63 protein-coding genes and 1 riboswitch (2 of these 64 cut by a window edge) are annotated in these 57,427 nt (G+C 50.2%); of the genes, 57 read left to right on the top strand and 6 right to left on the bottom strand.

Features of this window, described 5'->3' with window-relative positions:
• The 32 genes from KI362_RS13665 to KI362_RS13510 all read left to right on the top strand — a co-directional run.
• On the top strand, positions 1–228 hold the 3' end of the coding sequence (locus tag KI362_RS13665; RefSeq protein WP_301627734.1) for a M24 family metallopeptidase. It extends 843 nt beyond the left edge of the window; 228 of the gene's 1,071 nt are visible here — the last part of the coding sequence; its start codon lies off the left edge, out of view; the stop codon is at positions 226–228.
• A 129-nt stretch (positions 229–357) separates the two neighbouring features.
• On the top strand, positions 358–915 hold the full coding sequence (efp, locus tag KI362_RS13660) for an elongation factor P (protein ID WP_044479130.1): 558 nt from the start codon (positions 358–360) through the stop codon (positions 913–915).
• 1,547 nt (positions 916–2,462) lie between these two features.
• Complete coding sequence (locus KI362_RS13655) at positions 2,463–3,716, top strand: aspartate kinase (protein ID WP_044479129.1); 1,254 nt, start codon at positions 2,463–2,465, stop codon at positions 3,714–3,716.
• A 144-nt stretch (positions 3,717–3,860) separates the two neighbouring features.
• Positions 3,861–4,127 carry a YqhV family protein gene (locus KI362_RS13650; RefSeq protein WP_044479128.1) on the top strand — a complete coding sequence of 89 codons (267 nt, stop codon included), beginning with the start codon at positions 3,861–3,863 and terminating at the stop codon, positions 4,125–4,127.
• Between the two features lie 108 nt (positions 4,128–4,235).
• Complete coding sequence (gene spoIIIAA / locus KI362_RS13645; RefSeq protein WP_044479127.1) at positions 4,236–5,228, top strand: stage III sporulation protein AA; 993 nt, start codon at positions 4,236–4,238, stop codon at positions 5,226–5,228.
• Positions 5,221–5,739, top strand: coding sequence for a stage III sporulation protein SpoIIIAB (gene spoIIIAB, locus KI362_RS13640; RefSeq protein ID WP_044479126.1), 519 nt, complete (start codon positions 5,221–5,223; stop codon positions 5,737–5,739). Before spoIIIAA ends, spoIIIAB begins: the two co-directional genes overlap by 8 nt.
• Before the next feature lie 57 nt (positions 5,740–5,796).
• Complete coding sequence (gene spoIIIAC / locus KI362_RS13635; protein ID WP_044479125.1) at positions 5,797–6,000, top strand: stage III sporulation protein AC; 204 nt, start codon at positions 5,797–5,799, stop codon at positions 5,998–6,000.
• Between the two features lie 10 nt (positions 6,001–6,010).
• A complete protein-coding gene (gene spoIIIAD, locus KI362_RS13630; RefSeq protein WP_301627727.1) occupies positions 6,011–6,400 on the top strand; it encodes a stage III sporulation protein AD in 390 nt (129 codons plus the stop codon).
• Between the two features lie 14 nt (positions 6,401–6,414).
• Positions 6,415–7,608 carry a stage III sporulation protein AE gene (gene spoIIIAE, locus KI362_RS13625; protein ID WP_301627725.1) on the top strand — a complete coding sequence of 398 codons (1,194 nt, stop codon included), beginning with the start codon at positions 6,415–6,417 and terminating at the stop codon, positions 7,606–7,608.
• A 34-nt stretch (positions 7,609–7,642) separates the two neighbouring features.
• A complete protein-coding gene (gene spoIIIAF, locus KI362_RS13620) occupies positions 7,643–8,395 on the top strand; it encodes a stage III sporulation protein AF (protein ID WP_301627723.1) in 753 nt (250 codons plus the stop codon).
• A gap of 13 nt (positions 8,396–8,408) precedes the next feature.
• Entirely contained in the window at positions 8,409–9,056 is a 648-nt protein-coding gene (spoIIIAG, locus tag KI362_RS13615) for a stage III sporulation protein AG (protein ID WP_044479121.1), read from the top strand.
• Between the two features lie 45 nt (positions 9,057–9,101).
• Complete coding sequence (locus KI362_RS13610) at positions 9,102–9,878, top strand: SpoIIIAH-like family protein (protein WP_301627719.1); 777 nt, start codon at positions 9,102–9,104, stop codon at positions 9,876–9,878.
• A gap of 202 nt (positions 9,879–10,080) precedes the next feature.
• Positions 10,081–10,569, top strand: coding sequence for an acetyl-CoA carboxylase biotin carboxyl carrier protein (gene accB / locus KI362_RS13605; protein WP_044479119.1), 489 nt, complete (start codon positions 10,081–10,083; stop codon positions 10,567–10,569).
• Between the two features lie 56 nt (positions 10,570–10,625).
• On the top strand, positions 10,626–11,969 hold the full coding sequence (accC, locus tag KI362_RS13600; RefSeq protein WP_044479118.1) for an acetyl-CoA carboxylase biotin carboxylase subunit: 1,344 nt from the start codon (positions 10,626–10,628) through the stop codon (positions 11,967–11,969).
• A 110-nt stretch (positions 11,970–12,079) separates the two neighbouring features.
• The gene (locus tag KI362_RS13595; RefSeq protein WP_044479117.1) at positions 12,080–12,487 is read left to right on the top strand and encodes an Asp23/Gls24 family envelope stress response protein; all 408 of its coding nucleotides are present in this window, start codon (positions 12,080–12,082) and stop codon (positions 12,485–12,487) included.
• An 82-nt stretch (positions 12,488–12,569) separates the two neighbouring features.
• Positions 12,570–13,109 carry an alkaline shock response membrane anchor protein AmaP gene (amaP, locus tag KI362_RS13590; RefSeq protein WP_044479116.1) on the top strand — a complete coding sequence of 180 codons (540 nt, stop codon included), beginning with the start codon at positions 12,570–12,572 and terminating at the stop codon, positions 13,107–13,109.
• Between the two features lie 12 nt (positions 13,110–13,121).
• Positions 13,122–13,355 (top strand): DUF2273 domain-containing protein, encoded by a 234-nt coding sequence (locus KI362_RS13585; RefSeq protein WP_044479115.1) that lies wholly within the window; start codon positions 13,122–13,124, stop codon positions 13,353–13,355.
• 387 nt (positions 13,356–13,742) lie between these two features.
• Positions 13,743–14,213 carry a transcription antitermination factor NusB gene (gene nusB / locus KI362_RS13580; RefSeq protein ID WP_301627715.1) on the top strand — a complete coding sequence of 157 codons (471 nt, stop codon included), beginning with the start codon at positions 13,743–13,745 and terminating at the stop codon, positions 14,211–14,213.
• A 99-nt stretch (positions 14,214–14,312) separates the two neighbouring features.
• A complete protein-coding gene (gene folD / locus KI362_RS13575) occupies positions 14,313–15,170 on the top strand; it encodes a bifunctional methylenetetrahydrofolate dehydrogenase/methenyltetrahydrofolate cyclohydrolase FolD (protein WP_301627714.1) in 858 nt (285 codons plus the stop codon).
• Positions 15,171–15,256: 86 nt separating this feature from the next.
• Positions 15,257–16,651, top strand: a complete 1,395-nt coding sequence (gene xseA / locus KI362_RS13570) for an exodeoxyribonuclease VII large subunit (protein ID WP_301627713.1) — start codon at positions 15,257–15,259, stop codon at positions 16,649–16,651.
• Positions 16,614–16,892, top strand: a complete 279-nt coding sequence (xseB, locus tag KI362_RS13565; RefSeq protein WP_301627712.1) for an exodeoxyribonuclease VII small subunit — start codon at positions 16,614–16,616, stop codon at positions 16,890–16,892. Before xseA ends, xseB begins: the two co-directional genes overlap by 38 nt.
• Positions 16,885–17,784, top strand: a complete 900-nt coding sequence (locus KI362_RS13560; RefSeq protein ID WP_301627711.1) for a polyprenyl synthetase family protein — start codon at positions 16,885–16,887, stop codon at positions 17,782–17,784. The genes xseB and KI362_RS13560 overlap by 8 nt, the downstream gene beginning before the upstream one ends.
• A 129-nt stretch (positions 17,785–17,913) precedes the next feature.
• Complete coding sequence (gene dxs, locus KI362_RS13555; RefSeq protein WP_301627710.1) at positions 17,914–19,815, top strand: 1-deoxy-D-xylulose-5-phosphate synthase; 1,902 nt, start codon at positions 17,914–17,916, stop codon at positions 19,813–19,815.
• A gap of 32 nt (positions 19,816–19,847) precedes the next feature.
• On the top strand, positions 19,848–20,702 hold the full coding sequence (locus KI362_RS13550) for a TlyA family RNA methyltransferase (protein ID WP_301627709.1): 855 nt from the start codon (positions 19,848–19,850) through the stop codon (positions 20,700–20,702).
• 29 nt (positions 20,703–20,731) lie between these two features.
• A complete protein-coding gene (locus KI362_RS13545) occupies positions 20,732–21,337 on the top strand; it encodes a hypothetical protein (protein WP_301627708.1) in 606 nt (201 codons plus the stop codon).
• Positions 21,334–21,783 (top strand): transcriptional regulator AhrC/ArgR, encoded by a 450-nt coding sequence (gene ahrC, locus KI362_RS13540; protein WP_044479106.1) that lies wholly within the window; start codon positions 21,334–21,336, stop codon positions 21,781–21,783. The genes KI362_RS13545 and ahrC overlap by 4 nt, the downstream gene beginning before the upstream one ends.
• A gap of 62 nt (positions 21,784–21,845) precedes the next feature.
• Positions 21,846–23,570, top strand: a complete 1,725-nt coding sequence (recN, locus tag KI362_RS13535) for a DNA repair protein RecN (protein WP_301627707.1) — start codon at positions 21,846–21,848, stop codon at positions 23,568–23,570.
• A gap of 148 nt (positions 23,571–23,718) precedes the next feature.
• Positions 23,719–25,053, top strand: a complete 1,335-nt coding sequence (gene spoIVB / locus KI362_RS13530) for a SpoIVB peptidase (protein ID WP_301627705.1) — start codon at positions 23,719–23,721, stop codon at positions 25,051–25,053.
• Positions 25,054–25,293: 240 nt separating this feature from the next.
• Positions 25,294–26,094: a sporulation transcription factor Spo0A gene (spo0A, locus tag KI362_RS13525; protein WP_044479103.1), complete on the top strand. Its 801-nt coding sequence runs from the start codon at positions 25,294–25,296 to the stop codon at positions 26,092–26,094.
• A 416-nt stretch (positions 26,095–26,510) separates the two neighbouring features.
• Positions 26,511–26,596: riboswitch (cyclic di-GMP riboswitch) on the top strand.
• 81 nt (positions 26,597–26,677) lie between these two features.
• Complete coding sequence (locus tag KI362_RS13520; protein WP_301627703.1) at positions 26,678–28,354, top strand: pyridoxal phosphate-dependent decarboxylase family protein; 1,677 nt, start codon at positions 26,678–26,680, stop codon at positions 28,352–28,354.
• Between the two features lie 5 nt (positions 28,355–28,359).
• Positions 28,360–30,105 carry a methyl-accepting chemotaxis protein gene (locus tag KI362_RS13515; protein ID WP_301627701.1) on the top strand — a complete coding sequence of 582 codons (1,746 nt, stop codon included), beginning with the start codon at positions 28,360–28,362 and terminating at the stop codon, positions 30,103–30,105.
• A gap of 203 nt (positions 30,106–30,308) precedes the next feature.
• A complete protein-coding gene (locus KI362_RS13510; protein WP_301627699.1) occupies positions 30,309–30,539 on the top strand; it encodes a hypothetical protein in 231 nt (76 codons plus the stop codon).
• 67 nt (positions 30,540–30,606) lie between these two features.
• Here KI362_RS13510 and KI362_RS13505 read toward each other — a convergent pair whose 3' ends face one another.
• Positions 30,607–30,888: a DUF2627 domain-containing protein gene (locus tag KI362_RS13505; protein WP_044479982.1), complete on the bottom strand. Its 282-nt coding sequence runs from the start codon at positions 30,886–30,888 to the stop codon at positions 30,607–30,609.
• Positions 30,889–31,041: 153 nt separating this feature from the next.
• Between KI362_RS13505 and lpdA the strand changes: the two genes are divergently transcribed.
• The 4 genes from lpdA (at position 31,042) to KI362_RS13485 (ending at position 36,112) form a co-directional block, all read left to right on the top strand.
• Positions 31,042–32,466, top strand: a complete 1,425-nt coding sequence (gene lpdA / locus KI362_RS13500) for a dihydrolipoyl dehydrogenase (protein WP_301627697.1) — start codon at positions 31,042–31,044, stop codon at positions 32,464–32,466.
• Positions 32,467–32,592: 126 nt separating this feature from the next.
• Positions 32,593–33,633 (top strand): thiamine pyrophosphate-dependent dehydrogenase E1 component subunit alpha, encoded by a 1,041-nt coding sequence (locus KI362_RS13495; RefSeq protein WP_301627695.1) that lies wholly within the window; start codon positions 32,593–32,595, stop codon positions 33,631–33,633.
• Positions 33,624–34,610 carry an alpha-ketoacid dehydrogenase subunit beta gene (locus KI362_RS13490; RefSeq protein WP_301627693.1) on the top strand — a complete coding sequence of 329 codons (987 nt, stop codon included), beginning with the start codon at positions 33,624–33,626 and terminating at the stop codon, positions 34,608–34,610. Before KI362_RS13495 ends, KI362_RS13490 begins: the two co-directional genes overlap by 10 nt.
• A 128-nt stretch (positions 34,611–34,738) precedes the next feature.
• Positions 34,739–36,112 carry a dihydrolipoamide acetyltransferase family protein gene (locus tag KI362_RS13485; RefSeq protein WP_301627691.1) on the top strand — a complete coding sequence of 458 codons (1,374 nt, stop codon included), beginning with the start codon at positions 34,739–34,741 and terminating at the stop codon, positions 36,110–36,112.
• Between the two features lie 102 nt (positions 36,113–36,214).
• On the opposite strand, the gene prli42 is transcribed toward KI362_RS13485, so the two are convergent.
• Positions 36,215–36,316 carry a stressosome-associated protein Prli42 gene (gene prli42, locus KI362_RS13480; RefSeq protein ID WP_212941922.1) on the bottom strand — a complete coding sequence of 34 codons (102 nt, stop codon included), beginning with the start codon at positions 36,314–36,316 and terminating at the stop codon, positions 36,215–36,217.
• Positions 36,317–36,387: 71 nt separating this feature from the next.
• Between prli42 and KI362_RS13475 the strand changes: the two genes are divergently transcribed.
• Positions 36,388–37,515, top strand: a complete 1,128-nt coding sequence (locus KI362_RS13475; RefSeq protein ID WP_301627689.1) for a M20/M25/M40 family metallo-hydrolase — start codon at positions 36,388–36,390, stop codon at positions 37,513–37,515.
• Positions 37,516–37,520: 5 nt separating this feature from the next.
• Here KI362_RS13475 and KI362_RS13470 read toward each other — a convergent pair whose 3' ends face one another.
• Together KI362_RS13470 and KI362_RS13465 are read right to left on the bottom strand one after the other, a co-directional pair.
• The gene (locus KI362_RS13470; RefSeq protein ID WP_301627687.1) at positions 37,521–38,480 is read right to left on the bottom strand and encodes a tetratricopeptide repeat protein; all 960 of its coding nucleotides are present in this window, start codon (positions 38,478–38,480) and stop codon (positions 37,521–37,523) included.
• A gap of 54 nt (positions 38,481–38,534) precedes the next feature.
• Positions 38,535–38,675 carry a Z-ring formation inhibitor MciZ gene (locus KI362_RS13465; RefSeq protein ID WP_301627686.1) on the bottom strand — a complete coding sequence of 47 codons (141 nt, stop codon included), beginning with the start codon at positions 38,673–38,675 and terminating at the stop codon, positions 38,535–38,537.
• An 85-nt stretch (positions 38,676–38,760) separates the two neighbouring features.
• Here KI362_RS13465 and KI362_RS13460 point away from each other — a divergent pair, with 85 nt between their 5' ends.
• The 19 genes from KI362_RS13460 (at position 38,761) to KI362_RS13370 (ending at position 55,559) form a co-directional block, all read left to right on the top strand.
• Positions 38,761–39,333, top strand: coding sequence for an NUDIX hydrolase (locus tag KI362_RS13460; RefSeq protein WP_301627684.1), 573 nt, complete (start codon positions 38,761–38,763; stop codon positions 39,331–39,333).
• 2 nt (positions 39,334–39,335) lie between these two features.
• Positions 39,336–40,520 (top strand): endonuclease Q family protein, encoded by a 1,185-nt coding sequence (locus tag KI362_RS13455; protein ID WP_301627793.1) that lies wholly within the window; start codon positions 39,336–39,338, stop codon positions 40,518–40,520.
• A 101-nt stretch (positions 40,521–40,621) separates the two neighbouring features.
• Positions 40,622–41,266 carry a stage II sporulation protein M gene (gene spoIIM, locus KI362_RS13450; RefSeq protein WP_301627683.1) on the top strand — a complete coding sequence of 215 codons (645 nt, stop codon included), beginning with the start codon at positions 40,622–40,624 and terminating at the stop codon, positions 41,264–41,266.
• Positions 41,267–41,358: 92 nt separating this feature from the next.
• A complete protein-coding gene (gene fur / locus KI362_RS13445) occupies positions 41,359–41,814 on the top strand; it encodes a ferric iron uptake transcriptional regulator (RefSeq protein WP_044479091.1) in 456 nt (151 codons plus the stop codon).
• A 152-nt stretch (positions 41,815–41,966) separates the two neighbouring features.
• Positions 41,967–42,203 carry a DUF4227 family protein gene (locus KI362_RS13440; protein ID WP_301627681.1) on the top strand — a complete coding sequence of 79 codons (237 nt, stop codon included), beginning with the start codon at positions 41,967–41,969 and terminating at the stop codon, positions 42,201–42,203.
• A 105-nt stretch (positions 42,204–42,308) separates the two neighbouring features.
• Entirely contained in the window at positions 42,309–43,223 is a 915-nt protein-coding gene (locus KI362_RS13435) for a site-specific tyrosine recombinase (RefSeq protein ID WP_301627679.1), read from the top strand.
• 66 nt (positions 43,224–43,289) lie between these two features.
• Positions 43,290–44,477 carry a phosphopentomutase gene (locus KI362_RS13430; protein WP_301627677.1) on the top strand — a complete coding sequence of 396 codons (1,188 nt, stop codon included), beginning with the start codon at positions 43,290–43,292 and terminating at the stop codon, positions 44,475–44,477.
• 18 nt (positions 44,478–44,495) lie between these two features.
• The gene (locus KI362_RS13425; RefSeq protein WP_301627675.1) at positions 44,496–45,332 is read left to right on the top strand and encodes a purine-nucleoside phosphorylase; all 837 of its coding nucleotides are present in this window, start codon (positions 44,496–44,498) and stop codon (positions 45,330–45,332) included.
• A gap of 11 nt (positions 45,333–45,343) precedes the next feature.
• The gene (locus KI362_RS13420; protein ID WP_301627673.1) at positions 45,344–46,675 is read left to right on the top strand and encodes a pyrimidine-nucleoside phosphorylase; all 1,332 of its coding nucleotides are present in this window, start codon (positions 45,344–45,346) and stop codon (positions 46,673–46,675) included.
• Between the two features lie 457 nt (positions 46,676–47,132).
• Positions 47,133–48,323: a D-alanyl-D-alanine carboxypeptidase family protein gene (locus KI362_RS13415; RefSeq protein ID WP_044479979.1), complete on the top strand. Its 1,191-nt coding sequence runs from the start codon at positions 47,133–47,135 to the stop codon at positions 48,321–48,323.
• Positions 48,324–48,412: 89 nt separating this feature from the next.
• On the top strand, positions 48,413–48,766 hold the full coding sequence (spoIIAA, locus tag KI362_RS13410) for an anti-sigma F factor antagonist (protein ID WP_044479085.1): 354 nt from the start codon (positions 48,413–48,415) through the stop codon (positions 48,764–48,766).
• Positions 48,763–49,215 (top strand): anti-sigma F factor, encoded by a 453-nt coding sequence (gene spoIIAB, locus KI362_RS13405; RefSeq protein ID WP_044479084.1) that lies wholly within the window; start codon positions 48,763–48,765, stop codon positions 49,213–49,215. The genes spoIIAA and spoIIAB overlap by 4 nt, the downstream gene beginning before the upstream one ends.
• A gap of 11 nt (positions 49,216–49,226) precedes the next feature.
• Complete coding sequence (sigF, locus tag KI362_RS13400; protein WP_044479083.1) at positions 49,227–49,982, top strand: RNA polymerase sporulation sigma factor SigF; 756 nt, start codon at positions 49,227–49,229, stop codon at positions 49,980–49,982.
• Positions 49,983–50,042: 60 nt separating this feature from the next.
• Complete coding sequence (gene deoD, locus KI362_RS13395; RefSeq protein WP_301627670.1) at positions 50,043–50,750, top strand: purine-nucleoside phosphorylase; 708 nt, start codon at positions 50,043–50,045, stop codon at positions 50,748–50,750.
• A gap of 88 nt (positions 50,751–50,838) precedes the next feature.
• Positions 50,839–51,486 (top strand): stage V sporulation protein AA, encoded by a 648-nt coding sequence (locus tag KI362_RS13390; RefSeq protein ID WP_374705663.1) that lies wholly within the window; start codon positions 50,839–50,841, stop codon positions 51,484–51,486.
• The gene (locus KI362_RS13385; RefSeq protein ID WP_044479080.1) at positions 51,486–51,908 is read left to right on the top strand and encodes a stage V sporulation protein AB; all 423 of its coding nucleotides are present in this window, start codon (positions 51,486–51,488) and stop codon (positions 51,906–51,908) included. The genes KI362_RS13390 and KI362_RS13385 overlap by 1 nt, the downstream gene beginning before the upstream one ends.
• A gap of 74 nt (positions 51,909–51,982) precedes the next feature.
• A complete protein-coding gene (locus KI362_RS13380; RefSeq protein WP_301627787.1) occupies positions 51,983–53,587 on the top strand; it encodes a spore germination protein in 1,605 nt (534 codons plus the stop codon).
• Between the two features lie 112 nt (positions 53,588–53,699).
• Entirely contained in the window at positions 53,700–55,031 is a 1,332-nt protein-coding gene (lysA, locus tag KI362_RS13375) for a diaminopimelate decarboxylase (RefSeq protein WP_301627667.1), read from the top strand.
• A gap of 90 nt (positions 55,032–55,121) precedes the next feature.
• On the top strand, positions 55,122–55,559 hold the full coding sequence (locus tag KI362_RS13370; RefSeq protein ID WP_212941971.1) for a peptidylprolyl isomerase: 438 nt from the start codon (positions 55,122–55,124) through the stop codon (positions 55,557–55,559).
• A 110-nt stretch (positions 55,560–55,669) separates the two neighbouring features.
• On the opposite strand, the gene tlp is transcribed toward KI362_RS13370, so the two are convergent.
• Both tlp and KI362_RS13360 read right to left on the bottom strand, forming a co-directional pair.
• Positions 55,670–55,897 carry a small acid-soluble spore protein Tlp gene (gene tlp / locus KI362_RS13365; RefSeq protein WP_301627664.1) on the bottom strand — a complete coding sequence of 76 codons (228 nt, stop codon included), beginning with the start codon at positions 55,895–55,897 and terminating at the stop codon, positions 55,670–55,672.
• Between the two features lie 74 nt (positions 55,898–55,971).
• The gene (locus KI362_RS13360) at positions 55,972–56,871 is read right to left on the bottom strand and encodes an AraC family transcriptional regulator (RefSeq protein ID WP_301627662.1); all 900 of its coding nucleotides are present in this window, start codon (positions 56,869–56,871) and stop codon (positions 55,972–55,974) included.
• Positions 56,872–57,162: 291 nt separating this feature from the next.
• Here KI362_RS13360 and KI362_RS13355 point away from each other — a divergent pair, with 291 nt between their 5' ends.
• A protein-coding gene (locus KI362_RS13355) for a dicarboxylate/amino acid:cation symporter (protein ID WP_301627660.1) crosses the window boundary here: on the top strand, positions 57,163–57,427 show its beginning. The gene runs 968 nt beyond the window's last position; the window shows 265 of its 1,233 coding nt (coding positions 1–265); it begins with the start codon at positions 57,163–57,165; its stop codon lies off the right edge, out of view.

Here is a 57,427-nt window from a genome sequence, read left to right as displayed (position 1 = left end):
GAGCTGTTCGGACATTCCACTGGGCATGGCCTGGGGATGTATGTGCATGAAGAGCCAAGATTGTCCAAGCTGAGCGATACGGTCCTTCAGCCTGGAATGGTAGTAACCGTAGAGCCTGGCATCTATATTCCTGGGTTCGGCGGTGTCCGGATTGAGGATGATGTTGTAATTACCGATACAGGTGTACGCCGCCTGACTGGATCGACCAAGGACTTTATCACCCTGTAATACGGTCTCTCGCGCATGTACGGCTTAAAATTTGGGTAATTCTAAAATTAATATAACAATTTTTTATGTAAGGTGAACTCATGCAATCTGCATCATAGTTCACTTTATAACCCCTGAGGAGGTTCTTTTGTGATTTCAGTAAACGATTTTAAAACAGGATTAACCGTTGAAGTGGAAGGCGATATTTATACCGTTCTTGATTTTCAACACGTAAAACCGGGTAAAGGTGCTGCATTTGTTCGTTCCAAATTGAAAAACCTCCGCAATGGCAACACGGTGGAAAAAACGTTCCGTGCGGGCGAGACTATCGGCCGCGCATTGATCGAAAACCGCGATGTGCAATATTTGTACGCCAGCGGTCAAGAGCACGCATTCATGGACAACGAAACCTATGACCAGTTCACTTTGACGGAAGAACAGCTGAAATGGGAGCTTAACTTCTTGAAAGAAAATATGAACGTTAAGATTGTCAGCTACCAAGGCGAAATCCTTGGTATCAACCTGCCTAACAGCGTTGAACTGCGCGTAGTTGAGACTGAGCCGGGGATTAAAGGGAATACGGCTACTGGCGCTACGAAGAATGCAAAGGTAGAGACCGGTTTGAATGTTCAGGTTCCGCTCTTCATTAATGAAGATGATGTTCTGCTGATTGATACCCGCGAAGGTAAATACATTTCCCGCGCGTAGGCTTATGATTGGCAGCAATATACCAGCAGGTGGGGCGTCCCAACAGACTTGTTCTGGCGGGAGGCCCTGTTTGTGTTAGGGGCTTACTCAGTCGGCCGTATGTGTACTTGCAGGGAAGTGAGTAACAGCGGAATAAAGTTAAAACATTGGAGGGCGATTTAGATGGTCAACGTGTGAAGAGTTGCTACGATCGCTGTTGTTCGCGGATTTCTTCAATTGGACTAAGTTCTGACAAGGGAGAAATCCGCTCACAAAGGCGAACGCTCCGCTCAATGCTTCCGAAGTAGCTTTCTTGCAGAAAGCTTTTACCTTCACACTTTTGCCCTGGCTACTTCGCCTTTGCAGTTCAACTTCGAGGCGCAGTTTGCACGTGCCTGCGCTCACATGTCGCATTACAGTAAGCTGGTCACCTGTGGCATGCAGCAGGGTACTCCGCGAGCCAATAACTTCCTCCCAACTCACCTTGCTGGCAGGCACGCCTTAGGCTGCACACATGAATGGGAGCCTGCGCGATTCACTTTACGCATAGCCAATGGAACATTGAATGCCTGGAGTTGCGCCCAGTCGCACGTTGCTACGGCCTTGTGCGAAACGCGGAATTTCGTTATCCTACTAGGTGTTCCAGTCCCAGTCTTGATCCAAGCTTTACTCATCCCGCTTATTAAGCTTCATTCTGGCACGCTCCAGTGAAATTTCTTACCTTAAATTCTTCATTCGGCGCTCAAACCCAATTTTAGTGAAAAAACTTGCCTTAGATTGCCAGTAACTAGCCAAATCCACGTTTTAGTCAACTTTAAGTACAAAAATTTCACTATATCCGCATTTCCACCATTTCGCCTAAATTTAGAGTAACTTTTTTCACTACATGCCTGTATTTGCATGTGATCGATCAACGGCCCTAACTACTTCGCCTCTGCAGTTTAACTACAATGCAGTTTGCACATGGATGTGCCGTAGCTGCAGAGCAATTTGCACTTGCTGTGCAGCAAGCAGGTACTGCCCGCAAGCCTACGACCGCCTATAGCAGCTTGTATGGATCTTAGCGCAAGCCTTGGGCAAAGCGCTTGCACAGCAACTAGCGCGATCCGCTTTTTGCGCGAACGCAGTGTATAACGCCCGCGCGCTTGGGTTGCACTTCGCCACGCGTGCGGGCGGGATGGCGATGAAACAAGTGCCGGATAGCAATTAAGTTGCACTCGCGATACTTCGGCCTTGTACCGAACCCCGCCTAGTCCCGCCATTGTTCACTAGCATTCCAGTCTTGCTTCGAACTTCACTCATCCTACCTAATCAGCCTCATTCCATACTTCACACGTTGCCCCAGCAACGCAGAATCATTGGTTGGTTTTATATATTGGCTGTTACTGCGCTCTTGCAGTCAACTGCAACGAATGAGCGCTGACATTAATATCCAAACGGCTTCTTTTTTTGCAGATGGACTGAAAAGCATTGACGAATCGCAGGGCATTCGTATTATACTGGTTTAAAGCGTTACCGATAGAAAATTAGGATATGGATTAGGATTGAGTACATGAGGAGGGTCCAACTTGGCTTTATATGTCATGAAATTCGGGGGGAGCTCCGTTGGAGATACGGAGCGGATGCAGCGCGTAGCCCGTCGTGTAGCGGAGAAGCAGGATGAAGGCCACCAGGTCATTGTGGTTGTATCGGCTATGGGCGATACGACGGATGATCTGATCGATCAGGCCAAGCTGCTGAGTCCGGAACCGCCGACTCGGGAAATGGATATGCTGATGACCACCGGGGAGCAGATTTCAATTGCGTTGTTATCGATCGCGATTCATCAGCTTGGCAAGAAGGCGACTTCCTTCACCGGCTGGCAGGCAGGCTTTAGAACAGAGGCGGTACACGGGAAGGCGAGAATTATCGACATTCAGCCGTCAAGAGTGCTCGAGGCACTTAAGGAGGGGAATATCGTAGTCGTTGCAGGCTTCCAGGGGATGACGGATGACGGGGAGATTACGACATTTGGCCGCGGCGGTTCTGACACGACAGCTGTAGCGCTTGCAGCTGCTACTTCAGCAGATGTATGCGAGATTTATACGGATGTGGATGGTATCTATTCAACGGATCCGAGAATCGTCAAGAATGCGCGCAAGCTGAATGAAATTTCCTATGACGAGATGCTGGAGCTGGCGAATCTGGGTGCTGCGGTACTGCATCCTCGCGCCGTTGAATATGCAAAGCATAATCAAGTGCGGCTTGTTGTCCGGTCCAGCTTTAATCATAATGAGGGAACAGTCGTGAAGGAGGATGCTCATATGGAGCAAGGAGTAGTAGTCAGCGGGATCGCTTATGATAAAAATGTGGCGCGGATCAGCATTGTAGGCGTCGAGCACGTTCCGGGCGTTCTGGCCAAGGTGTTCGGCTCACTGGCCGAGGCCAAGATCGATGTGGACATTATCGTGCAAAGCGGCGACCAGGAAGACAAGGCGGATTTCAGCTTCACGGTAGCATTGTCCGATCGGGAGAACGCGCTGAAAGTGATTGAAGGTCTTTCAGAAGAGGTTCCGTTCCGCGAGGTGACTTCGGAGGACGGCCTGGTTAAGGTGTCCATCGTCGGTGCCGGTATGGTCAGTCACCCTGGGGTCGCGGCTCAAATGTTCGATGTCATCTCGAAGCAAGGCGTAAATATTGAAATGGTCAGCACTTCCGAGATTAAAGTCTCCTGCGTGATTGCGGGCGGCAAGCTGAATGAAGTCGTGCAGGCGCTGCATACAGCTTATGGGCTGGATACTGATAACCAAGCATTTGTTGGAGGACCGAAGGATCGCCGTTAATCCTTTCCTTGAATAGAATTGCAATTTTAATAGGGGCAGTCTCAATAGATCAGAGATCTAAGGAGACTGCCCCTATTTCTTTTTTCTAAATTAAGATGTTTCCGCATATGAATCAGAGAGAATGAATGGACAAGGGAGGGCAATATGCTTGATAAATTCGTAACCGGAATGGCTTCGCTGCGGATCGTATCAGGTAGCATCGAGATCGTTGCGGCGATTCTGATGCTGAAGCTGGGGCGGGTAGATAAGGCGCTCGCCGTTAATTCAGCATTGGCTTTTGTCGGGCCAAGCGTTCTCCTCATTACCACCGCGATCGGGCTTGCCGGAATGGCAGATAAACTATCTTGGGGCAAAATGCTCTGGATTGGTCTGGGAGTGAGTTGTCTCTTAATCGGCATTTTAAAGAAATGATAGATTTGGCGTCATAAAGACGAAGTACAGGCATAGATATGATGTATAAGACACCGAAATGATGAAGCTGAATAGGATTTGCAAGTAAGAAGTTTTGGGGGGACGCCTATGGATCAAAGCTGGCTGTCCGTATTTCCCGACACCCTCCGTCGATTATTGGCCAAGCTACCGGAATCGCTGTTTGCTGAACTAGAGGAAATACGTATCAGAGAAGGCAGGCCGTTCGAAGTGAATGCTGGGGGCCGACACCAATTTTTAACGCCCGATGGAGAGATGACCAGCGTTCCCTCGCGAGCCTATCATCCTGACAAGCAGGATACCGGCAGACTTCTGGATCTGTTGACGAATCACTCCTTATACACCATGGAGGAGGAACTGCGGAAGGGCTTTATCACGCTTCCGGGGGGTCATCGGGTTGGGCTTTCGGGAAGAACGGTTCTGGCAGGCGGGCGTGTGGAGCATTTACGGGACATAAGCGGATTCAATATCCGGCTGGCAAGAGAATTGAAGGGAATTGGCGACCCGTTGCTCCCCTACTTGCTTGATTTCCGTCATCAAACTGTACTGCATACCTTGATCCTTTCTCCCCCGCAGCAGGGCAAGACGACCCTGGTTCGCGATCTTGTCCGTTTGATTAGCGGGGGCTCCTGGAGGCATCCCGAAGCGAGATGGCCCGGGAAGAAGGTGGCTGTCATTGATGAACGATCCGAAATTGCCGGGAGCAAGTTCGGGGTGCCCAGCTTTGATCTGGGGCCGCGCACGGATGTCATGGATGGGTGTCCTAAATCGGAAGGCATGATGATGATGATCCGATCCATGTCTCCCGAGGTACTCGTAGTGGACGAGATTGGCCGCCCGGAGGACGCGGAGGCACTGACAGAAGCCCTGCATGCCGGTGTGCGTGTCATTGCAACAGCACATGGAACAGATGTAGAGGATTTGGAGTCGCGCCCGGTGCTGTCGAAGCTGATTGGAGCCTCTTTTTTTCAAAGGTACATTGTCCTGTATCGAAGAGAGAACCAGCTTCTATTCTCCGTCCGTGATGAACAAAGAAGAAGGATTCTGGGGATAGAAGAGAAGGAGGGAAGGCAGCGTGCTTAAATTGCTCGGAGCGGCATTGATCATATCCGCTGCCACGGCAGCCGGTTGGTTCCAGGCAAAGCAATATGCGAACCGCCCAGTTCAGATTCGGAAGCTGATCCTTGCCCTGAGAAGATTGCAAACCGAGATTCAATATGGCTATACACCGCTTCCCGAAGCGCTGTTACGGGTCGGTGAGCAGAGCGGCGATCCGATTCGGCCGATCTTTGCAAGCGCCGCCTCCCAAATGAACGCTCCATTTAACTATACAGCCAAGGACAGTCTGCAGCGCGCGCTTGACCAAGAATGGAAGGGGACAGCGATGAAGACAGCGGAGAAGGACATCATGAGCCAACTCAGTCATACTCTGGGAACAAGCGACAGACAGGATCAGTTCGGACATCTTGCGACAGCCGTCCGTCAACTGGAGAATGAGGAAATCGTCGCCCGCGAGGAGCAAGGAAGCTATGAAAAAATGTTCAAAAGCCTGGGACTGTTATTTGGAGCATTCATTGTCATTATTCTGTATTGAAGCTAATTCATTCACTCCTGTCATCGCCTGTGAAAATGATCGTGAGGTGCCAAGTCAATGAACTTAGAAGTGAACGCAATATTTCAAATCGCAGGCATTGGAATTATCATCGCCATGATCCATACGGTATTGAAGCAGATGGGCAAAGAGGATATGGCCCACTGGGTGACCCTGATCGGCTTTGTGGTCGTACTGTTTATGGTCATCCGCTTGCTGGACAGCCTCTTCCAGGAAATCAAATCGATCTTTCTTTTCCAGTAGGTGAGCGCAGGTGGAAATGATTCAGATAGTCGGGCTGGGACTTGTCGCCACGGTGTTGATTCTGGTCATCAAAGAGCAGAAGCCGTTATTCGCTTTTTTGATCGGGGCGAGCACCGGGATTTACATTTTCATGCTCCTCATTGGGAAAATAGGCGGCGTCATCGAGGTTCTGGAGCAGCTGGCAGAATCCTCGGGGGTTCAGATGATCTACTTGAAGACAATTCTGAAAATCATTGGGATTGCCTATATTGCGGAGTTTGGCGCACAGATCGTGAAGGACGCCGGACAGGAGAGCATTGCCTCCAAGATTGAACTGGCCGGCAAGGTCATGATCATGGTACTGGCCATTCCGATCATCAGTGTGATTATTGAGACGGTAATCAAGCTGCTGCCGACATAAGTGAGGAAAGAGATATGAGATCAATAGAAAACGGGTGGCGCCTTCGAACATGGCTGATTATATGCCTGGGGCTGATGCTCTTCAGCCTTCCGCTTCCGGCATCCGCCGAGGATCCGGCCGACAATTGGATACAGCGTCAGACAGAAGAGCTGCCGACAGATCAGGTTGAAGCCTATTGGCAGAATTTGATAAAGGAATATGGCGGATTTTTCCCGGATGGAGAGATGCCCTCCTTCATGGATCTGCTTTTATCGAATGATCAGGGGCTTTCATTTCATGCCGTACTGTCCGGTCTCGTGAAATACATGTGGCAGGAAGTCTTGTACAACGGACAAATTCTGGTCACGATTGTCCTCCTATCCGTATTCAGTATGATCCTGGAAACCTTGCAGACTGCCTTTGAAAGAAAGCAGGTCAGTAAGATCGCCTACTCCATCTGCTATATGGTCATTCTGGTGCTGGCGATTAACAGCTTCCATGTCGCCATATCCTACGCGACTCAGGCGATCACCGGCATGATTGACTTTATGATGGCGATGGTCCCGCTGCTCTTCACCTTGCTTGCATCGATGGGGAATATCGCAACCGTCTCTGTCGCTCATCCGCTGGTAGTATTCATGGTTCACACGGTAGGAAATGTCGTTCACATGGTCGTGTTCCCGCTCCTGTTCTTCTCGGCTGTTCTGCACATTGTCAGTTCTCTGTCGGAGACCTATAAGCTGACCCAGCTAGCCAATTTGTTAAGAATAATGGCGATGGCGCTGCTGGGAATTCTGCTAACCGTATTCCTTGGCGTGATTTCGGTAAGAGGGATCGCCGGATCCGTGGCGGATGGAGTCACCCTGAGAACAGCAAAATACTTAACCGGGAACTTCATTCCAGTAGTAGGCAAGGTATTCGCAGATGCAACGGACACGGTAATCTCGGCTTCCTTACTAGTCAAAAATTCAATCGGTCTCGTCGGAGTCATTATTCTGTTATTCCTGTGTGCTTTTCCGGCGATAAAAATTTTGATGCTCGCACTCATCTATAACCTGTCAGCAGCCGTTATGCAGCCGCTCGGCAGTTCACCTATTATTACGACACTGGACACGATCGGCAAGAGCATGATCTATGTATTCGCAGCACTGGCAGCAGTCGGAATGATGTTCTTCCTGGCCATCACCATCCTGCTGACGGCAGGAAATGTAACGGTCATGATGCGGTGACACTGAATAGAAGCTGTAGGCGGTGATCAATGACATGAGCATGCTAGGTGAATGGTTGAAGGAAATTATTATTATCGTGCTATTCGCAGTCTTCATAGATTTACTCCTGCCTAATCGAGCGATGGAGCGCTATGTCAAGTTTGTCGTCAGCCTGCTCATTCTGCTGACCCTTCTCTCGCCGGTTATGCGCATCCTGTCCGGCAGCGAGCCTGAGAAGATGATTGCTGCAGCCTTTGATCAGGTTAGCGGAAATGTCGGAGGAGGAACGGAGGTTGAGACCGAGAGCATATTGAAGCAGGGGGAGCTCCTCCGCAAGAAGCAGGAAGCAGAAGCCCTCCAGTTGGCCGGAGATCAGGCGGCGGTACAGATGAAGCAGCAGATCGAGCTGGAAACCGGGCAGCCCGTGGAAAGGGTAATGGTGATTTTGGCCCGCGAGGATCCGAGTGCGGAAGCTAAAGGTCAGGGTTCTACGCAGCAGGCGGCTGAAGGCACTTTATATATAGAAAAGGTTGAGGTAGTCATGAAAGTCACGGAGCAGGCCGCATCCGAGTCCTCTGACAAGTCCATCAAGGTCCGGAAGGTGGATGTCTCTCTGCCGGATAAGATCGGCAGGAAGACGGAGGATACCCTGGCGGTATCCGGTGTGTCTTATGGTGATGCGGAGTCACCCGCGAATTCAACTGAAACGGCAAAGCTCACAGAATCGATTCAGAGCCTGATGGTGAGGGAATGGGGAATCTCAGCCGATGCAGTAACAGTTATAGCAGGGGTACAAGAAGGACGCTAAGGAGGTGAAGCACATGCTGAAATGGTTGAAGAAGCTGGAGCAATGGCTGGGCAAGGGAACAGAGGGCAAGAAGAAAATGCAAACCTATCGCCTGCTGCTGATTATCGGTCTGCTCGGACTGGCGCTCATGCTGATCAATTCGTTCATTAATGTAAAGCATGTGGAGCCCGACGGGGCAGGGAGAGAGCCGCCGGTCATGCAAGAGTTAACCTCGGGCAACCTGCTTCAGGAGGATGGCGAGGGAGATGGACCATTTGCCAAGATTGAGGCGTCGCTCGAGAGCAAGACCAAGGAGATTTTGGAGAAGATTGTCGGTGTCGGCGATGTGGATGTGTTGGTTACTGTGGAATCCACCGAGGAGGTTATCGTCCAGCGCAACATGAGAGACACCCAGGAGATGACGGAAGAAGTTGACGCTGACGGAGGGACCCGCAATATTACGCAGTATTCCCGAGACGGTGAAATCGTCACTTATGATGCCTCCGGAAATGAACAGCCGATCGTAACGAAGAAGATCAAGCCGAAGGTGCGCGGGGTGCTGATCGTTGCCAGAGGAGCGGAGAACAACATTGTCAAGGGCCTCATTGTGGATGCCGTTGAGAAGGGGTTGAATGTCCCGGCCTATCGGATCTCGGTAGTCCCGCGCAAGCAGTCCCAATAGAAGTTTAAACTTATATCCCAAATTAAAATTCAGGAGGAATTGTACATGAAATCAAAAAGACAAACAGTTTGGCTCGTATCCATGCTTAGCCTGATGGTTGTATTGTCTGCGTACTATTTGTTTACGGAGGACGGTCCTAAGACGAAGCAGGTGACCGAGGGGCAGCAGGTAACGTCGATGGACCAAGATAAAGTCCCGGATACCGCCATGGGCGATGAACTGCTGGACGGCAATGATGTAATCCTGAATGAGGTTACGACACAAGACGGGCAGGATGCGGTTGTAGTGGACGAGGAGGCATCAGGGGATGGCGCTGTGCTGCCGGACCCAGATACGAGCGAGGATAAGCAACCGACAGGTGCGGCGGATTCGGGTGAAGACCCTGCAGACACGGCTTCGGGAAATACCGAGCCCAAGCAAGGCGTGAGCGATGAAGATGTACTGAAGCAGTTGGAGGCTCAAGGAGTATCGGCCTCCGATACCCTCACAGCATATCAATTCCAGCGTTCAGAGGAGAACTCCCGCAAGACGGATGAATTGATAAAGAAGATTAACGAGGATCCTTCGCTGGATCAAGCAGTAATGGCACAAGCCGAATTGAATGCACTGGAGGAAAAGGAAGAAAAGATTTTTAACATAGAAGAGCAGCTGCTGCAGAAATACGCCAATGCGGTAGTAACAGAAAATGACGACGATAGCTACAAAATCGTCGTAGTCAGTGAAAAGCTTGAAGCGAAAGAAGCAGTCAGCATCATGGATTTGGTGATCAAGGAGCTGGGCGTAACCCAGGATAAAGTGCAGGTTCAATACGTAACTCAATAATCAAACAGCCTGACAGAAAGGCGAGAGAGTCCGAGGAAATCTTGGGCTCTTTCCATTTCATTCTATTGTGATATAATACATAAAGTTACGACGAAGGATACAATTTTAGATTTTTCGATACGTCCTAGAATGAGTGTTCAAAAAGTCAACTTTTTGGATCGCCTCTATAAGTTCGAAGAAGCTGAAGGAGTGATAGTGATTTATGTTCAATTTAAATGAAATTAAAGAACTGATTGAATTAGTGGATAAGACCTCGATACATGAACTCGAGCTTGAAAATGAAGGCTACAAGCTGGCGATCCGCAAGCCGGGCAAACCGGAGGCCATCCAAGCACAGCTCCCTATTGTGCAGACTGCACCGATGAGTATGGCGCCCGCTCCGGGATTGTCCGCTCAGGCTGCAGTGGAATCTTCCGCGCCAGCTGCCCCGGCGGCAGAGCCTGATGCAGGGCTACATAAGATTCTCTCCCCGATGGTGGGTACCTTCTATCGCGCATCCTCTCCGGATGCAAATGCATTCGTCAATATCGGAGACAAGGTCGGGCCGAAGACGACGGTATGTATTATTGAAGCCATGAAGCTGATGAACGAGCTTGAAGCAGAAGTCAAAGGCGAGATTAAAGAGATTCTAGTCGAAAACGGACAATTGGTTGAATTCGGACAGCCTCTCTTTCTGGTGAAGCCGGAGTAATCGGAAGGGCCGCGTTACGAGTATAGGCGGCAAGCTTTCAAGGAGGATGGAATGAAGTGAAATTTCAAAAAATATTGATTGCCAACCGTGGCGAGATTGCGGTTCGTATTATCCGCGCTTGCCGGGAGCTTGGTATTTCCACAGTAGCGGTATATTCGGAAGCGGACAAGGATTCGCTGCACGTCCGGCTTGCAGACGAGGCCTATTGCATCGGCCCAACCTTAGCTCGCGACAGTTACCTTAATTTTACAAATCTGATGAGTGTGGCAACCTTGACGGATTGCGATGCCATTCATCCGGGCTACGGCTTTCTTGCTGAGAATGCGGATTTCGCCGAGATTTGCGGATCCTGCAATATTACATTTATCGGACCGTCACCGGAAGCGATTACGAAGATGGGAGATAAGGCGGTAGCCAAGCAGACGATGAAGGCGGCAAACGTGCCCGTTATTCCAGGCTCGGACGGCTTGATCGATGATCTGGACCAGGCGGTGGCCGTTGCCCGTGAAATTGGCTATCCGGTTATCATTAAGGCGACTGCCGGCGGCGGCGGCAAGGGCATCCGTATCGCTGAGGATGAAGAGTCACTGATTAAACAGATTACTACAGCTCAGCAGGAAGCCCAAAAGGCCTTCGGCAATGCCGGAGTCTATCTGGAGAAATTCCTGACGGGCATGAAGCATGTTGAGATCCAGGTTATCGCCGACAAGCATGGAAATGCGGCGTATTTGGGTGAGCGGGACTGCTCGGTGCAGCGCCGCCGTCAGAAGCTGGTAGAGGAAGCGCCTTGTCCGGTTCTCTCGCCGGAGAAACGTAAGGAAATGGGCGAAGCAGCTGTTCGGGCCGCCCTGGCTGTTCAGTATTCGGGAGCGGGTACGCTGGAATTTTTGCTTGGTCCGGACGGGCAGTTCTATTTCATGGAGATGAATACCCGAATTCAAGTGGAGCATCCTGTTACTGAAATGGTTACCGGAATTGATTTGATTCAAGAAATGATATCTGTAGCAGAAGGCAATCCGCTCTCCTTTACTCAGGATGAGGTTGTGCTCAATGGCTGGTCTATCGAGTGCCGCATAAATGCAGAGGACCCTTCGCGCAATTTTATGCCTTCACCCGGGAAAATCGGGTTCTACCTGCCGCCGGGCGGTCCTGGCGTTCGTGTAGACAGCGGCGCATATCCTGGCTATACGATCTCTCCGCATTATGACTCCATGATTGCGAAGCTGATTGTCTGGGGGAAAACCCGTGAAGAGGCGATCTCCAAGATGAAGCGCGCCTTGGCTGAATTCGCAATCGAAGGCATTCATACGACAATTCCTTTCCATCAGAAGCTGCTGGAGCATCCTGTATTCCTTAAGGGAGATTTTGATATTAAATTTCTGGAAGAATATGAGGTTTAACAGCAGGTGCATGGTTTGTCATAATGCAACTGAAATGATATAGTAATTATAATAAGTGCGCTTTCTCGGGATCCGGGAGGCGTCATGCTTATTGAGAGGTGGATGATAGAATGAGCTCTTTACCAACCGAATTTGAACGGACTGAAATTGGAGAAATTCAGATCGCACCCGAGGTCATCGAAGTGATTGCCGGGCTTGCTACCGTAGAGGTAAGAGGCGTTGCCGGCATGAGCGGCGGCTTTGCGGGAGGGATCGTAGAACTGCTTGGCAGAAAGAATCTTTCCAAGGGCGTTAAAGTGGAGGTTGGACAGCGTGAAGCCGCTGTCGACGTTTCTGTCATTGTGGAATACGGGAACCGTCTTCCGGAGGTAGCTACGGAGATTCAACGCAATGTAAAGCGTTCGATTGAGACGATGACCGGTCTGAATGTCGTGGAAGTTAATGTACATATCCATGACGTTATTTTTAAGACTGCGGAAAAGAATGAAGAAATCGAACTGAGTAACCGGGTTAAGTAATCCGGACTAAACCCCCGACCGATGCGTCAGGGGTTTGCTATAGTTTGAGCATATTTGTAGATGTTAGGAGGCTATACTCGTCGTGGCTAAAATATTGGACAGACTCCTGCTGTTTGTGTACAGCATTAGCGTCGGAATACTATCCGTTCTTGCCATTCTTCTGCTTACGGAGACCGTTGACCTGAACCTGAGCAGACAGCAGGAGCGAGGCCTGATTATCAGCTTGATCATCATATCCGCGGCCCTGTTTCTGTTAAGCATCCGTTTCTTCTATATTTCGATCCGCCGTGATCGTCATGCGCTTACGTCGATTGACCAGAGAACGGAGTATGGCGATATTCAGATTTCCACAGATACGATTGAGAACCTGTCCTACAAAGCAGCCAGCCGTGTTCGTGGAATTCGGGAAGTGAAGACCCGCATTCGCATCACGGATGCCGGACTTGAGATTATGATTCGTGCTGTTGTTGACGGCGATTCATCCATACCGTCCTTGACCGAGGAGGTCCAGAAGCAGGTTCACGACCATGTGCAGGAGATTACGGGAATACCTGTTTCTTATGTATCGGTGTATATTGCCAACCTTGTTCAATCGCCTGTGATGAAAAGCCGGGTTGAATAGGGGGCGTTGCAGGTGTTCTGGAAGCAGTTATGGGAGACTCACCGGGGACGCGTCCTCGGTTTGGCGGCCGCCGTATTTTTATGCCCGATTTACTTGTTTTTCGGATTTTGGAACATGCTATTCTGTGCGCTCTTGCTGTTCATCGGCTATACCTTCGGCAAGTATAAGGATCTGGATCAGGGTCCTATCGTACCCTGGAGCGAATTGAAGAACTGGCTCGTATCGCGCTGGCGTCCTTTTAAATGATTCCTGTGATATGCTTTCTCCGAAAAGAGCAGCCTTTTTATTTTGCCATTTTGTGGAGTTAGTGTATTGCAGGTTTTTTTTGTCCGAAGGAGCAGGGTAATATAATTGTAGTGCGACCAATTATAAGTTGAACTAAAAAAACTACGTAGAGAGGGCATAAGTGTGAAGTGTTAAAAGCTTTCTGTAAGAAAGCTACTTCGAAAGCATAAAGCGTAGCGTTCGCCTTTGTGAGTGGATTTCTAACTTATCATGGCTTAGTTCAATTAGAGAAATCCGCGAACAACAGCGATCGTAAGCACACTTCACACGTTGCCCCCAGAACGTAAACTCATTAGTTCAACTTATTAAAGTAATAATAATTGCAGGACCAATATCAAGGAGGAACCCATGAAACGTAGATTGGGAAGAGAAATTGCAGTACAAAGCTTATATCATATGGAGATGAATGAAGTCGAAGCCGATCAGGCGGTCACCATGCTGCTCAGCGAAGCGGTTGGAGAGAATGAAGGCGAGGTCAAGCCCGCTGATCTGGAGGGAGACAAGAGCTTCGTATTGGAGCTTGTGAACGGAACCTGGGGGCACAAGGAGACGATTGATGTGCTGCTTGCAGATTATTTGAAGGGCTGGCAAATCAGCCGTCTGTCCAAGGTCGATCGTCAGGTGCTCAGAGTGGCGGCATACGAGATGATTTTGCGCGATGATGTTCCTGGCAAGGTCGTTGTTAATGAAGCGATTGAGCTGGCGAAGCATTTCGGCACCGTGGAATCCGGCAAGTTCGTCAACGGGGTGCTGGGAAAGATGATCCAGGATGTTGAGCAACTGAAGGCGCGTTTAAATAGTGGAAGTTCATCTATATAGGTTGAACTAAAGAAGCTACGTAGAGAGTCCCCAAGCGTATAATCATTAGTTCAACTTATATAACTTAAAATATTGAGCATGTTGAGGGAGAGGATTAGTGTGTCAGCACCGGTAATTAACGGCAAGCAAGTATCGGAGGAAATCCGCGGAGGGCTCCGTGGAGAAGTGGAACGTTTGGCGAAGCAGGGGATCACGCCGGGGCTGGCGGTTGTCCTGGTAGGCGAAGACCCGGCATCCCAGGTCTATGTACGCAATAAGGAGAAGGCATGCCAGGATCTTGGCTACTACTCGGAGGTGCACCGGCTTCCGGCAAGCACAACGGAAAAGGAATTGCTGGCATTGGTGGGCAAGCTGAACCGTCAGACTAACATTCACGGCATCCTTGTGCAATTGCCGCTTCCGAAGCATATCAATGAGAAGGCGATTATCGATGCCATTTCGGTGGAGAAGGATGTGGATGGATTCCATCCGGTCAATGTCGGAAATCTCGTAATTGGAGACGACAGCTTGCTTCCTTGTACTCCGGCAGGCGTCATTGAGTTGATTAAGCGTACAGGAATTGAAATGGCCGGCAAGCATGCTGTGGTCATCGGCCGCAGCAATATCGTGGGCAAGCCGGTATCGCTGCTGCTTCAGCGTGAGCATGCCACCGTAACGATGTGTCATTCCCGTACCGCTAACATGAAGGAGCTGACCGCGCAAGCAGATATTCTTGTTGTGGCGATCGGAAAAGCCAACTTTGTTGACGCTTCTTATGTTAAGCCCGGTGCGGTTGTAATTGACGTCGGCATGAACCGGCTTGACAACGGCAAGCTGGCCGGAGATGTGGATTATGAGAGCGTCAAGGAAGTTTCGGGACCTATTACCCCGGTTCCTGGCGGCGTCGGCCCGATGACCATTACTATGCTGATGCAGAATACATTGATTGCGGCCAAGAGGCTGAACGGATTGGCATAAAAAACCGAAGGCAGCGGTCAGGCCATTGTTAATATTGCCGGGCTGCAATGTCAGCAGAGGGAGCCGTTCGGAAAGGAGTGCCCATGATGGAACAACAGCGCGTCTTATCCATTAAGGAATTGAACCGGTATATTCGGATGAAGATGGAGTCCGACCGGCTTCTGTCCGAAGTGTGGATTCGCGGTGAAATATCCAACTTTACACATCATTCCAGCGGTCATATGTATTTTACGCTGAAGGATGAGGGAAGCCGGATCAAGTGCATCATGTTCGCTTCCCATAATCAGCGCCTGCCCTTTGTTCCGAAGGAAGGCGCAAGAGTGATTGCCAGAGGCAATGTGACGGTCTATGAACGCGACGGTCAGTATCAGTTCTATGCCGTTCACATGCAGCCTGATGGGATTGGCAGCCTTTATCTGGCTTATGAGCAGCTTAAGAGCAAGCTGGAGGGAGAAGGACTGTTTGCCCAGGACCGTAAGCGCGAGCTGCCGAAGTATCCGCGAGTCATCGGTGTGATCACTTCTCCGACCGGAGCGGCGGTGAGAGACATTCTGACTACGCTGCAGCGGCGTTATCCGCTCGCGGCAGTGGTGCTCTATCCCGTGCTTGTGCAAGGCAAAGGAGCCGCTCCTTCCATCGTGCGGGCTATCCGCACGATGAATGAACAGGGCGAGGCCGACGTCCTGATCGTCGGGCGCGGCGGCGGCTCGCTGGAGGAGCTGTGGGCGTTCAATGAAGAGCAGGTCGCGCGTGCGATCTATCAGTCGGCGATTCCGGTCATCTCGGCCGTGGGGCACGAGACGGACTTTACGATCGCCGACTTTGTCGCCGACCTGCGCGCTGCTACGCCCACCGCCGCCGCCGAGCTCGCCGTGCCGCACACGGCCGAGCTGTCGGCCGAGCTGCGCCGGCGCGAGCGCCTGCTGCAGCAGAGCCTGCAGCACCGCGTGACGCGGGCGCGCGAGCGGCTGAGCCGGCTGCAAGCCTCGCCGGCGCTCAGGCAGCCGCAGCGGACGCTGCTCCAGCACGCAGAGCGGCTGGATGTGCTGCGCATGCGGCTCGAGGCCGCTTCGCAGGCGCGGCGGCAGCTCATTGCAGCCCGGCACGACCGGCTGCATCAGCGCCTGCTGCGCTATCATCCGCAGGAAGCGCTGCTGTATGCAAGACGCCGGCAGAGTGAGGCCGAGCGTCTGCTGAAGCAGGCGATGTCCGCTGTCCTGCGGGACAAGACCAAGCAGCTGGCGTCCGGCATTCGCCAGCTTGATGCGCTGAGCCCGCTTAAAGTGATGGCGCGGGGCTACAGCCTGGTCTATGACGAGGCAGGGGAACGTCTGATCAAGTCGCTGGGAGATGTCGAACCCGGCGACCGGATTACGGTAAAGGTTACAGACGGTGAATTGGATTGTCAGGTATGGGGAATGCGAAAGGGAAAGGAGAACGATCATGGCGAAGAAGAATCAGCCGGAGCAGGCTCAGCTTGAAGCGGAGCTGAATTTTGAAGAAGCAATGAATCAGCTTGAGGAAATTGTCAGTCATCTGGAGCGCGGAGAGGTTCCGTTGGAGCAAGCGATTGAGCTGTTTCAGCAAGGAATGCAGCTGTCGCAGCTGTGCGGACGGAAGCTGAGTCAGGTGGAGCGCAAGATCGAAATGATCGTTGAAGAGGATGGCGAAGCGGTAAAACGTCCGTTTCATTCGCCTGAAGAGGGGGATTTACTTGGATAAATCTCCTTTCGACTCCTATCTTCATGAAATTTCCGATTTGATCAGCTCCAGACTATCCCGGCTCATCCCCGAAGGGTGGGATGTTCCTGACAATCTGGTACAATCGATGAGTTATTCGTTGATGGCTGGAGGCAAGCGACTCCGGCCATTACTCGTCATTGCCGCGGCGGAATCACTGGGGGCAAGCCGTGAAGCGGCAGTCCCGGTCGCCTGTGCTGTGGAAATGGTACATACGTACTCCTTAATCCACGATGATTTGCCTGCCATGGATAATGATGACTATCGCAGAGGAAAGCCCACGAACCACAAGGTGTTCGGGGAAGCGATGGCGATCCTGGCAGGCGATGGCTTGCTGACGCATGCCTTTCACTTTGCTGTGGAGGCTGCGCGTTACGGCGTGCCTGCGGAAGCTGTGCTGGCGATCGTGGAGGAATTGTCACGCTATGGCGGTCCGGCCGGTATGGTTGGCGGACAGGCAGCGGATATGGAGGGCGAGCAGGGGCTTACAGATGCGGCGCATCTTCAATATATTCATGAGCACAAGACAGGCGATTTGATTGTGTTTTCCGTCAAGGCGGGAGGCAGAGTCGGAGTGGGAGATCAGGTCCAGCTTCAAGCGCTTGAGACCTATGGACGTGCGATCGGTCTTGCGTTCCAGATTCAGGATGACATCCTTGATCTTACCGGGGATGAATCGAAGCTCGGGAAGAAGACGCAAAGCGATATAAAGCAGGGGAAGGTAACCTACCCATACTTCCATGGGCTGGAGCAGTCCCGTGAAGAGGTCGTCCGATTGACTCGTGTTGCGAAGGAAGCGGTTACCGGCGGCAGTATTCCTGATCCTTTGCGTTTGGTGCAGATCGCGGATTACCTGCTGCAAAGAGATCACTGATGCCAGTTGCGGACTCTTAACCCGCAATATACCGGCGGAAATGGGCTATTTCACCAAACCAAGCTCATTGTGATATAATAAGGACTATTATTTACAGACGAAATTTACGGAAGAAAGCGGGGAATTCCTGTGCTGCTTTCAGAAATTAAAGGGCCTGAGGATATTAAAGAGCGCTCGATCGAAGAATTGGAGCCGCTTGCGGCCGAGGTTCGGCAATTTTTGATTGAGAAGCTATCGGTGACCGGCGGCCATCTGGCCTCCAATCTGGGCGTGGTTGAGCTGACCATTGCTTTGCATTATTGCTACAACAGTCCGCAGGATAAAATCATCTTCGACGTTGGCCATCAGGCTTATGTGCATAAAATATTGACGGGTCGGATGGATCAGTTTGACACTTTGCGCAAACAGCATGGCTTATGCGGCTTTGTTAAGCGATGCGAGAGCGAGCACGATGTGTGGGAAGCCGGACATAGCAGCACTTCATTATCCGCAGCGATGGGGATGGCCCTTGCCCGCGATCTCAAGGGAGAGCAGAACAAGGTTATCGCCGTGATCGGTGACGGAGCGCTGACCGGAGGGATGGCGTTTGAAGCACTGAACCATATCGGTCATGAGAAGAAGGACCTGATGGTCGTCCTTAATGATAATGAAATGTCGATTGCGCCGAATGTCGGTGCGATGCATAATTATTTGACCAAGCTTCGTTCTGACCGTAATTACTTGCGGGCCAAGGATGAAGTGGAACAGCTGTTGAAGAAAATTCCGGCGATCGGCGGCAAGCTGGCCAAGACGGCTGAAAGGCTGAAGGACAGCTTGAAGTACATGATGGTCTCGGGCGTATTGTTCGAGGAACTCGGATTCAAATATTTGGGTCCGATTGATGGTCATGACCTCCCGGGTCTGATCGAAGCATTTCATCAAGCGAATAATGTCAGCGGGCCTGTAATGGTACATGTGCTGACAACCAAGGGAAAGGGCTATTCGCCAGCGGAAGCGGATTCCTTCAAATGGCATGGAATCACGCCTTACAAAATTGAATCCGGTCAAGTGCTTAAGGCTGTTGGAAATCCGATGTATACGGATGTATTCGGCAAAACATTGATCGAGCTGGCTGAGCAGGATTCCCGAATTGTAGCCGTGACTCCGGCAATGCCGGGAGGATCGGGGCTATTAAAGTTTGCGGAACGCTTTCCGGACCGCATGATCGATGTGGGGATAGCTGAACAGCATGCCGCAACCATGTGCGCTGCTCTTGCAATGGAAGGGATGAAGCCGGTGTATGCCGTCTACTCCACCTTCATGCAGCGTGCCTATGACCAGATCGTTCATGACATTTGCCGCCATAATGCCAATGTGATGTTTGCGATTGACCGTGCCGGCTTTGTAGGGGCGGATGGAGAGACGCATCAGGGCGTATTTGATATCGCATTTATGCGTCATATTCCCAATATCGTTCTGATGATGCCTAAAGATGAAAATGAGCTGCGCCATATGATGAAGACGGCGCTTGATTATAATGAGGGTCCGATTGCTTTCCGCTATCCGCGGATCAATGTCCCTGGAGTGGAGCTGGACCCGGAGCTTCGTTCGTTGCCGATTGGCAGCTGGGAGCTGTTGCATGATACGGATGGACCGGTGCTGATCGCTGCGGGACCTATGGTGCAGGTTGCAGAAGAGGCTGCTGAGCTGTTGAAGCGGGATGGTATTCAGGCTGCGGTCGTCAATGCGCGGTTCCTCAAGCCGCTTGATGAGAACATGCTGCTTGGGCTTGCTCATCGCGGACAGCATCTGGTAATTATTGAAGAGGCTTCTGTCGCGGGAAGTCTCGGCAGTGCGGTGCTGGAGTTCTATGCGGCACAGGGGCTGTCAGGACTGGATATTTCATTGATGGGGGTTCCTGACCGATTTATTGAGCATGGCAGTATCAAGGAGCAGCTTGAGGAAGTGGGTCTGACCTCAGAGGCGATTGTTGAAGAAGTCAAACAGCATCGGTCTGCCGCTCATTCGTTTGGGCTGGCAAACAAGCTGTAATATTTATAATTATGAAAGTCAGGAGAATTGCATTGTCGATACCTAAAGAACGAATCGACGTCTTGCTAGTGGAGCAGGGCTTTTTCGAAAGCAGGGAGAAGGCAAAGGCCGCGATTATGGCCGGACTCGTCCTCAGCGGCTCGGAGCGTATTGAGAAGCCTGGCATGAAGGTGCCGCGCGATGTTCCGATTACGGTGAAAGGGGCTGTTCATCCTTATGTCAGCCGCGGCGGCCTGAAGCTGGAAAAGGCGCTGAAGCAGTTTGACATTGAGCTGAAGGGACGCGTCATGCTTGATATCGGTGCATCTACAGGCGGCTTCACGGACTGTGCGCTGCAGCACGGCGCCAGTTACGTCTATGCGATTGATGTCGGTTACAATCAGCTGGACTGGTCGCTTCGCAATGATCCGCGCGTGAATGTCAAGGAAAGAATAAATTTCCGTTATATGACGACTGCGGAATTGGACGGACCTGCACCGGATTTTGCCAGTATAGATGTGTCCTTTATTTCATTGAAAATGATTCTTCCGCCACTGCTTGAGCTGCTGCAGCGGCCGGCAGATATCGCCGCATTGATCAAGCCGCAGTTTGAGGCGGGGCGGGAGAAGGTGGGAAAGTCCGGTGTTGTCCGCGATCCGAAGGTGCACCAGGAGGTGCTGGAGACGGTTCTGAATGAAGCGGTCTCGCTCGGCTTTACCTTGGAGGGACTCACCTTTTCGCCGATTACCGGCGGAGAGGGAAATATCGAATTTTTGGCCCATTTGCGACTGAGCCCGGATACCGATTCTCCTGAGACCAAGCAGGATTATTCCGGATGGATTACAGAGATCTCGCGGAAAGCAGTCGAGGAAGCGAATCAGAAATTTCAATCGAACCCGTCGAAATGACGGGTTTTTACATATTGAAATCAGAACAAATGTTCCCTATAATAAGTTTATATCTTTCGTTCACTGTTGTTCAGACAGGAATTATTATCAATTCGTCGAATAATGAACGTGAGGTGATTGAATTGGGGAGCAGCTTTGACGGCTTTTTAATGGTTCTAATTGCCGCGTTCTTTGTGTATATCGGTTACCGCACCTTCCGTACCTGGGTACGCAGACCGTTCGGGCTAAAGTCAGGAATCGGGCTTGAGTTGAATGACCAGATTCTGGAGCACCCGGCAGTCGATTTGCTGGAGCAGGCCGGCTTTGAAGTGCTCAGCGACAAGCTGAAGATTCCCCTTGCCTTCCAGGTGGATGACCGGAAGCTGCACAGCAGGTTATTTATTGACTATATCGCAGCTAAAGACGGGGAATTCTATCTGGTGAGAACCGCAAGGGAACGGATGCCGGTAGAATGGACGGGAAGCGGGATCCGCAGAGATTTTCTGCCGTTTCTGCTGATGTATCCCGAGTGTGCCGGCGTATTGTATGTCGATGCGGAACAGAACCTTTTGAAGGAAATCACCTTAACGACTGACGAAGATGAAGACGTATCCGAACAACAACTAGCCGAAGAAGGCTTATGGAGGACGAAATGAAGGGTCAAAGACATATTAAGATTCGAGAGATTATTACAAACCGGGAAATTGAAACTCAGGATGAATTGGTGGAAGAGCTTCGTCGTGCCGGTTTTCAGGTTACCCAGGCAACGGTGTCTCGGGACATCAAGGAACTGATGCTGATCAAGGTGCCGACGGACAGCGGAACGTACAAGTATTCCCTGCCGACAGCTCAGCGCTATAACCCGGTTCAGAAGCTGCAACGCGCACTGGTGGACAGCTTTGTCGGGATTGATCATACAGGCAACTTGGTTGTGGTCAAATGTCTTCCAGGTACGGCTAATTCCGTAGCCGTATTGTTTGATAATATGGAATGGCCGGATTTACTGGGGACGATTTGCGGCGATGATACCATTTTAATGATTTGCCGTAACGAGGATTACAGTAACTATATTATTGATCAAATCATGGGCTTCATCTCTTAAGATGTGCCTTTGATTTATTTTCTTTTCATTTTCTCTGCTGCTGAAGGGAGCTGTCGTGTTCTATGCTAGTCCATTTGTCTATCCGGAATTTGGCGGTAGTGGAAGCTGTGGATATTACCTTTCATTCCGGATTTCATGTGCTGACCGGGGAGACCGGTGCAGGTAAATCCATTATTATTGATGCACTTGGGCTTATTGCGGGAGGAAGGGGCTCTGCCGACTTGATCCGTTATGGATGTGAACGGGCCGAGATTGAGGCTGCCTTTGATCTGCCCCAAGGGCATCGATCCTGGCAAGCGCTTGCGGAATTCGGGATCTCCGCTGATCCGGAGGAATCCTTGATTATTCGGCGGGAGATCGGTATTCATGGCAAAAGCACGGCAAGGATTAACGGGCAATTAGTCAATCTGTCAATGCTGCGTGAGGTTGGTGAAGCACTGATCAATATTCATGGTCAGCATGAACATCAGACACTGCTCCGGCCGGAGAGACATCTGGACCTACTTGATGCTTATGGCGCCGAGCTGATCGGTCCGCGCAAGGCTGAATATCAGGCGGCTTATGCTGCTTTTATTAAGATTAATAAAGAATGGAACGAGCTTCGCGGAACGAACCAGCAGGCTCTGCAAATGCTCGATTTGTATCGGTTCCAGCTGGAGGAAATTGCTTCCGCAAAATTAAAAGCGGGAGAAGATGAATGGTTATCCCAGGAAAAGCTCAAACTATCACATAGCGAGAAAATGATGGACTCCGTCTCTCAAGCTTATGACCTGCTGTATGGATCCCAAGGACTTGAAGCAGTAGCCAAAGCGATCTCCCGGTTGAATGAGGTGTCCTCCTTCGACCGGACGTCCATGGAACCGCTTTTGGAGCAGCTGCAGACCGCTTATTACCAGTTGGAGGACGCCGCGTTCGGTCTTCGTTCCTACCGGGAGCAGATCGAATTTAATCCTGAACGGCTGGAAGAAGTGGAGGACAGACTGGATCTGATTTCTACCATGCGGAGAAAATACGGGGATTCCATTGAAGGGATCCTTGAATACTACGATAAAATTCGCCGTGAGACGGATACACTGGAGAATAAGGATGAGCTGTTGGAGAAGCTTCAAGCACAGCGCGAGCAGCTCCTGAAGCAATTGTTGAAGGAGGCTGCGGAGCTGAGTAAGGTCCGGCAGCTTAAAGCACGAGAGCTTGCTGAACAGATCGAGCATGAATTGAAGGAGCTGCAAATGGGGCGCACCTCCATTCAGGTCAAGCTTGGACTTCATGAGGATCCTCATGGAGTGGAATGGGAAGGGCGCAAAGTACGCCCGGGCAAGCAGGGAATGGATACGGCTGAATTTTTGATCTCTCCGAACCCGGGAGAGCCGCTTCGGCCGCTAAGCAAGATTGCTTCCGGCGGTGAGCTCTCTCGGATTATGCTTGCGCTGAAGAGTATTTTTGCAAGACATGACGATGTGCCCGTGCTTATTTTTGATGAGGTGGATACGGGTGTCAGCGGTCGTGCTGCTCAATCCATCGCGGACAAGCTGTTTCGGTTATCCCGTTCTTGTCAGGTATTCTCGATTACCCATCTGCCGCAGGTTGCCTGTATGGCGGATGGCCAATACTTGATCGAGAAGGTCGTTGACGGAGATCGAACGATGACGCGAGTAGAGGAGTTAAATGAGGATGGCAGGGTGCGCGAGCTTGCACGGATGCTTGGAGGAGTCGAGATTACGGAGAAGACGACCCATCATGCACATGAAATGCTGAACCTCGCCAGGGCTCAAAAAGAGCTGCTGTAATGGAAGACGCTTCCTTTTTGAAAATGTTTATTTGACTGCGGGAACAATGATTGACAGTAATAAATGACCTGACCCGGGGTATCTTATAGGTACGCAATTGGCGACCACTTTTCGTCAAGCGAAAGAAGCCAAGGGAGTGTGACAGCCATTGAACCCGAACCTCAGGATCAGATTGCTTGGCCTTTTAACTGCATTCATTATCAGTCTTATCGGTACATCGGTTGCCGAAGGCCGACTATCGCCTTTTCCGGATGAGCTTAATTTGCTGCAAGGGCACGCCAGGCAACTCAATGTCGCCTTGCCGGTGCAGGCAAGTGTCAGTGTGGACCGGCCGGATGTAGTAAGATTGAATGGCAGTGCGGAGACGACGAGCGTCTCGATCGGAAGCCCGTTAGAGCTGTCCCCGCTTCAGAGCGGTGTAGCCAAGTTGAATATGAAATTATTCGGTCAAATTCCCCTGAAGACGGTAAAAGTCAATGTGATTCCGGATTTGAAGGTGATTCCCGGTGGACAGACGATCGGTGTGAAGGTAAAGTCGGCAGGCATTCTGGTCGTTGGTCATCATCAAGTCATCGGTGACAACAATCAAAAATCCTCGCCAGGAGAAGAAGCGGGGATTCAAGTCGGAGATCTGATAACACATTTAAATGGGGTTTCGCTTAAGGAAGTTAAGGACGTTGCCCAAATTGCGGGAGAAGCGGGAAAGAACAAGAAGCCAATCAAGGTAACACTAACGCGCGCAGGCCAGAAGATTCAAGCATCAATACGACCTGCTTATGACAAACAGGACGGGGCTTGGAGGCTAGGACTTTATATTCGCGACTCCGCCGCAGGGGTAGGTACACTGACGTTCTATGCCCCGGATCAAGGCGTATATGGAGCATTGGGACATGTCATCACGGATATGAACACTCAGACTCCGATCGTCGTCGGCAGCGGCCAAATTCTACAGTCAAGCGTTACTTCGATTGCAAAGAGTGAAAGCGGAGAGCCAGGAGAGAAACGCGCTCATTTCATTAGGGAAGGTAAAACCTTAGGAACGATCGAACGAAACACGCATTTCGGCATTTTTGGGAAAATGACTCAAAATCCCGAGCATAGTGTATATCAAGAATCGATTCCGGTAGCATTTTCGGATGAGATCAAGGAAGGTCCTGCGGAAATTCTTACCGTCGTGGAGGGTCAGCGGGTTGAGCGCTATAAGGTCGAAATCGTTCACGTATCCAAGCAGAACGCCCCTCAGACGAAAGGGATCGTCTTGCGGATCACGGACTCCAGACTTATTGAGAAGACCGGAGGGATTGTTCAAGGCATGAGCGGAAGCCCCATTATCCAGAACGGGAAGCTAATTGGAGCTGTAACTCATGTGTTCGTCAATGATCCTAAATCAGGCTATGGCTGCTTCATTGAGTGGATGCTGCAGGATGCGGGAATCATCCAGGGGAGCTCCAAGAACGGAGAACAAAATCTTAAGGCGGGATAATCGCCTTAAGATTTTTTGTTGCCCGCCGATAATAGTAAATGGGCCGAGTTCAGGGGAATCTGTCGAAATAAATGGAAAGGAATCGCAATATGTAGATAAATATGTAATTATATCCTAATGGACTAAAAAAATAAAGAAAAATAATTTTCGACAGAAGGAATTTACTTCTGCATGTCGAAACCTTATTCTGGAAGAGAAAAGATAAAATCTTATTTAATTACTTAAGGAGGCAGAAAGTCAGTGCAGAAAATTGAAGTGTTGTTGGCGGATGATAACCGTGAATTCACAAATTTGCTCGCGGAATATATTTCGGGGCAGGACGATATGATCGTCTCAGGAATTGCATACAATGGTGAAGAAGTTCTGGAGATGATCAACAATGCTTCAAAGGTTCCGGACGTACTAATTCTGGACATTATTATGCCTCACCTGGACGGGCTTGGTGTATTGGAGCGCCTGCGTGATCTGAACCTGAACCCTCAGCCGAAGATTATTATGCTGACGGCTTTTGGGCAGGAGAACATTACACAGCGTGCTGTGCAGCTCGGGGCATCGTATTACATCCTTAAGCCATTTGACATGGAAGTGTTGGCTAACCGTATTCGCCAGCTTGTGGGAGTCCAGTCAAGTGTGAGCACAACTCAGACCTCATTTGCGAAATCCAACGTAGTACCTCTGGGCAAGGGTAAAAATCTGGACGCCAATATTACATCCATCATTCATGAAATCGGTGTTCCTGCCCATATTAAAGGCTACCAATATCTTCGAGAAGCAATCACCATGGTGTATAACAATATTGAAATACTGGGAGCAATTACGAAAACACTTTATCCGGCGATTGCCGAGAAATTCAAGACAACGCCTTCCCGTGTGGAACGCGCCATTCGCCATGCCATTGAGGTGGCCTGGACACGCGGCAACATCGACTCGATTAGTCATCTGTTCGGCTATACGATCAACATCAGTAAGTCCAAGCCAACTAACAGCGAGTTCATCGCAATGGTCGCTGACAAGCTGAGAATCGAGCATAAGGTATCGTGAAAGGGTAAGGACTCTTCTGGGGACAAGGAATAGTGGAATGTAAATGAATCAAGCTCCTTTATTGGTCGAGAAATTTTACCAGTGAGGGGGCTTTTTTCGTGACATTTTATTTCGTCCTCGTTTGTGTTCTTCAACTTCTATTGGTCTTAGGACCTGGTTCAGATATCCTTTATAAAAATTCACAGAACAGCCATACATGCCAATCTGTAGGCAGAAAGGCTGGTTTTAGATGAGAACCGTCGAATTCGCAGATAATAATTTCTGTGAATTGTTTCGATTGATAGGCAGGGGAGCCTTATTACCTAACATGCTATGTAAATGAGTATTGTAAGATTCAGGATAGTGTACTATAATTTAAAACGGTTCTCCTGTTGAAATTTATCAATTTATGATAAATTGACTATTTCTATGATAATTTAATAATTCGGCAAACCTATTGAAAAGTAGGGACGCAAAGCTATAGGGACTAAATCCGGTAAGGATAAGTCAGCCAGTTGCAGGTAGTAATTGGTGAAGAATGGGCGCAAGTTCCATTATTCACTATTTTTTTTGTTTACTTCATAGATTGAGAGGAGAATGGAGAGTGCCAGATGATGACTACAGCAAGAATTCGGTTCAAACTTTTTTCCCAAGTGAAAATGGAAACAAGGAAGAAAGGCAACGATTTTTACAGCTTATTGAGCAGTTAGTTGCAGGTGTGGATCGTCTTAAAAACCCTGAAGGGGTGAATCTGCTTGGAGAAAAGCAGCGCTCCGATACGTTCTACAAGGATTTGATTCAGACGAGCACGATACCAGACGATAGTATGAAGCAAGAAGAGGTCAACGAACGGTTGTTAAACCTTCTACATAACCATCCGTATCATTCAAAGTATTTTCTGACGAATATTTTGCCTATGGCAAGCGTTCCGGGTATTCTCGGTATGATTGCAGCGTTTCTGGTAAATGGCAACAATCTTTGGGATGTTTACGGTCCAGCCGGAGCTGAAGCCGAGGTTCGGGTGATCAGCATGATGTCCAAGCTTGTTGGCTATGATGCCGCTCAAAGCGGGGGCTACACCACATGGGGAGGACAGGGGGCGATCTTCACGGGATTGAGACTGGCTATCGCCAAGTTTGCCCCAGATGCTCCGCGCAAAGGTGTCCCTGGACATTTTTATACATTCTGCTCGGAATCGGCTCACTACAGTCTGTTCAAATCAATGGAGGCAACAGGCCTTGGCAGCGATCGCTTGATCAAGGTGCGGACTACTCCTGATAGCGCTATGGATGTTGAAGACCTTCGTCGAAAGATGGAGCAGGTCATCGCGAATGGCGGTGTTCCAATCTACATTGTGGCAACAACCGGGACAACAGATGCCATGGGTATTGACGATGTGGAGCAGATCCTTTATACGGCCTCGGAGATTGCGGCCAAGCATGGGCTTCAGCGGCCGCATATTCATGCAGATTCTGCGCTTGGCGGTTTTTTTGCATTCTTTCGTGAATATGATTTTACTGCTAATCCGTTGGAGTTTAAGCCCCATGTACTGGATGCGTTGCAGCGAATTCAGGGTAAAATGAAGCATTTATCTCTGGCGGATTCGCTCTGCTTCGATTTCCAAAAGCTTGGACAAACCCCTTACCTGACCAGTTTATTCCTGGTCAAGCATGCTGACGATCTGCGTTTAATTGATCTGGCGGAAGAAGAGACGCCTTACGTCGGCCATCGTGGATATGGCGAATATCATACAGGCTATACCCTTGAATGCTCTCGTATGGCAAGCTCGATCAGTATTTATAGTGCGCTTCTCGCATTTGGAGTGAAGGGCTACCAGTGTCTGCTTGCTCAGTTTGTGGAAGTCAATCTGGCGTTTCGCGAGGCGTTGCGCCGGGACGTGCCTCAAGCGGTCATTGTGAATGATGATAATCCGGGCATTGTGACGCTGTTCCGTATTTATCCGGATGGACAAAATGGCTTTCAAGCCGAGTTGTCCGGTGCTTGCTCGTTGGCCGATATTGAACGGACGAATCGTTTTAATGAGCAGTTATTCGAGGTGTTGGGCAATCAGCGCGATCGAATCTTTTTTGGAGACACGAAAAAGCATCTGGTGGTGCAGACACGTGAAGGAAGCAGTTCGACTCTTTACGCCTCGAAAATTTTTGTGATTTCTCCTTATACGGAAGTCGCTCACGTGCAGGAGATTGTTCAATATCTCAAACAGAATATCGATAAGGTATTTCAATTACACGCTGATAACCTACACACAATCGGGAGGTAGACAAGGTGGGACAACAAGCTTCTTTAACTTCAAAAAAATCAGTATTTGGCTGGTTGAATAGCCGTATTTCACTTAAGATGATGAGCAGCATGATCGGATTAATAATCCTTATATGTGCGGTTTTCTCAGTGACCGAGTATCAAATCAGCAACAGATTGACCAGCAAGCTTGAAGGACAGTTTGACCTAAGACTTGCAAGCAGTATCCAGTCTATCGGCACTTATCTGGATTCGATTCCAGAGCATGTCGAGGATATAGATGGGTTAACTAGCGACAGCTATATCAAAATCAAAGCTGAACTGCAACGGATCCTTGAGACGGATGCTTTGGAGAATGTCTATATTCTTAGCAACAATACGGGCAAAGAGCAAATCGTTGTTCTGACGGGTGTGGATGATGATTACGGGACTGATTATGCCTTTACTGACGAAATGAAAAGTGCGATTGAGAACCAGACGAGAACCTACAGCACGATTTATAAGGATGAGTATGGCACGCATAAGTCTGTTTTCCTTCCTTTAAAGGATCGGAATGGACAAGCATTAGGAATCGCCGGTATCGACATTGATGCATCCATCGTTCCGGAAACCAGAACATTTATTTTCTGGACGACCGCTTTCATTGTGCTCGGGGTTGTCGTGGTTGGCGCAGCAGTGGCTTATGTGATCAGCCGAAGCATAACCCGCCCGATTGCCCTGCTTGTTCGCGCAACGGAGAAGGTAGCGGGTGGGGATCTCACGGAGGAGCTTGTGCTTAAGCGCACAGACGAAATTGGGCAATTGGCAAATACGTTTGAACTGATGCGTCGCAATCTGGAATCATTGATTCGGAAAGTTTCGGCTTCCTCGAAGATCTTCTCGACAACAAGTGGAAAGCTGTACCAATCGGCCGATGAAATGGGGGCAAGCTCGCAGCAGGTGGCTTCTTCAATGAATAGTATGAATGAAGGCGTGTCCGAGGTTGTGGTATCTATTACGGAGAGTACTTCTTCTATCGTTGAAGTAAATGCAGATCTGGCCAAGGTAACCGACGAAGTCAAGAATATGCAGGAAATGGCCTACGAGGTAAGCTCGCATTCGCAGGACGGTCAGGATCTTGTAGAGAAGACGTTGAATCAAATGAATGTTATCCAGCAGGAAATGCAGCACTCACAAGATGCGGCTGTTCAGCTTGATTTGCGCTCCAAGGAGATTGGAGAGATTATTACGCTGATTACAAACATTGCAGGACAAACCAATTTGCTTGCGCTGAATGCATCTATTGAAGCAGCGCATGTCGGCGAGTATGGCAAGGGCTTTGCAGTCGTTGCAGGAGAGGTCAAGAAGCTGGCGGAGCAATCCTCGGATGCGGCGAATTCGATTACCGAGCTAATCAGCAGCACGCAGCAGGACAGCCAGTCTGTACTCTCTAGCATCGCCCAAGGCTACCATGCGGTAGAGCAAGGGCAGACATGGATTCATGAGATGTTTGAGAACTTTAAGGTCATCTTTAACGGAGTTTCCTCGTTCTCTACTCAAATTGACCATTTGAAGAATGCGCTGGATAAAGCGGATAAGTCCTTTGAGATGATTACAGAGTCTATGCAAAAGATTTCCGGAATCACAGAGGAGCAATCGGCCGGATATGAAGAGGTTGGTGCAGCTGTGCAAGAACAAAGCGCAACGATTCAGGAAATCACCGGCGCGATCCGGAATTTGTCGCAGATGGCTGCGGATTTACAGCAATCCGTGCAAAGCTTCAAAGTATCCTAATTCATTATTTACAAGCAAAACAGGAGAATGCGGAGCCAGTGCTCGTTATTCTCCTGTTTTTTATACTGTGTAAAAAGACTATCCATTTTCTACCGTTTGCTTGTCACCGCTGGGGCATTGGGCTCCTCGCTGTCCGGGATAAGATAATGTGGTAAAATAAAGAGATTAAGGGGTCGTCATAGGTCCCGTTTAGGAGGCAAAATATGCAACAGGGAGAACTGAGGCAAGGCACAGAGGAGCGCAACCAAGGATTGCTTCAATTGCTTGAACTCCCCGGACTCCAGGAGGAGGACCGCCTGAAGATTCAAGCGTTACTGGAGCAGCTTACCGCTCTGCAAGCAGAGAATACGCGGCTGCGCAAGACGATCCATCGATTATCCGCAGGCAATAAACCAAAGATGTCTACAAAGCTGAAGGAAGCCTTGTATGAATAAATAAAAAATCTTTCCCGCGTTCATAGCAGGAAAGATTTTTGCTTCTATTTGACCGGGGATGTGAACATTACACTCTGAGACCCCGTCCTTTTTTTCTCGGACCGACATAATTACGCTTCTTATCCCGGAAGTAGATCCAGCCGGCAAGGAAGGAAATACCGGCAGCGAATAATAGCAACCCCAATAGAAATTCGCCCCACTGAAAGGATGTCTGGACGAGTTCATCGTCACCGTGCTGGACCATATAATCAAACAGGGCATCCTTGATTTTAAGGAATCCGATCATAGCGGCAATGCCGGGGATGACCAGAATGAGGATCGCAATAAATCGGGATAGTATCAACTTCATCGGCTTGATCATCCTCCGCATGTCAATGTTACATTTATCATACAATTTTCCTGAAGGGCTGTCTATTGCCAGGCTTCCCCGCTTATTTGTAATACGATAAAAACGAGGTACAATGGAACAAGAATACTATACAAGAATGGTGGAGAGTAGAATATGGCGATTCATTGCGACGTAGCCGTGCTGGGCGGAGGAACGGGTGGTTATATAGCAGCGATCCGTGCGGCTCAAGCGGGCAAGCAGGTTGTGATTATTGAGCAGGACAAGCTGGGAGGGACATGCCTGCACCGGGGATGTATTCCAAGTAAGGCGCTGCTCCGCAGTGCGGAACTGTATGCTCAGATGAAAAATAGCGAGGAGTACGGTATTGCCAGCAGCGAGGTTACGCTTGTATATCCAAAGGTGCAGCAGCGCAAGCAGGCAATCGTCGATCAATTACATAAAGGCGTTCAGGCCCTGATGCGTAAAAACAAGATCCAGGTGATCGAAGGAAGGGGGCGCGTTATCGGACCTTCAATCTTCTCGCCAAAAAGCGGAGCCGTTGCGGTTGAGCTCAACAATGATGAGATGGAGACGGTTGTTCCGGCTAACCTGATTATCGCGACAGGCTCTCGCCCGCGGACTCTGGCCGGCTTACAGCCGGACGGTGTCCATGTGTTGAGCAGTGATGAAGCATTGACGCTGGAGGAATTGCCTGCATCCATATTAATCGTGGGCGGCGGAGTCATCGGCGTAGAATGGGCCTCTCTGCTCCATGATTTCGGTGTGCGTGTGACACTGGTTGAAGCGGCGGATCAATTGCTTCCGTCTGAGGATGGCGAAATCTCTCGTGAGCTGCGCAAGCAGCTGGAGCGCCGGGGGATTACGGTTATGACGGGTGTCAAGGTGTTGGCAGAAACTTATGAGACCACGAAGCAAGGCATTCAGATCTCGATTCAGGACGGGGAGAATAATGAACGCCTTGAGGCTGATAAGCTTCTTGTATCCATCGGACGCCAGGCTAATGTGGAGAATATCGGGCTGGAGAATACCGATATTGCTTTGACAAAAGAGGGCTACATTCGGGTAAATGAGCAAATGCAGACCACGGAGCCGCACATCTATGCCATCGGCGACTGTATTGGCGGTCTCCAGCTGGCCCATGCGGCGAGTCACGAAGGACTGATCGCTGTTGGACATATGACAGGGGAGACTTCTCATACCTATGAGGAATCCCAGGTTCCCCGCTGTGTATATACCCGCCCTGAAGTGGCATCCGTTGGATATACCGAGCAGGAAGCCAAAAAGAAGGGACGGAATACGAAGACAGCCAAGGTTCCATTTGCAGCGATTGGAAAAGCGCTTGTTCAAGGTGAGAAGGAAGGTTTCTTGAAGCTGGTGGCTGATGCGGATACAGACGATTTGATCGGTGTTCAAATTATCGGAGCCCATGCGACCGAGTTGATCGCCCAAGCGGCACTGGCACAATTGCTGGATGCAAGCCCTTGGGAGATTGGACAAGCGGTCTTTGCGCATCCTTCCTTGTCGGAAATCTTTGGTGAAGCAGCGCTCGCTGTCGATGGCCGTGCCCTCAACCTGTAAGTTTTATAAGTTTATTTTCCTTTTTGCCGGAAAGGGATTATAATAAGGTTATTCCAAGTCTTAGTACCAGGTTATAAGATGAGCATTAACCCCTAAGATGAGGGCCAACAAAAGGAGGTAACTCCCATGAATTCAAATCATTTAACGGAAGCTCAGACAGAAGCGAAGCATAAGCAGCTCGGGTTGTCGGATGAGCAAGTCGTCGACATGTACAAATATATGCTGCTTGCGCGGAAGTTTGATGAGCGTAATTTGCTTCTGCAGCGGGCAGGGAAGACTAATTTTCACGTGTCAGGGATCGGGCAGGAAACGGCGCAGGTAGCATCGGCCTTTGCGTTGGATCGGGAACGGGATTATTTTCTCCCTTATTACCGTGACTATGGCTTCGTATTGTCCGTGGGCATGACCTTGACCGAGCTCATGATGTCTGCCTTTGCGAAGGCAGGCGATCCGAACAGCGGAGGCCGTCAGATGCCAGGTCATTTCGGCAGCAAGCGTCTCAGAATCGTGACCGGCTCAAGTCCGGTAACGACACAGGTTCCGCATGCCGTAGGCATTGCATTGGCTGCGAAAATGCAGAAGAAGGATATCGTCTCTTACGTAACCTTCGGCGAAGGCTCCAGCAACCAAGGGGATTTTCACGAAGGACTGAACTTTGCCGGAGTACAGAAGCTGCCGGTCATATTTATGTGTGAAAACAACCAATATGCAATCTCCGTTCCCGTTCGCAAGCAGCTTGGAGGCAAGGTATCGGATCGTGCGCTTGGCTATGGTTTCCCAGGAATCAGAGTGGATGGCAACGATGCGCTTGAGGTCTATAGTGTTGTCAAGGAAGCCAGAGAACGCGCGATCCGCGGGGAAGGTCCTACCTTGATTGAAGCGATGATGTATCGCCTCTCCCCTCATTCCACGTCCGATAATGATCTGGCTTACCGGACCAAAGAGGAAGTCGAAGAGAACTGGAAGCAGGACGGGATTCCAAGAATGAAGACCTATTTGATCGATCAAGGCCTTTGGAGCGAGGAGCAGGACGAAGCATTGGCCCGGGAGATTTCGGAGCAGTTGAAGGAAGCGATCGCAGCTGCGGAGAATTCACCATTCCCGAAACCGGAGGATACACTGCTGCACGTCTATGCCGGAGATGAGGAGGTGTCGGCATGGCGGTAATGGAATATATCGACGCTATTCGGCTGGCGATGAAGGAAGAAATGGAACGGGATGAAGCCGTATTTGTGCTTGGAGAGGATGTCGGGGTAAAAGGCGGCGTCTTTACGACGACCAAAGGTCTTCAAGAGCAGTTCGGCGAGCTGAGAGTACTGGATACTCCCCTTGCAGAATCGGCGATTGCCGGTGTCGCAATTGGTGCCGCCATGTATGGAATGAAGCCGATTGCCGAAATGCAATATTCGGACTTTATGCTGCCTGCCACGAATCAAATTATTAGCGAAGCGGCAAAAATTCGTTACCGTTCCAATAATGATTGGAGTTGTCCGGTGGTTGTCCGTGCGCCGATTGGCGGCGGGATTTTCGGAGGCTTGTACCACTCCCAATGTCCGGAGTCGATCTTCTTTGGAACACCGGGACTCAAGATTGTGGCGCCATATTCTGCATATGATGCCAAGGGTCTGTTGAAAGCGGCAATTCGCGATCCGGATCCGGTCTTATTCTTTGAGAATAAAAAGTGCTACAAGCTGATCAAGGAGGATGTCCCTGAGGATGATTACATCGTTCCCATCGGCAAAGCAAATGTACTGCGTGAAGGTAGCGATATTACCGTGATCGGTTACAGCCTTCCGCTGCACTTTGCCATGCAGGCTGCAGAAGAGCTTGCAAATGAGCAAGGCATCAGCGCGCATATTCTGGATCTGCGCAGCTTGCAGCCGCTGGATCGTGAAGCGATCATTGCCGCCGCCCGCAAAACAGGCAAGGTCCTCATTATTCATGAGGACAACAAGACAGGAGGCGTTGGTGCGGAAGTATCGGCGATCATCGCAGAAGGATGCTTGTTCGAGCTGGATGCGCCGATTCAGCGTCTTTGCGGTCCGGATGTACCGGCCATGCCGATTAGCCCGCCGATGGAGAAGTTCTTTATGCTGAGCAAGGATAAAGTGAAGGACGCGATGCTGCAGCTTGCGCTTTTTTAAGATTATAGAATCTTTGCATGATCAGCGAAGCTGAACTTTAATCGAAAGGAAAACTTCCGCGATTGCGGTCTGCCTCTTAGCCACGGGCTAGGCAGATGTTTTTCTTAACGAATAGGAGTGAATGAGAGATGTCATCTCACAAGCAAGTAATCGATGTCGTCATGCCGCAGCTGGCTGAATCGCTTGTGTCGGCAACGATTGGAAAATGGCTCAAGAAGCCAGGAGATACAGTTGAGCAATATGAGCCGATCTGTGAAGTCATCACCGATAAGGTAAATGCAGAGATTCCTTCTACCGTTGACGGTGTGATGGGGGAACTGCTCGCAGCTGAGGGTGAAGAGGTGGCCGTTGGCCAGGCGATCTGCCGGATGGAGATCACCGCTTCACCGGAGGTTTCTACCCAGGAAGAAGCCGATCAAAGGGCAGCTCAAGCTGAGCCGAAGCGGGAAGCCGGCTCGTCGAGAGGACATGCTGATGAATCGCAGCGAGGCCGCTATTCTCCAGCGGTGCATACACTGGCTGCGGAGTATGGAGTTGATCTTGCTCAAGTTCAGGGAACCGGACTTGGCGGACGAATTACCCGCAAGGATGTCCTTGCTTTCGCAGAGAACGGAGGAGGCAAGTCCGCTCCGATGGCTCATCTGCATAGTACAACGGCAGCCATGCCGCCTATGGCGCCGGCACCAAGTCCAGGCACCATCTCGGCTGACCTGGGCAGTGCAGCATTTGAGCCGGTCCGTCATTCCGGCCTGCATCTGACGGAGACGCCCAAGATTCCTACGATTGAGGTTGAGAGCGGGGATCGCTCGGAATACTTTATCGATGTTACGCCAATTCGCAACACGATTGCGACAAGGATGCGCCAGAGCGTCTCGGAGATTCCGCATGGCTGGATGATGATCGAAGTTGACGTGACCAATCTGGTCCAGTTGCGCAATAAGATCAAGGATGAGTTCAAGCGTAAGGAAGGCGTTAATTTAACCTACCTTGCCTTCCTGCTCAAAGCTGTAGTCAGCGCAATCAAGGACTATCCGATCATGAACTCGGTATGGGCAGTTGATAAAATTATCGTAAAGCGGGATATCAATATTTCTCTTGCCGTTGGTACGGAAGATTCCGTGCTTACACCGGTAATCAAGAAGGCGGATCAGAAAAATATCGCCGGGCTTGCCCGCGAAATCGATGAGCTTGCGACTAAGGTTCGCGCCGGCAAGCTCAAGCTCGATGATATGCAGGGCGGTACGTTTACAGTCAATAATACAGGCTCGTTCGGGTCGATTCTGACCCAGCCGATTATCAACTACCCGCAAGCTGCGATCCTTACCTTTGAATCGATTGTGAAGAAGCCGGTGGTGATCAATGATATGATTGCGGTACGTTCGATGGCGAATCTGTGCCTCTCCCTGGATCATCGTATTTTGGATGGGGTCATTTGCGGACGCTTTATGCAGCGTGTGAAGGATAATATGGAGAGCTATTCCTTGGAAACCCAGGTGTATTAATCTCGGATATCAGAATAAGCTAATGAATGAGAAGCAGCAGCAGGTACCTAACTTGCTGCTGCTTCGGCATCTGCTGAAGTACGGCGGAGAAGGGTCAGGAGCTTAGCGTAAAAAGAACGGCTCAAGCAATGCGACCAGCGTGGAACCCACCATCGCAAATAACATCAAATAGATAACGATTTTAAACCACTTGTTTTTCTTCATAAAAATAGGGTCCTCCTTAAAAATGCTTGTACACAATATATTATCGTAAAACGGAAAGCGGGGAAAGTTTTGTGATCAACAAGGATCGAGTAATTGAGCTCTTTCTGGAGCTGGTGCAAATTGACAGTGAAACCCGGAATGAACGCCAGATCGCAGATGTATTAAAGGAAAAGTTTACTGCGCTCGGACTAACGGTGACTGAGGATGATTCGGCTGGCCGAACAGGTCATGGAGCCGGAAATTTAATTGCTACGCTTCCTGCTAATGAAGCTGGCGGCGCAGGGATCCCGCTCTTGTTCACCTGCCATATGGATACAGTGGCGCCGGGGGAAGGCATCAAGCCGGTCATTGGAGAAGATGGTTGGATTCAAAGTGATGGAACAACGATTCTTGGAGCAGATGATAAGGCCGGGATTGCCGTTTTGCTTGAGGTGATTCAGAGCCTGCAGGAACAGCAATTATCCCATGGCCAGCTCCAGTTTGTCATTACCGTTGGAGAGGAAATGGCACTGACAGGCTCTCGTGCGATGAATCCGGAATTGCTTGAAGGGAAATACGGCTTTGCGCTGGACTCCAATGGTGAGGTTGGCTCTATTTGTGTCGGTGCTCCGACCCGGGCGCAAATTGATATTGAGATTTTCGGCAAATCTGCGCATGCCGGTGTGAATCCGGAAGATGGGATCAGCGCGATCCAGGTGGCAGGCAAGGCGATTTCGCGGATGAAGTTGGGGCGGATTGACGAGACAACGACGGCTAATATTGGGAAATTTGAAGGTGGCGGGGAGACGAATGTCGTTACCGATTATGTGAAGCTGTATGCCGAAGCTCGCAGCACCTCGCAAGCGAAGATAGAAGCGCAAATTAAGCAGATGCGCGAAGCGGTGGAATCAGCTTGTACGGAATTTGGCACGCGTGGGGAATTCCACAGTCAGATTGCCTATCCTGCATTTCATTTTGAGGAAGGCGACGAGGTCGTGCAGCTGGCCAAGCGTGCCGCAGCCCAATTGGGATTGTCAGGAACAACCTTTATTTCCGGCGGCGGAAGTGATGCCAATGTATTTAATGGCCACGGAATTCCTACCGTGAATCTGGCGGTCGGCTATGAGCATATCCATACCACGGCAGAAAGAATCCGCAGGCAAGATATCGAAGGTCTGGCTGAATATGTGCTTGAGATTATCGCGCAGTCGAGCAAATAACCTGATTACTGCAGCATTTGAGAAGCCGGGATCGGAAGATTCCGGCTTTGTGTCGCAGACCAGACCGTATGCCATTTTGTCTCGTAGATGATGTTCAAGGCCCGGGAGATATCGTCCAAATGCCGTTCGATAATGCTCTGTTCCTTCCGGTCAGGACGATATAGCTCGATGCGCCTGGTAAGCCGGTTCATCACTGTATGCAGATAGCAGGAGCATGCGCCGAATCTGGCCCTGGCCATATCAGGGAACTGTTCGGCAATACGTTCAAAGATTCTGGCTGCTTCCTCGAAATGACCGTCATCATGAAGGATTTCTGCATAGATATAGCGGGCATGGCGATGGCTTGTGCTGTCCTCGCTCAGCTTCTCCTTGCCAATTCGATCAAGCTCCAATCTTGCAAGCTCCACATAACCTTCCTTATACAGGACAAGTATATAATCATCTCTAAGAAAATCGTTGTTTGAAGCCAGCGCGCTTGCTACAGGCAGAACACCCATTTTGACTGCTGTTTCCATCAACGCTTGGGTTTGGTCTAGCGGCAAAGCATTAGACGTAAGTACAGTCTCGGGGTTGCTGCCTTGCGGCACCACAATCTCGGCAAGCCGACAGAGCTTCACCCACAGTTCTAGCTGAGAGTGAAGCTTTGTCGTGTCTTGTTCAGAAGCCGGACTCTTCATCCAATTCTCCAATACTTGCAGGGCAGCCTGAAATTGCCCGGTACGGATCAGGCATTCTGCATACTGGAGCCGTATATATTCCTTCTCAAGCAGCAGGGGAGAGACATGTTCAATCGCATATGTATAAGCACCGAGCCGATATAATGATGTGAACAGCCATTCCCGGCCTTCCTCTGGACTGATATCCGGATGATGTATGTAATTCTGTAAAGTCTCATAGATGACGGTATCCGATGCTCCTTTTCGAAGCAAAGTTTCGCCATGGTTAAGCATTTGCTGTAACAGCATGTCACACCTCCATTAAACAATTAAACCAATTTCATGCAGATGAATAACAAACCATTACATTTTGATCCGAGGTGTGAGCCACTGCTGCAGTGTGGTATCGGCGCTGACAGACCTGCTCCATTGAGCCAGCAAAATCCGTACCTGCCAACCTTTTCCTTGTATTCGAACCCCTTGCTCGCCAAGCGTGGTCTTCATCGCAGAAATCTCCTTTTTCGATCAGGTTTGGTATAATAACACCATATGTCCTGAAGGGACAAGTTATGACAGGAGGAGTACGGGAATGGGAAACGAACGATTAGATGAGAAGACAATATCCACGGAGCCGATCTTTGAAGGAAAGGTCATCTCCTTGCAAATCGATACGGTGGAGCTGCCGGATGGCAGCCAGGCCACGCGCGAAATCATCAAGCACCCGGGTGCAGTCGCTGTAGTCGCAATCGTCAAGGATCGGCTGCTGCTTGTGGATCAATACCGTCAGGCGATGGGCAGACCGGAGCTGGAAATACCGGCAGGCAAGCTGGAGAAGGGCGAAGACCCGCTTGAGGCAGCGCGGCGCGAGCTTCAGGAGGAAACAGGCTATACTTGCGGTAAAATCACCTTGCTGCATTCGTTCTATACTTCTCCCGGATTTGCCGATGAAATCATCCATCTCTACTTGGCCGAAGAATTGACCGCTGGAGCGATGTCTCCGGATGAGGACGAGTTCCTTGAAATTATTGAAGCCACATATGATGAGGTGCAGCGGTATATTTCCGAGGGGAGAATTTCGGATGCCAAGACATTATTGGCATTTTATTATTGGCAATTGAAAAGACTTCAAGAGCAGTCCCGGAATGCGGCGGCGGTTGAGTAATGATGGAGCAGAAGCTTGTTAGCATCTATGCGGATCTGCACATACACATCGGCAAGACGTCCAAGGGGGCGCCTGTAAAGATCAGCGGCAGCCGGAACCTGACCTTCGCCAATATTGCCAAAGAAGCAGCTGAGCGAAAAGGAATTGACCTGATCGGTATCATTGACTGTCACTCTCCTGGGGTGCAGCAGGATATTATGGCATGTCTGGAAGAGGGAACGATGCGAGAGCTGGATGAGGGAGGGATTGCATACAGAAGCACAACAATCCTGCTTGGCAGCGAGATTGAAATCCGCGAGCCGGGAATGGGTCCTGCACATTTGCTGGTATTCTTTCCTTACCTGGATCAAATGGTGGATTTCTCTGGATGGATGTCGTTGCATATGAAAAACATTCACCTCAGCTCTCAGCGGATTTATGTTCCGGCACGTGTGCTTCAGGAGGAAGTCTACGCCCGCGGGGGAATGATGATTCCGGCTCATATTTTCACCCCTCACCGGAGTATTTATGGAAGCTGTTCGCCGCGAATGGCGGATGTGCTTGATCTTGAACGGATAGCGGCCGTGGAGCTGGGGCTTAGCTCGGATAGCCAGATGGCAGGCTGGCTCAGTGAACTGGACCCTTATCCTCTCTTGAGTAATTCCGATGCGCATTCTCTGGGGAAGATCGGCAGAGAGTATAATGAATTGCTGCTGTCGGCGCCCTCCTACAGCGAATTTGAGCTTGCACTGGCCGGCAAGGAGGGCCGTTCCATTGCAGCCAACTATGGCCTTGACCCCCGGCTGGGCAAGTATCATCGTTCCTTTTGCAGTACCTGCGGTACAACCGCAAGCGGAGACGAGCCGATGATTGATCGTTGTCCGGGCTGCGGCAGCAAGCATATCGTTCGCGGGGTGCTTGACCGGATTCTCTCTATCGCGGATCGCCCCATGATGCAGGTTCCCAAGCATCGCCCTCCTTATTTCAATCAAGTGCCGCTTGAGTTCATCCCCGGATTAGGTCCGGCGAAGCTCGACCGCTTGCTGGAGCACTTTGGAACCGAGATGAATATATTGCACCGCATTCCGGAGGAAGAGCTTGCACGGGTGGTCGGCCAGGAATTAGCGGGTTGGATCGCAGCTGCGAGAAGCGGCGGACTTTCCCTTCAATCTGGCGGGGGAGGAATATACGGCAAAGTCGGGCAATAACGAGTTAGGTTCTCTTCGCATCCGGCATAAGTAGCAGGGCTTGTTCATACAGTAGAGTAAGTATATATGAACATGAACTGAAGAACAGGAGGCTCTGCCGGATGCTCCAACCTATACGCCACACTTTAAAGGATCAGACGCCATTATATGTATTTGTCTCCGTGCTCTTTTTGATGGGGGTTGTGTTCGGTGCCTTGATGGTCAATGCGCTGACTCTAGAGCAGCAGCAGGATTTATCAAGGTATTTTGGCAACTTCTTTGTTTCCATTCAGGAAGGCGGCGAGAGCTTTCAGCCCATGACTTATTGGCAGGCAGCCAGTCTGCATTTGAAATGGTTGGGGCTGATCTGGCTGCTGGGACTCTCTGTTATCGGCTTGCCGGGCATTTTGATCCTCGATTTTCTGAAGGGAGTCTTGATCGGCTTTACAGTCGGCTGCCTGGTTGGTCAGTTTACCTGGAAAGGACTGCTCTTTGCATTGGTCTCTGTTGCACCGCACAATTTGCTCGTCATTCCGGCACTGATGGTCAGCAGTGTTGCGGCTGTAGGGTTCTCGTTGGGAATTATCCGCAACCGGGTTCTGCTGAATCGGGGCGGAGGCATTGCCAAACCTTTCCTTTCCTATACAGGCTTGACGCTCACCATGGCCGCAGTGCTGCTGGCCGCGGCTTCCTTTGAAACTTATGTGAGCCCATCGATGATGGCTTGGGTGACTCCGATGCTGCAGCAAGCGTTGATCCGTGGATAATGCCAGTTAATGTTTGACTTTGTTGATTCAGACCCCCTATAATGAAAGAAGTGATTTATATGCAAGTTGCGGCGAATCCTGGGGGGGAAAACATGGAATCCAAAATTGATAAAATCAAACAGCAGCTGCAATCCCACGGTTATAAGCTGACGCCCCAACGGGAAGCCACGGTTCGAGTCCTGCTTGAAAATGAAGACGATCATCTTAGTGCTGAGGATGTTTTTATGCTTGTTAAGGATAAAGCTCCTGAAATCGGCTTGGCTACGGTCTATCGGACACTGGAGCTGTTAAGCGAACTTCATGTGGTAGAGAAGATCAACTTTGGCGATGGGGTGGCCCGGTACGATCTGCGTACGGATACTACCAAGCATCATCACCATCATTTAATCTGCGTACAGTGCGGAGCGATGGACGAGATCAAGGAAGATTGGCTCGGTCCGCTGGAGGAACGGCTGGAGAAGGAGTTTAATTTCACCGTGCTCGATCACCGGCTTGACTTTCAGGGCATCTGTTACCGCTGTAAGGATAAGAATGAAGACAGCAAGTAATTCAAATACAGGAACTCCACCGCTTGGCCGGATGGAGTTTTTTATTGCGCTTATTCCTCATATTCAGGCCCAGCGTTCAATATAATGTACAAGCGGTAATTCTTGAACAACCTCTTTAAGATCGCTAATTCGGGTAAATATGAGGTGAACCTATGGTAGTCTCCCTGCGAAAATGGTTATTACGTTTAAAATATGCTTTAATATTTATGCTGCTTTCTTACATGTTTTACTATGCGATCGGCTTGATGAAGGAATATGTTTTGCAGCCCGATAAGTATCGGGTACCTGAGGGCTCCGCGGTAAAAGTGTTTTACGGGGATGCAGCCGAGGTGTCCGATGCGGACAATCTGGCAGATCGACTAAAGTTGTTTTACTGGTACGGAGAATGAACTGAAATTCGGGCAGGGAAAACTGCCGGAAATGTGGAATAGTTGAGTAGAGGGCAAATCCTCATCTGATGACATGAACCGACAGCTTGAAAGGAGGAACTGGACGTGCAGCAAGCCGCAGCCTCTTTTATCAACTATTTAACGCAGCAAAGAAAGTTAAGCCCGTCAACGCTGGAGAGCTACAGTCGGGACATTGGACATTTTCTGGATTATTTGACGGACCGGGGAATTTCGGCCTATCCTGAGCTTACGCGAACCGGAGTAATGTTATATTTTGCCCGGTTAAGAGAACAAGGCAAAGCTCCGGCTACGATTGCAAGAAGCTCGGTCGCGCTGAAGGCATTCCTCCAATTTCTGCTGCAGGATAACATCATTGAACAGGATCTTGCCTCAGCGATCACTCCGCCCAAATTGGAGAAGAAGCTGCCGGATATCCTCTCGCTTGAGGAGACACAGCTTCTGCTTGAGGCGCCGGATGAGACAACTCCATTGGGACTTAGAGATAAGGCGATCCTGGAGCTGTTATATGCTACGGCGATTAGGGTCAGCGAGCTCATTGCCCTGAACATACGGGATGTCGATATCGGCGTCCGGTTTTTGCGTTGTTCAGGAGATACAGGCAAAGAACGAATTTTGCCGTTCGGCATGGAAACAGCCAAATGGCTGGACAAGTATTTAAACGAGATTCGGGGAGAACCACCCTTGCATCCTGAGCAGAAACCGCTTTTTCCGAACCGCTCCGGGGAACGGATCAGCCGGCAAGGTATCTGGAAGCTGCTAAAAAAGTATGCAGATCGGGCGGGACTCACAAAGGATATCACCCCGCATACGCTGCGGCACTCCTGTGCAGTGCATTTGCTGGAGAGCGGTGCGGATGTACGTTCGGTGCAAGAGATGCTCGGACATGGCGATCTGGCCACAATTCAGCTGTACCTTGCTCAATCCAAGCCGAATTTGAAGGCGGTTTATGATCAATTTCACCCTCGAGCGAAGGCACGGCATTCGGATCCGGCTCAATAAGTGCTCCGAATGGTTTGCGCGGGTCTAGGGATTACTAAATGGAGCAGGATAGAAGGAGTGACAAGGATGACAAAGGAAAACCGTTTTGACAAAATAACAGTCATCGTACTGGATAGCGTAGGAATCGGAGAATTGCCGGATGCTGCGAGCTTTGGGGATCTTGGTTCCCATACGCTCGGACATATTCTGGAGCGGGTGCCGGGCACCAAGCTGCCTCATCTTCAGCAGCTCGGTTTAGGTAATATCGCTGACTTGCCTAATCTGGGACCGGCTGCATCGCCGGAAGCTTATTACGGCAAGATGGCGGAGATTTCAACAGGCAAGGATACGATGACAGGACACTGGGAGCTGATGGGGTTAAAGATTGAGACTCCGTTCCAGACGTATCCGGAAGGCTTTCCCGAGGATTTGGTTACCCGCTTTGAGCAAGAGACTGGACGCAAGATGATCGGGAACAAGCCTGCATCCGGCACAGAAATCCTGGACGAGCTGGGTGAAGAGCATATGAAGACCGGGGCCTGGATCGTGTATACCTCGGCCGATAGTGTGTTCCAGATTGCTGCTCATGAAGAGATCATCCCGCTTGAAGAGCTGTATCGGGCATGTGAAATCGCACGCCGCCTGACACTGGCTCCCGAGCACTCGGTGGGAAGAGTCATCGCAAGACCGTTCGTAGGTGAGCCGGGAGCCTTCAAGCGTACGCCGAACCGTCATGACTATGCGGTATCTCCGCCGGAACCAACCGTGCTGAATGCATTGAAGGAGTCCGGCAAGGATGTAATCTCTGTAGGGAAGATTAACGACATTTTTTCCGGGGAGGGCATCTCGGCGTCGTATCCGACGAAGAGCAATCTGCATGGGATTCAGGAGACAATCCGCTTAATGGAGCAGCCGTTCAACGGATTGCTGTTTACCAATCTGGTTGACTTTGATTCCTTATTCGGCCATCGTCGGGATCCGGAAGGCTATGCGGGTGCATTGGAGGAATTTGACGCGTATGTTCCACAATTGCTGGAACGGACCGGAGAGCGTGATTTGCTGGTGATTACCGCGGATCATGGAAACGATCCGGTGCATCCGGGGACAGACCACACCCGGGAATATGTGCCTTTACTTGTGTACAGCAAGGGCTTGACTTCACCTGGAAGTCTGGGTGTGCGTGCCAGCTATGCCGATCTTGCCGCAACGATTGCGGACAACTTTGGCGTTCAGAGCACCGTGCATGGAAAAAGCTTTTTAGGCCAACTGAAATAAGCAAGGGAGAGATGGACAATGGTTACTGTACTTACGATAGGCATGATTAAGGAAGCGGCTGATTTTATCCGCTCAAAGACAAATACGACTCCGAAGGTTGGACTTATTCTCGGGTCTGGTCTTGGCGTTCTCGCAGATCATTTGCAGGATGCTGTCAGCATCGCATACAGCGAAATTCCTTATTTTCCGGTCTCAACGGTGGAAGGTCATGCCGGCGAGCTCATGATCGGGAGCCTGAATGGAACCCCGGTCGTTCTAATGAAGGGACGCTTCCATATGTATGAGGGCTATGGTCCTGAACTGACGGCTTTTCCGGTTCGGGTCATGAAGGAGCTGGGCGTTTCCGCCCTATTGGTCACTAATGCAGCTGGCGGCATCAACACTTCGTTCAACCCGGGTGATCTGATGCTGATCTCGGATCACATTAATTTGACCGGAACCAACCCGCTGATTGGTCCGAATGATAGTGCGCTTGGTGTGCGCTTCCCGGATATGTCCCAGGCCTACAGCCGCCGCTTGCGCGAGCTGGCGCGGACAACCGCGAAGCAGCAGGGCATTTCCGTGCAGGAAGGCGTCTATGCAGGCCTGCTTGGTCCTACTTATGAGACGCCCGCTGAAATCCGTATGCTGCGGACGCTTGGGGGAGATGCCGTGGGCATGTCTACGGTCTCGGAAGTGATCGTAGCGAGACATGCCGGCATCGAGGTGCTGGGAATTTCCTGCATCAGCAACATGGCGGCCGGGATCCTCGATCAACCCTTATCCCATGACGAGGTGATGGAGACGACGGATCGGGTGAGGGAGCAATTTTTGAACCTTGTGCTGGCGATTATTCCGGATATGGCGAACGGATGAGGTGAAGAACGATGAGAGCTGTGGATTTGATCCGCAAAAAAAGAGACGGGCATGAATTGTCCGGAGAAGAATTAGGCTTTCTGATCCGGGGATACAGCGAGGGCAGCATTCCCGATTATCAAATGGCCGCTTGGGCCATGGCTGTATATTATCAAGGGATGAATGCGCGGGAAACCGCCGATTTGACGATGCATATGGCCTCGTCCGGAGACATGATTGATCTGAGCTCGATTCATGGCATCAAGGTAGATAAGCATTCAACCGGCGGGGTTGGAGACAAGACGACCATCGTCCTGGGGCCGCTCGTCGCTTCCGCCGGCGTTCCTGTGGCCAAGATGTCCGGTCGCGGACTCGGGCATACAGGCGGAACGATTGATAAGCTGGAGGCCATTTCCGGCTTTTCGGTAGAGCTGGATCAAGAGCAATTCTTTTCCCAAGTGAATGAGATCGGCCTTGCGGTCGTTGGACAAAGCGGCAATATGACGCCTGCCGACAAGAAGCTCTATGGTCTGCGCGATGTTACCGCAACCGTAGACTCGATACCGCTGATCGCCAGCTCGGTTATGAGCAAGAAGATTGCAGCCGGCGCGGATGCGATTGTTCTGGACGTGAAGACCGGCAGCGGGGCGTTCATGAAGACGCTAGAGGATTCCATCCGGCTGGCCAAGGCAATGGTAGATATCGGCACACAGGTCGGGCGAAGTACGATTGCCGTGATCAGTGATATGGATCAGCCATTGGGCTTTGGAATCGGGAATGCCCTGGAGGTTAAAGAGGCGATTGCTACCTTGCGTGGAGAAGGCCCGCCGGATCTGGCGGAAGTGTGCCTGATACTCGCTTCCCATATGCTGATTCTTGGAGGCAAGGCAAGCAGCGAAGAGGAGGCGAGAGCCCTCCTGCAAGCCAAGCTGGATAGCGGAGAGGCGCTGAACAGCCTGAAACGGATGGTAGAGGCACAGGGCGGCAATGCCGCACAGATTGATCAACCTGACCAGTTGCCGGCAGCTGAGCTTCAAGTTGAGGTGAAGGCGGAGAAGGCAGGATATGTGGAATCGATCCAGGCCGAAGAGATCGGCATAGCGGCTATGCTCTTAGGCGCTGGCAGGGAAACGAAGGATTCCGTGATCGATCTTGCAGCAGGGCTAATTCTGCACAAGAAGATCGGTGATTACGTTGAAGCGGGCGAGACAATAGCGGTGCTTCATTTGAACCGTGCCCATGAGGACAGGCTGGAGGAAGCAAGGTCCAAGGTGCTTGAGGCCTATGGCATCACGGAATCAAAGGTTCCGAGACGCCCACTCGTCTTTGCCTTGGTCACTCCTGAAGGAATTAAGAGATTCTAGCTGCTTTCATGCAATTGAATAGGTTTGTTTTCTTTGCGGGGGCAGCCCGGAGGTCATTGATAACTGACTTCCGGGCTGCCCCTTTTTGCGCTTGCAAAAAAAGTTGTAGGGCGGTAAAGACACCTTTGCCCGCAGCGGCTCAAAACATCTAACATCTCTCCGTAAAACTCAACAGCCCGTCAAGGTATATCAGTTGAACTATAAAAACGTAAAAAGGGCATAAGTGTGAAGTGTGCTGTAGAAGCGAAAGCGTTCGCCTTTGTGAGTGGATTTCTACTTAATAATATCTTAGTTCAAATAGAGAAATCCGCGAACAACAGCGATCGTAAGAACACTTCACACGTTGCCCCAGAACGTAAAATTCAGTAGTTAAACTTATATACTAAGAATATTATTACAAATTTTGGTTCATACTAAGTTATCAGAATTGTAATTCCTAGACTAAGGGGGACTTATGTTGAAGAAACGGTTAATCCTGTGCTGTATGGCCTTGCTCTTGGCAGTGCCTCTTGGGGCGGTACAGGCAAGGGCAGCGGTCGAAGAGCCCGGCAACACTGCCTCGGAGCTCGCATTGGCTGAACAGGCGCAATCCGCCATTCTGATTGATGCGGATACGGGAACAGTTATATTCGAGAAGAAAAGCCATGAGCAGCTTCCTCCGGCGAGTATCACCAAAATTATGACAATGCTGCTCACGATGGAAGCGATTGATCAGGGCAAGCTGAAGCTGAACGATAAAGTGACGACGAGTGAATATGCAGCTTCCATGGGCGGCTCGCAGATATTCCTTGAGCCGGGCGAAGAGATGACTGTGGATCAACTGCTTAAAGGAGTTGCGATGGCCTCAGGCAATGATGCTTCTGTAGCCTTGGCTGAAAAAATCGCCGGAACCGAGAAGGCCTTTGTCAACATGATGAATGAGAAGGCAAAGGAGCTGGGACTCAAGGATACGCACTTCTCCAACTGCAATGGCTTGCCGGTGGAGAACCATTATTCCTCGGCCCACGACATCGCTATGATGAGCCGCGAGCTCCTGAAATACGAGGGGATCACGGCCTATACCGGTGCCTACCAGGATTATCTTCGCCAGGAGACGGAGAAGCCGTTCTGGCTGGTGAATACGAATAAGCTGGTTCGCTTCTACAGCGGGGCCGATGGCCTGAAAACCGGCTACACCTCGGAGGCGAAATTTTGTCTGGCAGCAACCGCAAAGCGCGATGGCTTGCGCCTGATCGCTGTCGTGCTAGGAGAACCCAATACAAAGACTCGGAACAGTGAAGTATCCTCTATGTTTGATTACGCCTTCTCGCAGTATGCGCTGCATCCGATCTATAAAGCGGGCGAAGTTATCGGAAAGGTGAAGGTGCATCGCGGCGAAGCTTCCCAACTGGATCTGGCAGCGTCGAGAACGATGAATGTTCTGGTGAAAAAGGGGTCCCAGCCGGCAGACATTACACAAAAGCTGGAGGTTCCTGACAAGCTGTCTGCTCCAATCCATGAAGGGCAGATGATCGGCAAGCTGATCATTTATCAGGACGGCAAGCCGCTGACTGAGTTCGAACTGAAGGCGGCCTCTTCGATCGAAAAGGCGGGCTGGTGGACCATGTTCAAGCGTACGGCCTCACATCTGTTCTTTGTAGATTCGTAGCAGTTTTCTTCTAGTTTTGTCATCCGGCAGGATTCTCTGAACAAGCTGTAGAATTGTTGTGTTCATGACAGGGAGGAGAGTGAACAGACATGAATTTGCACATGGATATGATCAGGCATCGCAACACCCTTGTGGCGCGTCTGGTAGGGGAGCTCGATCATCATACGGCGGATAAAGTCCGTATCATGCTGGAGGATGAGATCGGACGCGGCGACTGCCGTCATCTTGTACTGAGCCTGGAATCACTGCAGTTTATGGACAGCTCGGGGATCGGAGTCATCCTGGGCCGCTATAAGCAGATCAAGCTCAAAGGCGGAAAAATGGTCATATGTGGCGTAAACCCGCAGGTGTACCGCTTGTTGGAAATGTCGGGGCTGTTTAAAATCATGGCCGTTTATGAAAATGAAGCCACAGCTCTTACCGAATTGGAGGTCGCACTATGAACCAACCCGGCCGAAATTTTATGTCGCTGCAGTTTGCTGCCAGAAGCGAGAACGAATCCTTTGCCCGTGTCACGGTCGCTGCCTTTGTCTCGCAGCTTGATCCGACTATGGATGAGATCACTGATCTGAAGACGGTCATTTCTGAAGCGGTAACCAATTCTATTATTCATGGCTATGACGGAGATCCCGAAGGGATTGTTACCATATCGGCTTTGATTGAAGGAGATACGGTGACCTTATCGGTAGAGGACAAGGGGCGCGGCATCGAGGATGTAGAGCTTGCCAAGCAGCCGCTGTTTACGTCCAAGCCTGAGCTGGAACGCTCGGGGATGGGCTTTACGATTATGGAGAATTTCATGGATGAATTTGAGGTAAGCAGTGAGCTTGGCGGCGGAACCTCGATCCGGATGAAGAAGAGAATCGTATCAAAGACAGCTTTATACAATTAGGGGTTGGAGCTATGGATGCTGAAGTGAAGCAAGCCTCGAGAGAATATTTGGACGACTCAGAAGTAAAACGGCTGATCGCGCTTAGCCAGGCCGGGGATTCGGGTGCCAGAGACCGACTTGTAAGCAGCAACATCCGATTGGTCTGGTCCGTCGTTCAGCGCTTTATGAACCGGGGATACGAGCCTGAGGATCTGTTTCAGATCGGCTGTATCGGCCTGCTAAAATCGGTTGATAAATTCGATCTTAGCTATGATGTCAAATTTTCCACCTATGCAGTACCGATGATTATCGGAGAGATTCAGCGCTTTTTGCGGGATGACGGCACCCTCAAGGTTAGCCGCTCCCTTAAAGAAATGGCAAACAAGGTTCGCAAGAAAAAAGACGAGCTGTCAAAGGTGCTCAACCGTCTGCCCACGATCAAGGAGGTGGCGGAGGAGCTTGGAGTGACGCCGGAAGACGTGGTATTTGCGCAAGAAGCCAATAAGCCGCCGACCTCAATCCATGAGACCGTCTTTGAGAACGATGGGGATCCAATCACGCTGATGGATCAAATTGCCGACGAATCTCAGGAGCGGTGGTTCGACAAGCTGGCGCTCCACGAGGCGATAGACGGACTCAGCGACCGGGAAAGACTGATCGTATACTTACGATACTACCGGGATCAAACCCAGTCCGAGGTGGCGGCCAGGCTTGGAATTTCCCAGGTTCAGGTATCCCGTCTGGAGAAGAAAATACTGCAAAATATTCGCGATCAAATCGCACAATAGTGTCACGTCATATATAATATAGACATGCATGACGATATTGGATTGAAGGAGTCTATAATTATGAGTGTACATATTGGAGCAAAACCAGGTGATATTGCGGATACAGTGCTACTTCCCGGCGATCCGTTACGCGCAAAGTTCATCGCCGAAACGTATTTAAGCGACGTCGTTTGCTATAACGAGGTTCGCGGCATGCTTGGATTTACCGGAACCTATAAGGGCAAGCGGATTTCTGTTCAGGGCAGCGGGATGGGGATTCCTTCCTTCTCGATTTATGCCAATGAATTGATTCAGGAATATCAGGTGAAGAATCTGATCCGAGTGGGAACCTGCGGCGGCATGCAGGAGCATGTGCATGTGCGTGATGTAATATTGGCACAAGGAGCATGTACTGATTCCAGTATGAACCGCCATATCTTCAAAGGCTACGATTTCTCTCCGATTGCCAGTTTTGATCTGCTCAAGGCCGCTTATGAGCGCGGGGCAGAGAAGGGGCTGAAGCTGCATGTCGGCAATATTTTCTGCTCCGACAGCTTCTATCGGGACGATACCTCGGTCACAGGCTTGCTGATGAAATATGGGGTGCTTGGCGTCGAAATGGAGACAACAGCGCTGTATACCCTTGCTGCGAAATTCGGAGTGAACGCGTTAACCATTCTCACCGTCAGTGACCATCTGTTGACAGGAGAAGAGACTACGGCAGAAGAGCGTCAGACGACCTTCAATGAGATGATGGAGGTTGCGCTGGAGACGGCCATTTCTCTATAGCTTCATCAATCAAATAAACGGTTTACAGAGTAGAGACCACCCCTCCATGGCATACTATGGGTAATTCGCCATGAAAGGGGTGGTCTGTTTGTTGCAGGATCAAGCTTCCGTCATCTATGTTCGGCTGCGCAAGCAGGTGATACATCCGGCAGGAGCTCCCATCAGGCTGAGGGATATTGCACGGATTCTGGCTGATCCGAGCATGGAGCGGGAGCTGCTGGATATGGTGTTGTCCAGATCTGAGCCTAGCGATGGAAATCGAATTGTGATTGATATGCTGCAAATCATCTCAAGAATTAAAGCGAAGCATCCCTCAGTGCTTATCGAGTTTATCGGAGAGCCTCATGTGCTGGTTGTGATTCAGAAAGCACCCAGAAAACCTTCAATCGTTCTATTCGTTCTGGTGTGGCTGCTGTTATTTTTCGGTGCGGGGCTGACCATTATGAACTTCCATGCAGATGTGAGCATGCCCGAAGTCCACATACGTATCGTTGAGATGATTACCGGTCATAGAGACGAGCATCCCTATTTGTTTCAGGTCGCTTATTCGCTCGGCATTGGTTTTGGCATGATTCTGTTCTTCAATCATTTATTCAAGAAGAAATGGAATGAAGAACCGACTCCGCTTGAGGTTGAGATGTACCTGTACCAGGAAAACCTGAATCAATATGTCATTGCGGAGGAATATGAGAAAATGCGGCTTGCCGAGTCATCGCCGAAGGGGAAGCAGCCTTGATGACCCTGGTCTCGCAAGCGGCTGTTGTTTTCCTGGGATTTGCAGGAGGGATTGCTGTCGGTACGGGTGTGATTGCCCTGTTCATTGTGCTGGATATGATACCTCGATTGGCTCAGGTTACCCGTTCCTATGATAAAGTGCATTGGTATGAAGGAGCTATGATTAGCGGCTCCTTGCTGGGAACAGCAGCGGATTTCTGGAATTGGAGTGTTCCCGGGCCATGGATTGGCAGCGGAATTGTCGGCTTATTCAACGGCATATTCATTGGAATGCTCGCCGCCGCGCTGACTGAGGTGTTGAATGTTCTGCCGATCTTCGCGAAGCGGCTATACATGCATAAATATATGACCCAATTGCTGTATGCGATGGTGTTCGGCAAGGTCGCAGGTTCATTGTTTGAATGGTTCATCTATAGACAGTAACTGCATAGGAGGTATCCACAATGATGAGTCAGGAACGCGGAGGAACCGGTGAGGAGGTTCAGCCTCAGGAAGAGATGAACGGTATCCCTCACTTTTTGGACGGAACAGAACGCATCTCCTGGGGAGGAGAGGAGGAAGAAAGGGCAAGGATTTTACAACGGAAGAAAGAATCCGAGACCTCCGACAGCTTGAAGGAATCCGTAATCTATTGGCAGACCAGTGATAAGATCAGCCCCAGTATTCATACGACTAAGCTGACGCTGGAGCAGGTGGTCGGACTTCAGGAAGGGTTTGACGTGGTTTTCCGCGAAATGACCTTTGGCGGCAAGAAAACAGCCCTGTTCTTTATAAATGGCTTTGCAAAGGACGACATAATGCAGGAAATCCTGAAGCGCCTGACTTATTTGACCCCGGATGACCTGGATTCCGGTGCGCTTCACTCCTTCTTTCATTTGTATATTCCTCACGTCCAGGTTGAAAAATCAGACTCTCTCAGCCAGACCGTTAACAATGTACTGATTGGGATGAGTGTGTTGTTCATTGAAGGTGAACAGACCGCAATCGTGCTGGACACGCGGAATTATCCGGTGCGAAGCCCTGAAGAGCCTTCTCTGGAACGGGTGGTTCGCGGCTCCCGCGACGGATTCACAGAGACGATGCTAACCAACGTCACCCTGGTAAGGCGCAGACTTCGCGACCCGGGGTTAAAGTTCGAGGCGATGAAGGTCGGCCGCCGCTCTCAAACGGATGTCTGCATTGCCTATATTGACGACATCGCCGACAAGACATTGATTGATGATGTACGCAAGAAAATTCAGGCCGTTGCTCTGGATGGCCTGCCTCTGGCAGATAAGCAGCTGGAGGAGGCCATCGTGAAGAGGGGGTGGAATCCGTATCCGCTGGTCCGGTATTCGGAGCGCCCGGATGTGGTAGCTTCCCATCTTATGGAGGGCAGAATTGTGGTGTTTGTAGATACGTCGCCAAGCGTCATGATTCTCCCGACCACCTTTTTTGACCTATGCCAGCATGCGGAAGAAAATCGCCAGACCCCGTTTATGGGATCCTATCTGCGCTGGGTGCGGTTCGCCGGGATCTTCGCTTCACTATTCCTATTGCCGCTCTGGCTGCTCCTGGTCATTCATCCCGAATTAAAGCCTGCGTCGCTTGCCTTTATCGGGCCGCAGGAGCAGGCCAAGATTCCGCTGATCGCGCAGTTCCTGCTTGTCGAGTTCGGGGTAGACCTCATGCGGATGGCTGCTGTTCATACCCCGACCCCGCTTGCTTCCGCGATGGGCCTGATCGCTGCAATTCTGATAGGAGATATTGCGGTCCAGACCGGTATATTCGTAAATGAAGTTGTGCTCTATATGGCGGTAGCGGCAATCGGGATGTTTGCGACCCCTAGCTATGAGCTGGGGCTGGCTAACCGTGTAGTCCGGCTGCTGATGCTGGTGTTAGTCTCGATCTTCGGGGTAGCAGGCTTGGTAGGGGGAGTGACAGCCTTTATCATTTTCCTCGCCTTTCAGAGATCGTTCAATTCATCTTATCTGTGGCCGTTCATCCCGTTTAATGCCAAAGCATTGGCCGGAATTCTGGTGCGTGTGCCGGTATTGGTATCGAAGCAGCGTCCTTCGTTCAACAAAACCAGAGACAATACTAGAATGCCCAAAGAAAAATAACTGACACGGCATGTCCGCCTTTTAACACAAATGATAATCCGAATAATCCATTTCTCAGTTGAGCGGATGTCTGATATACTGATGAAAAAACTGAAAGTGGAGGACGACACAGATGTATTTACACGGTACCAGCAAAATTAACTCCAGCGGGCATCTGGAAATCGGCGGATGTGATACGGTCGATTTGAAGCAAACCTATGGCACCCCGCTATACATCATGGATGAAGCGCTCATTCGGCAAAGATGCCGCGAATATATGGATGCGTTCCGGGCTTCCGGCCTGCCGTTCCAGGTGGCTTATGCAAGCAAGGCGTTTTGTGTAAAAGCTATGTGCCGTCTTGTTGATGATGAAGGATTGTCGCTTGATGTAGTGTCTGAAGGAGAACTGTACACTGCACTGCAGGCGGGATTCCCGGCTGACCGCATTCATTTTCACGGGAATAACAAGACTCCTGAAGAACTGGAAATGGCGATTTCCGCTCAGATCGGCTGTTTTGTAGTAGACAATTTCATTGAAATGCAAATGCTTCAGGCACTTGCGGAAGAGAAAAACGTATCGGTTAATATCTTGCTCAGAGTTACACCGGGCGTAGAAGCTCATACGCATGAGTACATTTCTACAGGCCAAACGGATTCGAAATTCGGCTTTGACATCGGCAACGGGTCTGCCTTTGAAGCGGTGAAGCAGGCTTCCGGCAGCCGTAATCTCAAGCTGTTGGGACTGCATTCGCATATCGGCTCTCAAATCTTCGAGGTTGACGGCTTCCAATTGGCGGTAAGCAGAGTAGCTGAGTTCAGTCTGGAAGTGAAGCGTGAGCTGAATGTCACCTTTAAGGTGATTAATCTGGGAGGAGGCTTTGGCATCCGCTATACGGAAGGAGATACTCCTCTGGCTGTCGCAGAATATGTGAAGGCGATTACCGATGCGGTGAAGAAGTTCTTCGCTGAAGATTATCCTCAGCTTCCTGAAATTTGGGTGGAACCTGGCCGTAGTATCGTTGGCGATGCCGGAACGACCTTGTACACGGTTGGAACAAGCAAGGATATTCCTGGTGTGAGAAAATATGTGGCTGTGGATGGCGGGATGACAGATAATCCTCGTCCGGCACTCTATGAGTCAAAATACGAGGCCATGCTGGCTAACCGGGGGTTAGACCGAGCTGAGGAGACCGTATCGATCGCCGGAAAATGCTGTGAGAGCGGCGACATGCTGATTTGGGATCTGGAGCTGCCGAAGGCCAACTCAGGTGACCTGCTGGCCGTATCGTGTACGGGCGCTTACAACTATTCGATGGCAAGCAACTATAACCGGATTCGCCGTCCGGCGGTGGTATTTGTACAGAACGGTCACAGCGATCTGGTTGTCCGTCGTGAATCCTTCGAGGATATTACAGCCTGTGATCTGGTTCCGGAGCGGATTGCCAAACAGCCCTCATTCAAATAATCAGCGTATGGATTTTGCTCCCGGCGCTTTTTCATAGTACACTGTAATAGGTTTGTCCAAATTGTAACTATGAAGAAGGAAGTGACCGATATGAAAAAGGGTAAAATCGTATTGGAAAAGGGCGGAGAAGTGGAAATTCAGTTTCTGCCTGAGGAAGCGCCGGGTACGGTAGCGAATTTTGAGAAGCTGGCTAACTCCGGATTCTACAACGGCTTGACGTTCCACCGTGTCATTCCGGGCTTCGTCGCTCAAGGCGGCTGCCCGACAGGCAATGGCACAGGCGGACCGGGGTATACCATCAAATGCGAGACAGATACGAATGTCACCAAGCACGAGCGCGGCGTGTTGTCGATGGCGCATGCCGGCAAGGACACCGGCGGAAGCCAGTTCTTTATCGTGTATGAGCCGCAGCCGCATTTGAACGGTGTGCATACTGTATTCGGCAAAGTAACTTCGGGCATGGAGCTTGTGGATCAGGTTCGTCCTGGGGACAAGATGAAGGAAGTTACGGTGTGGGACGAGGCTTAATCCCACAACGTGTAAAGGGGTGTTTCGCCGCCAGTTTTGCTGGCGAGCCGAAACACCCCCTTTTTTTGCTTGATCAGGTTATGTTTAGCGCTGTGATCCTTAAGCGGACTTTAAGAATTTTCTTGATGGGCCGCTTCATCCTTCACTTCTTCGCGTTGACCTTCGATGGCTTTGAGCCGTCTTTCGTTCTTCTCCTCGATTTGCCGTTTCTCTCCGCCGGAGATTTCGTCGGCATGTTCGCTTAGATAGTCTTGACCTTCGCGGAAGTTTTCGATCGTATCTTGAATGCTGTCCTGGAGCTTCTCGACATTATCGGATCGGTCGTCGGGTTTCGCCATGCTAAATTCCTCCTGAATGATCATGATTTTTCGATGGGGATTTCGTGGTTTAAGGTTGCCTGTTTGGGCATGATTTATTCACTTTTGACGGGGGCTATCGATTTTCGATACTCCACCGGGGTCATGCCGGTTGCTTTTTTGAATTGCTTGCAAAAATAAGACGTGTCCGAAAAACCGACGGAAGCCGCGATCCCGTTCACCGATTTATCGCGATCGGCAAGCAGCTGCTTGGCTTTATTCAGCCGGATCGATAAAAGCAATTGCAAAGGACTGATGCCGTATTTATTCTTGACGCAGCGAATAATATGCGCGGGATGGAAGGCGTATTGTGCGGCCAACTCGTTCAACGTAAAGTTCTGCTGGTAATTCAAAGTAAACAGATCGTAAATTTCCGCCGCCACATCTTTTTCTTCCGAACGTTCATTGGAATCGCAAAATAAGGTCAGTATTTTAAGAAACAGCTGTTGATATTGAATTTGCGAAATGGTGGAGGAGTAGAATAACTTTTCATTCTGATATTTATCGATTTTGACTTGCGAAATATCGTCCATCAAGCTTTTCAGGACATCATGGAAGCTCTTGTCGATCGTCCCGTACTGAGGCAGCGAGATATAAAAAGTATCTTTCTTATAATATTTGTGTTTGTTCATCTTGGTGGAAACATAGGAAATCGGGCTTTCCGAAAAAGAATAGCTGCCTGTCGTATAGAAATGAATCCAGGAAAAGGCGGTATCGGCTGCACATGGCTTGTATCCTTTATGCAAAGTGTCCGGCGGCAGAATGAGAAATTGACCGGGTTCGACCGAAAACTTCTGCCCATTTTCCTCCAGGTAAAGCGCGCCGGTAAATACGAAAATTAAATCAAAGGTATGGTTCAACACGCGCCGTTCATGAATATCGCCTTTCCGAAAGAGCGAATTGCCCCCGACTATAAGGTGGGGCAGCGGAGGACAACTGAAATTGATATATAACATTCCATACCTCCTGTGTTCATTTTGTTTTATTGAAAATACCACGATAAGCAGGAAATATCAATGATCAAAGCTATTTCCAGTTCCTGGCCGGTTTGAGTGAAGAGCAAAAAATGCTCATTATCTTATATTATTTAGGTTAATAATGCACCATTCTTAGTTCATTTTGATAATTCAAAAATTCGGATCAAACTCCCATACTTAGGGTATAAACTTTCATTCCGTCGACGATGAATAAGTTTTGAAAGCGCATTATCGCAAGCAAACAACTTCATGTATGAGGTGGGAACAGAGATGCTGGGAGTGTTAAAAAACTATAAGTTCTCGATTATTTTGTTGGCCGGCGTTTTGGTAGGGGGGATTACCGGTACAATTCTCGGCGAACGCTCATCCGTATTGCAGCCCTTTGCGGATATCTTTTTGAATTTGGTGTTCTGTATTATCGTTCCGCTCGTGTTTGTGTCGATCGCCAGCTCGATCGCAAGTATGACCAATTTGAAAAAGCTGGGGAAAATTCTTGGTATCTTTTTTATAGTGATTGTGGTGACGGGCATAATTA

This window comes from Paenibacillus apis (assembly GCF_018333295.1).
In the GTDB taxonomy this organism is placed as follows: domain Bacteria; phylum Bacillota; class Bacilli; order Paenibacillales; family Paenibacillaceae; genus Fontibacillus; species Fontibacillus antibioticophila.
This window is presented reverse-complemented; position numbering and strand designations above follow the sequence as displayed.

What these genes read in the sequence shown, in the direction of transcription:
- KI362_RS13650 (WP_044479128.1), top strand. Translation starts at nt 3,861, where the DNA reads ATGCTTGATAAATTCGTAACCGGAATGGCTTCGCTGCGGATCGTATCA.
- spoIIM (WP_301627683.1), top strand. Translation starts at nt 40,622, where the DNA reads ATGCTCCAACCTATACGCCACACTTTAAAGGATCAGACGCCATTATAT.
- tlp (WP_301627664.1), bottom strand. Translation starts at nt 55,897, where the DNA reads ATGGCGAAACCCGACGACCGATCCGATAATGTCGAGAAGCTCCAGGAC.
- KI362_RS13470 (WP_301627687.1), bottom strand. Translation starts at nt 38,480, where the DNA reads ATGCTGTTACAGCAAATGCTTAACCATGGCGAAACTTTGCTTCGAAAA.
- deoD (WP_301627670.1), top strand. Translation starts at nt 50,043, where the DNA reads ATGAGTGTACATATTGGAGCAAAACCAGGTGATATTGCGGATACAGTG.
- lysA (WP_301627667.1), top strand. Translation starts at nt 53,700, where the DNA reads ATGTATTTACACGGTACCAGCAAAATTAACTCCAGCGGGCATCTGGAA.
- KI362_RS13455 (WP_301627793.1), top strand. Translation starts at nt 39,336, where the DNA reads ATGGAGCAGAAGCTTGTTAGCATCTATGCGGATCTGCACATACACATC.
- KI362_RS13430 (WP_301627677.1), top strand. Translation starts at nt 43,290, where the DNA reads ATGACAAAGGAAAACCGTTTTGACAAAATAACAGTCATCGTACTGGAT.
- spoIIAA (WP_044479085.1), top strand. Translation starts at nt 48,413, where the DNA reads ATGAATTTGCACATGGATATGATCAGGCATCGCAACACCCTTGTGGCG.
- KI362_RS13610 (WP_301627719.1), top strand. Translation starts at nt 9,102, where the DNA reads ATGAAATCAAAAAGACAAACAGTTTGGCTCGTATCCATGCTTAGCCTG.
- prli42 (WP_212941922.1), bottom strand. Translation starts at nt 36,316, where the DNA reads ATGAAGAAAAACAAGTGGTTTAAAATCGTTATCTATTTGATGTTATTT.
- KI362_RS13465 (WP_301627686.1), bottom strand. Translation starts at nt 38,675, where the DNA reads ATGAAGACCACGCTTGGCGAGCAAGGGGTTCGAATACAAGGAAAAGGT.
- lpdA (WP_301627697.1), top strand. Translation starts at nt 31,042, where the DNA reads ATGGCGATTCATTGCGACGTAGCCGTGCTGGGCGGAGGAACGGGTGGT.
- spoIIIAC (WP_044479125.1), top strand. Translation starts at nt 5,797, where the DNA reads ATGAACTTAGAAGTGAACGCAATATTTCAAATCGCAGGCATTGGAATT.
- KI362_RS13510 (WP_301627699.1), top strand. Translation starts at nt 30,309, where the DNA reads ATGCAACAGGGAGAACTGAGGCAAGGCACAGAGGAGCGCAACCAAGGA.
- KI362_RS13495 (WP_301627695.1), top strand. Translation starts at nt 32,593, where the DNA reads ATGAATTCAAATCATTTAACGGAAGCTCAGACAGAAGCGAAGCATAAG.
- KI362_RS13380 (WP_301627787.1), top strand. Translation starts at nt 51,983, where the DNA reads ATGAACGGTATCCCTCACTTTTTGGACGGAACAGAACGCATCTCCTGG.
- KI362_RS13370 (WP_212941971.1), top strand. Translation starts at nt 55,122, where the DNA reads ATGAAAAAGGGTAAAATCGTATTGGAAAAGGGCGGAGAAGTGGAAATT.
- accB (WP_044479119.1), top strand. Translation starts at nt 10,081, where the DNA reads ATGTTCAATTTAAATGAAATTAAAGAACTGATTGAATTAGTGGATAAG.
- spoIIAB (WP_044479084.1), top strand. Translation starts at nt 48,763, where the DNA reads ATGAACCAACCCGGCCGAAATTTTATGTCGCTGCAGTTTGCTGCCAGA.
- KI362_RS13385 (WP_044479080.1), top strand. Translation starts at nt 51,486, where the DNA reads ATGACCCTGGTCTCGCAAGCGGCTGTTGTTTTCCTGGGATTTGCAGGA.
- xseA (WP_301627713.1), top strand. Translation starts at nt 15,257, where the DNA reads ATGGAACAACAGCGCGTCTTATCCATTAAGGAATTGAACCGGTATATT.
- spoIIIAG (WP_044479121.1), top strand. Translation starts at nt 8,409, where the DNA reads ATGCTGAAATGGTTGAAGAAGCTGGAGCAATGGCTGGGCAAGGGAACA.
- KI362_RS13505 (WP_044479982.1), bottom strand. Translation starts at nt 30,888, where the DNA reads ATGAAGTTGATACTATCCCGATTTATTGCGATCCTCATTCTGGTCATC.
- spoIIIAA (WP_044479127.1), top strand. Translation starts at nt 4,236, where the DNA reads ATGGATCAAAGCTGGCTGTCCGTATTTCCCGACACCCTCCGTCGATTA.
- sigF (WP_044479083.1), top strand. Translation starts at nt 49,227, where the DNA reads ATGGATGCTGAAGTGAAGCAAGCCTCGAGAGAATATTTGGACGACTCA.
- KI362_RS13545 (WP_301627708.1), top strand. Translation starts at nt 20,732, where the DNA reads ATGTTCCCTATAATAAGTTTATATCTTTCGTTCACTGTTGTTCAGACA.
- KI362_RS13485 (WP_301627691.1), top strand. Translation starts at nt 34,739, where the DNA reads ATGTCATCTCACAAGCAAGTAATCGATGTCGTCATGCCGCAGCTGGCT.
- xseB (WP_301627712.1), top strand. Translation starts at nt 16,614, where the DNA reads ATGGCGAAGAAGAATCAGCCGGAGCAGGCTCAGCTTGAAGCGGAGCTG.
- spoIIIAF (WP_301627723.1), top strand. Translation starts at nt 7,643, where the DNA reads ATGAGCATGCTAGGTGAATGGTTGAAGGAAATTATTATTATCGTGCTA.
- KI362_RS13440 (WP_301627681.1), top strand. Translation starts at nt 41,967, where the DNA reads ATGGTAGTCTCCCTGCGAAAATGGTTATTACGTTTAAAATATGCTTTA.
- fur (WP_044479091.1), top strand. Translation starts at nt 41,359, where the DNA reads ATGGAATCCAAAATTGATAAAATCAAACAGCAGCTGCAATCCCACGGT.
- KI362_RS13595 (WP_044479117.1), top strand. Translation starts at nt 12,080, where the DNA reads ATGAGCTCTTTACCAACCGAATTTGAACGGACTGAAATTGGAGAAATT.
- nusB (WP_301627715.1), top strand. Translation starts at nt 13,743, where the DNA reads ATGAAACGTAGATTGGGAAGAGAAATTGCAGTACAAAGCTTATATCAT.
- KI362_RS13460 (WP_301627684.1), top strand. Translation starts at nt 38,761, where the DNA reads ATGGGAAACGAACGATTAGATGAGAAGACAATATCCACGGAGCCGATC.
- KI362_RS13360 (WP_301627662.1), bottom strand. Translation starts at nt 56,871, where the DNA reads ATGTTATATATCAATTTCAGTTGTCCTCCGCTGCCCCACCTTATAGTC.
- KI362_RS13420 (WP_301627673.1), top strand. Translation starts at nt 45,344, where the DNA reads ATGAGAGCTGTGGATTTGATCCGCAAAAAAAGAGACGGGCATGAATTG.
- ahrC (WP_044479106.1), top strand. Translation starts at nt 21,334, where the DNA reads ATGAAGGGTCAAAGACATATTAAGATTCGAGAGATTATTACAAACCGG.
- KI362_RS13490 (WP_301627693.1), top strand. Translation starts at nt 33,624, where the DNA reads ATGGCGGTAATGGAATATATCGACGCTATTCGGCTGGCGATGAAGGAA.
- recN (WP_301627707.1), top strand. Translation starts at nt 21,846, where the DNA reads ATGCTAGTCCATTTGTCTATCCGGAATTTGGCGGTAGTGGAAGCTGTG.
- KI362_RS13425 (WP_301627675.1), top strand. Translation starts at nt 44,496, where the DNA reads ATGGTTACTGTACTTACGATAGGCATGATTAAGGAAGCGGCTGATTTT.
- spoIIIAE (WP_301627725.1), top strand. Translation starts at nt 6,415, where the DNA reads ATGAGATCAATAGAAAACGGGTGGCGCCTTCGAACATGGCTGATTATA.